The organism is Rhizobium brockwellii, assembly GCF_000769405.2.
GTDB lineage: Bacteria > Pseudomonadota > Alphaproteobacteria > Rhizobiales > Rhizobiaceae > Rhizobium > Rhizobium brockwellii.
Genome location: NZ_CP053441.1, coordinates 283,194 through 339,633, shown reverse-complemented (window position 1 = coordinate 339,633; position 56,440 = coordinate 283,194). Strand labels below are relative to the sequence as shown.

Genomic DNA, 56,440 nt, shown 5'->3' with positions numbered 1-56,440 from the left:
GGCTTCCAGTAGGGATCCTTGGCGACGAACTCGTCGACCTTTGCGGAGGGACGCAGCGGGGTGAGACCGGCGCCGCCCTGCAGTTCGTATTCCGACTGCACATCGGGCGAGGTGATGAACTTGGCAAATTCCGTCGCCTTGTCCTCGACCCCCGAACCCTTGAAGATCGCCAGGCTGTCGGTGATCAGCAGCGTGCCGGGGCCTTTGGCGTCGGGCCCGAGCGGCAGCGTCGTGATGCCCCAGCTGATCTTCGTCGCCTTCAGGCGGTCGGCTGCACCCGAGCCTGCCTGGATCATCGCGACCTTGCCGTCGAGGAAGATGGCCCGGACTTCGTTCTGCTCATAGGCCGTCGGGCCTTCTTCGGAGTAGGGGACGATATCCTTGTAGGCCTTCAGCGCGGCGAGAATCTGCGGGCTGTCGAGCGTAACTTTGCCGTCGGCATCGATCACCGTGCCGTTGTTGGTGTAAACCCAATGCATGAACTGGTGCATCGTGTTGTCGAAGGTCTTGGCGGAGAGACCGAAGCCCGGAATACCGGTCTTTTCCTTGATGGTCTTTGCCATCTCGATTTCTTCAGCCCAGGTCTTCGGCGGCGTCTCGGGGTCGAGGCCGGCCTGCTTGAAGAGGTCCTTGTTCCAGTAGAGCGCCTTGGTGGAGAAGGCGATCGGAACGCCCCACTGCGTGCCCTCGAAGGTCACGGTGTTGACGATGTTCGGATAGTAGGTCTTCTTCTCGTCATCCGTCATCGGCACTGGAACGATAAGGTCGTTCTGCGCGAATTCCTTCAACGTGCGCGAGCCGACATAGGCCATAGCCACCGGCGTGCCGGCGGCAGCGAGCGTCGTTGCCTTGTCCTGGCACTGCGCCCATCCGACGACCTCAGGGGCGATCTTCCAGCCCGTGTTCTTTTCTTCCCACTGCTTGATGTATTTGGTGTGGACCGGGTCGATCGTGTCGCCGCAATAGATCCAGCTGATTTCCTTGTCGGCCGCCTGGGCAGTGACGGCGGTCAGTGCCGTCGAACCGAGCAGGGCGAGCGCCATAAGGCCTGTCTTGATGGTAATGCTCACGTCGTGACTCCCATTCTTGTGTTAGCTGTTCACTCGTTTTTTGGTCTTATTGTTTCACCGCACCGGCGGTCAGCCCGCCGACAAGGTAGCGCTGAAGGAAGAAGATGACGACCATCGCCGGCGCAATACCGACGAAGGAAGCCGCCATCAGTTCGTTCCAGATGACCTCCTGCTTGCCGAAGTAAGCAAAGAGCCCCACCGGCAAGGGCATGTATTCGGTCTTCGAGTTGAACGTCAGCGCGAAGATGAATTGCTGGGCGTAGGCGCCGATGAAGGTGGTGATGGCGACGACGATAATCCCCGGCATCGCAATAGGCAGGATGACCCGGCGCAGCGTGTAGAAGTGGCTGGCGCCATCCATGTAGGCCGCTTCGTTGAGTTCCTGTGGAATACGGATCATGTAGGTGCGCAGCAGCCAAATCGCCGACGGGATCAGGAAGGCGACGCCCGGCACGATCATGGCGAGATAGGTGTTGAGCACGCCGATGCTGCGCATCAGCCGGAACAGCGGGATCAACAGCACGGCGCCGGAAAACATGTTCACCGTCAGGAAGGCGCCGAGCAGGATGCCCATGCCCCTGAATTCGAACTTCGCAAAGGCATAGGCCGCTGGAATGACGAGGCAGAGCACGATCAGCGTGACGATGATCGAGATGAAGAACGAGTTGAAGATATAGCGCCCGAAGCCCGGCACGCTGATCCACATCGTCCGATAGGCTTCGAACGAGCCGTTCTCCGGCCAGAAGCGATAGGGCGAGGAGAAGAGCTGGCTGAGCGGCTTCAGCGACACCAGGAAACCTTCGACGAAGGGCGACAGCACGAAGAAAAGAAACAGGGCGATGCCGCAATAGATCAGGATGATTTCCCACCAGCGGTAACGGTCGATCATGGCTGCATTGCTCATGCGCGCTTCTCCGGATTGAGGCGACGGGTGACGCGGAAATAAGCGAAGCAGAAGAGCGACAGGAAGATGCAGATCAAAACGGCGCGCGCTGCACCTTCACCGTATTTCTTCGAGCCGATCGCGGTCTGATAGGTATCGATGATCATCGTCGTCGTCTCGCCGCTCGGTCCGCCCTGCGTCAGGATCCAGATGATGTCGAACGAGTTGAAGGTGGCGATCAGCGAGAGCATCGACATGGTGATGATCGCCGGCACCATCAGCGGCAGCGTGATGCGGCGGAAGCGGTACCAGCGGCCAGCGCCGTCGGTCCAGGCGGCCTCGTAGAGATCCTTCGGAATGGATTGGATCGCCGCCAGGAAGTAGATCGTCACCAGCGGCACGCCGATCCACACGTCGGTGATGATTGTTGCCCAGAAGGCGGTGTTTCCATAGGCGAGGAAGGCGACGGGGCCATCGACGAGACCGAAGCGCTGCAGCATGCCCGATATCATCCCGAACTGGCCATTATACATCCAGCCCCACATGAAGATGCCGATCGCCATCGGCACGATCCATGGCGGCATGGTCAGCAGCCGGAACAATGAGCGGCCGGGGACCGCGGCATTCAGCATCGTCGCCCCGAAAGTGCCGATCACCATTTTCAGGGCGACCGAGAAGAATGTCCAGATGAAGGTGCGGATGATGACTTCGGCAAACCGCTCGTTGAAGATCTTCTCGTAGTTGACCCAGCCGACCCAATTGGTCGTCTTCCTGAGGGATGCATCGGTGAAGGAGAGAATGAAGGTATCGACCAGCGGATAGGCGACGATCGCCAGAACATAGAGCACCGCCGGAAGAAGAAGGATGCAAGCGAAGATGAAGGTGCTTCTTTGAACACTCATCTTGCCGTCCTCCTCAAGCCGCTCTCGCGTGAAGGGCTTCGTCGAAGCGGTCCCAGACGGGTCTGAGATCGACGACCGCTTTCTTCATCCTCGCTTCGTCCATCGCCAAGGCAAGGATGCCGGCTTCGAGCGCATTCAGGGTGGAAACAGGAAGTTCGAGCCCGGTGCGCACACTTTCAAGCAGGTCGCTCGCCATCTGTTCATCGGCACCGTAATGCTGGGAGAGCTCGGTGGCGGCATATTTGTTTTCGACTACTTTGTTGCCGGTTAGCTGTTCGTGCACGTCGAGATAGCCGCGAACGAAATCGCCTTCGGCCATGCCGCGCGAACCCATGATGGCAAAACGGCGGAACTGGTCGGGCACGTTCAGATTGGTGTGGAAGTTCATGCCGACGCCATTGGCATATTCGACGATCGCCACCTGATAGTCGATGATATCGGCATCGCTGTCGAAGACCTTGTCCGATCCCATCCACCCGCTCGGCTTGCGGTGGAAGAGCTCGAGGTCGTTGATGCCCTCGCGCGCCGGGTCGTTTGCCGGAATGAAGCTCTTGCGGCCACCGAAACTTGCGACGCGTTCCGGCCGTGCGCCGGCGACACCATTATAGAGATCGAGGTCGTGGCAGCATTTCTCCAGCATGAAGCTGCCGGAATAGCGCTCATAGCGGCGCCAGTCGCGCATGAAGAAGGCGCCGTGATAAGGCTCGATATGTTCGGAGGCCTCGATCGACACGATCTGACCGAGCTTGCCCTCGGCCTGGATGGCGCGGAGATCCTTATAAAGAGGAGAATAGCGCAAGACGAGACCGACCATCAGCCGCTCGTGACCGAATTTTGCCATCAGATGGGCAAGTTCGATGCTTTCGGCGATCGTCGTGACGATCGGCTTTTCGCAGAAGACCTTGAGACCGGCTTGAAGTCCGAGCCTGATATGGTCGAGATGCAGGTGATTGGGGGAGCCGATCATCAGCAGATCGAGCTTTTCCGAAGCGAGGAGCTCCTCCGGCGAACCATAGGCTTTGCCGACCGAAATTCCCTTTTCCGTCAATCCGGGAAGTCCGGCGGGTTCCGGATCCACATAGCCGACGATGTCGAAGCTGCTATCGATTGCCTTGAAAACGTAGCCGAGATAGCCGAGCCGGAATCCTAGCCCGATGATTCCCACTTTCATGCCGATCAAGTTCCCATTTAGTAATTTATTTTCTTTAAGTTGGGACAAAAATCGGAAGGCGTCAATAGAAAACGGGCCTCAAAGCGCGAGTATGAAATTAATTTTCATAGATCGGTAGCCGGCGGTCGATTGCTGGCTGCGACCGGCCGGACGCCGATTGCCAAAGGGAATAGCGCACAGGATCCTGAAGCCGGACCGCCGAATTCAGCGACTGTTGGCGCAGCCAGGGATCGCCCCGGCAAGCTCACGCGGAACTCGCGAAATGTTGAAAAGAGCCGCGAGTTTACGTGTGTAGGATGGGGCGATAACCCGGAGGCAAGGAGGAGCCATCATGACCCGTATGACAGCCAAGGATTTCCCTCAGGAACTTCTCGAACTCTACGATTATTACGCGCATGGGAGAATTACCAAGCGCGAGTTTCTCGACCGGGCCGGTAAATTCGCTGTCGGCGGCGTGACGGCAGCCGCCATTCTTTCCTCGCTGAGCCCTGACTATGCGCTGGCGACCCAGGTCGAGTTCACCGATCCCGATATATCGGCCGAATACATCACCTATCCTTCGCCGAAAGGAAATGGAGATGTCCGCGGTTATCTCGTCCGGCCCAAAAACGCCGCCGGCAAAGTCGCGGCCGTGGTAGTCGTTCACGAGAATAGGGGCCTGAACCCCTATATCGAGGATGTGGCGCGGCGCGTGGCAAAGGCTGGTTTCATCGCACTTGCGCCGGATGGCCTGACCTCGGTCGGAGGCTATCCCGGCAATGACGAAAAGGGACGGGAGCTGCAGCAGAAGGTCGACCCGGAAAAGCTGATGAACGACTTCTTCGCGGCGGTCGAGTTTCTGATGCACAGCGACCTCACCACCGGAAAGGTCGGCATCACAGGCTTCTGCTATGGCGGCGGCGTCGCCAATGCTGCGGCGGTCGCCTATCCGGAACTGGCCGCAGCCGTGCCCTTTTACGGCAGGCAGCCGCGCGCCGAGGACGTGCCAAAGATCAAGGCCCCGTTGCTTCTCCACTATGCCGGGCTGGATAAGGGGATCAACGAAGGCTGGCCGGCCTATGAAGCTGCGCTGAAGTCATCGGAAAAAACATTCGAGGCCTACGTCTATCCTGACGTCAATCACGGCTTTCACAATGATTCCACCCCCCGCTACGACGAAGCGGCTGCCAAGCTCGCCTGGCAGCGGACGGTCGACTGGTTTACGAAATACCTCGCCTGAGAAGAACGAGCCGCGGCGGGGAGCATTCCCCGCCGCCAATCCGTCCCCCGGGCCTGTCAAGACGACTGATGGCCTGTGATCTTGCTCCAAAAGGGATCGTCGCCGGACAGGTTTTCCAAATCGGCAAGCCTGCGAAGCTGCAGGAAAGAGGCGCTGGACACATTCCGATTTCCCCAGCGCAAGCAATCGATGAATTTGACTTCGCGTTCATGAGCGCTTATCGGCGCTTCGAGCGATCCCTTCGCATGCAAGCGAGACTTGTTCAAAATGCGCCCGTCCCGCATCGTGACCGTGACGACATGCGGGAGCCGCTCCACGCCTTTTTCCTCATCGGCCGAATGGGACTGCATTTCGATGCGCGGCATGAATTCCCGGATTTCCGGCCGCCCAATCTCCTGCCGCGTAAAATCCGAAAGGCTAAGGGAGCCTTTGAGGAAGGCTATCGCCAGGCAATATTGCATTGAGAAGCGGGCCTGCATCTCGTCGGTGGGGTCGGGATAAGCGAGGTTACGGGCAGCGGATATGCCGACTTTCGTCTCGATCCTGGCGATGTCACCCGCCGAAAGTCCATGCTCCTGCTTCAGATCCAGAAGCGCATCGATGGCACGATGCGTCGAGGCACAGCAGGGATGGCGCTTGGTCACGACGCCCCGGCTTTCGATGATATGCTCCTCCTCGAATGTCAGGTCTTCCCAGCCTTTGGCATTATCGCCGCCGAAAAGATCGAGGAAACCTTGCGGCCGTTCGAGGATATCCGCCCGGCCGCTCATGCCCGCAAGCGCCATGCGCGCCGCATCCACGGCATTGCGCGCGGCAATGCCGGCATGAAGCGGTTTGGCTGTCGTGCCGAATTGCCCTTTCGGACCGCAGGCGAAGCTCGTCGCGAGGCTCATCGCCGCGGTTAGGCTCTCTTCATCGGCGCCGAGAAGCCGTGCCACGCCAGCCGCAGCCCCGATGCTGCCGACCGTCGCCGTTGCGTGCCAGCCCCTGTTGTAGTGAGAGGGATTGACGCCGAAGCCGACCGCCGCCTGCGCTTCCAGCCCGGCGAGGTAGGCCTCGAGAAACCGTCTTCCGCTCGTCACCGTGCCGCTCGTTAGAACCGCCAGCAGCGCCGGCACCAGCACCGCGGAAGCATGCGCCCTTGCTGGATGGAAATTGTCATCGAAATCGAGCGCATGCGCCGCCGTTGCGTTGATGAGTGCTGCGAAGGAGGGCGAGGCGGAGCAGCCGGTGACGAGCCGCGCTTCGCCGCCTCTGGCGATTTCCCCGTCGAAGGCGCGGGTGAGCGCGCCGACGCTTTCATCGCCGCTGCCTGCAATCATACAGCCGATGGTGTCCACCACAGCATCCCTTGCCCGGTCCATGGCGACGTTTGAGAACGTCGTTCGCGACAGGACCTGTTCCGCGATCTTCCGGAGAATGGTGGCCATTGACGAAAGTCTTTCCGTGAGTTTGGTTCTCAGCGGAAAATGTTCAACTTTTCGCAGGTCCGCAATCTTATGCGGTTTGCGGGTAGGGCTATCGACATTGGAGATAGAATGGCGCGAGACACGAGTGCGGCAATCAGCCTGAAGCATATCGAGGCCTATGACGCCATCGCGGCGACGGGCTCGACGATCGCCGCTTCCGTCGAGCTTGGGATCTCGCAATCGAATGCCAGTCGCTTGTTGCAGCAACTGGAAGACTATCTCGGCGTCCGGCTTTTCGACCGGGAAAAGAACCGGCTTCAACCGACCCGCGAGGGGTTGCAGCTCGGCCCGGAAATCCGAGCCATTTCCGACCGGCTGCGCGCCTTGAAAACCGCGGCGATGGAGCTCGAGAGCGGTCGATCGCGCGAGATCATGCTCCGGCTCGCCTTTCCCTCCAGTCTTTCCTCGACGCGCATTCCGAAGCTTCTGAAGAACTTTCTCGCAGCGAATGGTCCGATGCGCGTCGAAGTCGCATCCGGCAGCTATCTGGCAATTGAACGGATGGTGGCCGACGGCGAGGCCGATCTCGGCTTCGCGCGTCTGCCGCTGATGAGCCCGGGATTGAAACAGGAGAAGATCCTGTCGTCGCGGATCATTTGCGCCCTGCACAATGATCATCCCAAGGCCGGCAGCCGCCAATTGTCGGTCGCCGACCTGAAGGGGCAGGATCTCATCATGCTGAACAGGGAGCGACCGGTTCGCCACGAGCTTGAGGCGTTGTTCTACAAGGCCGGCATCCGCCAACGCCCCCTGCTCGAGGCACATTCGGTGGCGAGCGCCTGCGCGCTGGCCGCGCAGGGCCTTGGCATTGCGCTGGTCGGCGAGATCATCGCCCGCGAATATGCGACGCTGCCGCTGCAGTTCATTCCGCTCGAACCGGAACTGCCGATTGCCTACGCGCTGATCAGCGGAGAGAAATTTCCGATGCCCAAGGCCGCCAGCCTTTTCCTTCAAAGCATTTCGGACTGGACATGATGACGGTGCTTGAACTGTCCCGGGGGATCGCAAACGCATGAATATCAAGCAACTGGAAGTCCTGCGCACGCTCCTGGCGACGGGGTCGACGATTGCCACGGCAAAGACGATGGGGCTCAGTCAGTCCGGCGTCAGCCGCCTGCTCCAGCAGCTCGAGGCGGACCTTTCGATGGCGCTTTTCGTGCGCGACAAAGGCCGTCTCATCCCCACCCCCGAGGCCCTGCTTCTTGCCCGCGATGCCGAGAACATCTTGCTCGCGGTCGATCGGATGTCGGGCCATGCGGAGGACTTACGAAGCGGCGCCGCCGGCCCGGAGATCGTCCGCGTCGGCCTGCCGAGCAGCATGTGGGAGCATTTCGCACCGGCAATGCTGGCCGATTACATCAGCGATTTCCCCGGTGTGCGGATCGAAACCTTCTTTGAGACGACGACCGCGATCAACAAGCTCGTCGAGCAGAGGGTGATCGATTTCGGCTTTCTGCGTATGGAGGGCGAGAGGGGACCGGGCATCGAGGTCGAGCGCGTCGCCACCGGCGAAAGCGTCTGCGTCGTTCCGAAGGATCATCCTCTTGCGAAACTGGAGGAAATCACGGTCAGGAATTTGCGCGACGTGCCCCTCATTCTGATTGGCCGCCAACGGCCGAACCGCATGGCGCTCGACCAGACCTTCCGGCGGGCCGGCGTCAAGCAGATCGTCAAGATCGAGACGCATACCAACAGTTCCGCCTGTTCCTACGTCGCGCATGGCCTCGGGGTCACGATCATCAGCAGCTTTTATGCGAATCTCTATCGCCACCTGCCGGTAGTTCACCGTCCTTTCGTGCCACGCGCGACCCAGGAATTCGGATTGGCGAGGGCGGTCGGGACGCCACTCTCGATTGCCGCCCACGCTCTGAGCGACGCCTTGAAGCGACAGATCCAGCTTTCTCAAAAAGATGTTTAAAATCAGATTTTTAGCCTGAACCCTTACGCCAAGGCAGCCGTTTTGGTTGCGGTCGTATTCCGCATAGACTTATGACAGAATCGCATAATATTGCGGATATTTACTCGTTCGATCATAGTCTGCGGCAACGAAACCGATGGCGCCGGGCACTGTCCGTCGCCAATCGCGGGGAACAAAAATGCTGAAATTCGTTCTGAACCGCCTGTTGATGGCATTGCCGACGATCGTCCTCGTTTCGGTGACCGTCTTCACGCTGATCCGCTTCATACCCGGCGATCCGGCGGCACTGATGCTGGGTGATATGGCTGAGCCGGCCCAGATCGCGGCGATGCGCTCGGAACTCGGCCTCGACAAATCGTTGCCGCGACAGTTCCTGATCTGGAGCGCCAATGTCGTGCAGGGTGACTTCGGCCGCTCGATCGTCAATGACGAGCCGGTTCTGCCGCTCGTCGCTTCACGTTTTCTGGTCAGCGCCGAAATCGTCGTCGTCGCCGTGCTTCTGGCGAGCCTCATCGCCGTGCCGGCCGGCGTCATCGCCGCCTGGCGGCAGAACAGTCTGACGGACCTGGCGCTGGTCGGCACGGCCACGATCCTGCTGTCGATCCCGACATTCTGGCTCGGCCTCCTGCTTCTGCTTTTCTTCGGCTTGAAACTCAGCTGGCTACCGGTCCTCGGCTATGTCTCGATCGGCAGCAACCTCACCGGCGGCCTGCTCTACCTCGTGCTGCCGATCATGACCCTGGTCATTCACGAAATGGGTGTGTTGATCCGTATGGCACGCGCCTCGACGCTGGAAGTGCTGCGTCTCGACTACATCACCCACGCCCGAGCCAAGGGGCTTTCCGAGAGCGCCGTCCTCTGGCGGCACGCCTTCAAGAATTCCTTCGGCCCGACCTGGACAGTCATCGGTCTGATCCTCGGCAATCTGCTCGGCGGCATTGCCGTCATCGAGACGGTCTTCACCATTCCGGGGCTCGGGCGACTGATGGTCGACAGTATTTTTGCCCGCGATTACCCCGTTATCCAGGGTTGCCTGCTGTTCGTCTCGCTTTCCTACGTGCTGGTCAATTTGGTCGTCGACCTGCTCTATCCCTTGTTCGATCCGCGGGTAGTCGCCGAATGAAAAACGTCACCTTCAACGGCTTCATCGGCAGCATTCTGATTGCCGCATTGCTCATCTCCGCTGCGATCGGCCTTTTCTGGACCCCCTATGATCCGATGAAGCTTGGCTTCACGGCACGGCTGGCGGCGCCAAGCAGCGCCCACTGGCTCGGAACCGACGAATTCGGCCGCGACGTGCTCAGCCGCCTGATCGTCGGCGCCCGGGCGAGCGTCTGGATCGGCACATTGACGGTCACATTCGCGACGGTCTGCGGTACGCTGATCGGTCTCGTCAGCGGTTACGCCCGCCGTTGGATCGATGCCGTCATCATGGCCGTCAACAATGCGCTTCTCGCCTTTCCAGGCATCCTTCTGGCGCTTGGATTGCTCGCCGTCTTCGGCGCCAACCAATATGGCATCATCTTCGCGCTGGGCATTGCCTATTCTCCCTCCATGGCCCGCGTTGTCCGGGGTGCCGTCCTGTCGCTGCGCGAGCGAGAATTCATCGAGGCCTCCAAGGTGATGGGCAATGGCGAGCTCTATACCATGTTCCGCCATATCCTCCCCAATTGCATCGCGCCGATCACCGTGCTGGCGACATCGATGTTCGGCTGGGCGATCCTTTCGGAAAGCGCGCTCAGCTTTCTCGGCCTCGGCGTTCCGCCACCGGCGCCAACCTGGGGCAACATGCTGGCTGCCGGCCGACCATTCATCGAGCAGGCTGTCTGGCTGGGTCTGTTCCCGGGCCTGGCGATCGCCCTGACGCTCCTCGGCATAAATCTTCTGGGCGACGCCCTTCGGGACAAACTTGATCCGCGGATGAGGGGGCTGAAATGACCAATAGAACGCTTTTGAATGTCCGCAACCTGTCGCTTCAGGTCACTGGAACCGGTGTGCAGGTCGTCAAGGACGTCAGTTTCGACATCGCGCCCGGCGAAATCTTCGGCATCGTCGGAGAAAGCGGATCGGGCAAGACGCTGGCAACACGCGCCCTGATCTCGCTGCTGCCGGCACCCATCAAGGTGATCGGCGGCTCCATTGCCTACAAGGGACGCGACGTGCTTTCCATGAACGGCGCGCAATTGCGCCAATTGCGTGGTGCGGAAATCGGTGTCGTCTTCCAGGAGCCGATGACTTCGCTCAATCCCTCGATGACCGTCGGCCGCCAACTCGAAGAAGGGTTGCAGCTGCATACGAAACTTTCGCGTGAAGAGCGGCGCAGCCGGATCCTCGACATGCTGAACCGGGTCGGCATCCGCGATCCGGCCGGGGCGCTCACGTCCTATCCGCATGAATTCTCGGGCGGCATGCGCCAGCGCATCATGCTGGCATCGGTCATGCTGCTGAAACCGGCGCTCTTGATCGCCGACGAGCCGACGACCGCGCTCGATGCCGTGATCCAGCGCGATGTCATGGAATTGATGGTGGAGTTGACTCAGGCGGAAGGCACCGCCGTGCTGCTGATCAGTCACGACCTGCCGATGGTTGCCCGTTACACGAACCGCATCGTCGTCATGGAAAAGGGCCTGATCGTCGAAGAAGGACGCACCGCCGATCTGCTCGACGCACCGCAGCGTGCCTATACGAAGAAACTGCTTTCCTCCCTGCCGTTCCGCGGAGAGACGCGGACGATCGACAAGACCAGGGCGCCGATGGTTTCGGCGCGGGATATCGTCGTCGATTATGCAGGCCGGCGGTCGCTGATGAAGAAGGCAACGCCGAAACGGGCGCTGCATGGCGTCAGCATCGATATCCACGAGGGCGAAGTCGTGGCACTGGTCGGCGGTTCGGGTTCCGGCAAGACCACGCTCGGCCGCACCATTGCCGGACTGGTCCGGGAGAGCGAAGGCGATATCCGGTTCAAGGGACGCAGCCGCGACGACGACTGGATGGACTATCGGCTGAATTGCCAAATGGTGTTTCAGGATCCTTATTCTTCGCTCGATCCGCGCATGACCATCCTCACACTCGTGGAAGAAGCGCTGCGGCTCGTTCCCGATCTGGACGCTGCGGCAAAGCGCAAGCGCGCCCTGGAGACGCTGGAGGAAGTCGGTCTTGGGTCCGACTATGCCGGGCGCTACCCGCATGAGCTTTCGGGCGGCCAGCGGCAGCGCGTGGCGATTGCCCGCGCCATTGCGCGCCGGCCGAAATTCCTGATCGCCGACGAACCGGTATCGGCGCTCGACGTGACGGTCAGGGCGCAGGTGCTCGAACTCCTGTCCGATCTGCAAAAACGCTACGGCTTTTCCTGCCTGTTCATCAGCCATGATCTCGGCGTGGTCGAACAGGTGGCCGATCGCGTCGTCGTCATGCAGGACGGCCGGATCATCGAGGAGGGCGACCGCGATACGGTTTTCGACAGACCGAAGGAGGCCTATACGCAACGGCTTCTCTCGGCCATCCCCGCTCTGGACCACAATGCTCAGGGCGGCGTGATCCTCAAATGGCGCCTGGAGAACTGACATGACGATGATTGAATCCGGAAAGCTCGCGGAGCGATTGAACGCAATCTGCGATGCCCAGCCTTTCGTGACGCGCTTCATGGTGCGTGCGCTTGGCAGCGGTGAAACGATCGGCAGAGGCGCGGACGAGGAAACCCCCTCCGCCAGCACCCGAAAGACTTCGATCATGTTGGCAGCCCTGAAGGCCGCACATGAAGGCCGGCTGGATCTGGACGAACAGATCACCTACGAAAAACGTTTCGCCGAGGAAGTGGCGAGCGGGATGTTCCGCTATCTGACGCCCGGTATCGTCATATCGCTGCGCGATGCGATCACCGGCATGATGGTGCTGAGCGACAATGTCTGCACCAAAATGGTCTTCGAAAGGCTGACGCTCGAAGAGGTCGACAGCTATTGCAAGTCAATCGGCATGACAGGCACCAACCATCGCTTCCTGATCCCTCCCTTGGCGTTGTCTCCCGATCATTCATTGAAGGCCGTCACCACGACGACGGCGCGGGATCAGGTCTATCTGCTGCAGACCATCCTGGATGCGCAGGATTCGCGGGAAGCTGCGGACCGGCTCGGCTGCTCGCAGGCGCTATGCGCTTACGCGCTTCAAACCCTGAAGAACCAGATCCTGCGCTATGCCATTCCTTCCCGGCTGCCATTCGGTGTGCTCGTCGCCCACAAGGGCGGCACGGGAAAGCGCGGCCGCATGAATGCCGGTGTCGTCTATCGCGACGGGTCCCCCTTCTACATCATCGCCGCCTTTACCGACGACGTGCCGCAGGAAATGCCGGACGGCACCCCCGGCTACACGGTCGCGCTTGAAACCATCGGCAGGCTTTCACGCGCCTGCTGGGATGAATTCCAATCCTAACGATCCATAAAAGAGGGTAGAACAATGCATAAGCTTCTTCTTGCAGGGACCATGTTAATGGCGATGACCGGCGTGGTCGACGCCCGCGACATCGTCGTGGCTCAAAGTTCCGATCTGCGCAGTGCCAATCCGGGCGTCAATCGCGACGGCAATACCGATGGCGTCATCCTGCACATCGTCGAAGGGCTCGTCGGCTATGCCAACAACGGCGAGGTCAAGCCGCTGCTGGCAAAGAGCTTCGAAGTCTCGGCGGATGGGCTGACCTATAGCTTCAAACTGCGTGACGACGTCAAATTCCATAACGGCAAGAAATTGATCGCCGATGACGTCGTGTGGAACTGGAACCGCTATCTCAAGCCTGAAACGAAATGGACCTGCCTTCCTGACTTCGACGGCAGTGGCAGCGTGCATGTTACGGGGGTAAAGGCAGTCGATGCTTCGACCGTCACCATCACGCTGGAAAAGCCATCCGCGGTTTTCCTTGGCCTGATGTCGCGCCCCGAATGCGGTTACACTGGGATAATCTCCCCGGAATCGGTCGGCGCGGACGGAAGCTTCGTCAAGCCGATCGGCACCGGCCCCTTCAAATGGGATGAATGGAAGAAGGGCGAGTATATCCATCTCGCCAAGTTCGATGATTATGTCTCGCCTCAGAACGACGGCAAGCCCGACGGCATGGTCGGCTCCAAACGCCCTCTCGTCGATGGCATCAAGTTCATGGTCATTCCCGATGCTTCGACCGTGAAGGCCGGCCTTCAGTCCGGCGTGCTCGATACCGCGGAGATTTCGCCGGATCTCATTCCCGAATTCAAGACGAGCGATACGATGCAGTTAATCGTGGCCCGCAATAACGGCAAAAACCTCTTCTACATCCAGACGCGCGACAAGGTTCTGAGCAATCCCGGCGTGCGTCGCGCCATGGCGATGGCACTCGATCTCGACCAACTCGTCGAGGCCGCCTCCAATGGCACCGGCGCAGCCAACGGTTCGATGGTTTCGCAAGACTCGCTCTATTTCGACGATGTTCAGAAGGAGCGTCTGCCCTACGACATCGAGGCCGCGAAGAAGGAGCTCGCGGAGGCCGGCTACAAGGGCGAGCCGATTACCATCATCGCCAACAAGCGCAGCAACGTGCCAAGCTTCCCGGCCGCGGTGATGGCGCAGGCCATGATGCAGCAGGCAGGTCTCAATGTGCAGATCGAGGTGCTCGACTATGCGACACAGGTCGATCGCCGCCGGTCCGGCAACTACCAAATCATCTCGCAATCGGTCGCGCCGCGGCTCGATCCGGCGCTGATGTACGGCTTCTATGTCGGCAACAAGGACAAGAATGCGTCATTGATGTGGGATGACCCGAAGGCCGTCGAGTTGATGAAGGCCGCCTATGCGGAGTCCGACCAGACGAAGCGTCAGGCGATCTTCGACGAGTTTCATACGCTGATGCTCAAGGAAATGCCGGGCATCTTCCTCTATGACATGGTCGATGTCTGGGGTGCCACCAAGAAGCTGAAGGGCCAGCCCGTCTGGCAATCGAATGCCCGTCTTTGGGAAGTTTCGCTCGACAATTGAGCCTGAACTGCCGCGCCCGGTGGGTCCATCCTACTTCGACACTCAACAGGAGATCCGGCAGGCAGTCCTGCCGGGTCCGGTGCAGCACGTCCCTGTGGCGGCAGGACAGACAGTGAGGAAATGCCATGAATCTTGACGCGATCAGCTCCATTGCCGCGACGATCGAAAAGATGAAGCCGGATTATATCGCTCTCAGCGACAGTATCTGGGATTTCGCGGAGTTGAAATTCGAGGAGCGGCGCTCGTCGCAATTGCTGGCAAGGACGCTCGAGAAAAACGGCTTTGCTGTGCGCCGCGGCGTCGCAGACATGGAAACGGCCTTCATCGGCGAATCCGGCAGCGGCAAGCCGGTGATTGCTTTCCTCGGCGAATTCGATGCCCTGGCCGGAATGAGCCAGACCGCCGACGTGGCCGAGCCTCTTCCCGAGGCGGCAGGAGCAACCGGCCACGGCTGCGGGCACAATCTGCTTGGTGTCGGGTCGCTGATGGCGGCGGTTGCGCTTGCCCGCCACCTCAACGAGAACAACCTGCCCGGAACGGTGCGCTATTACGGCTGCCCGGGAGAGGAGGGCGGTTCCGGCAAGACCTTCATGGTTCGCGCTGGTGCATTCGATGACGTCGATGCCGCCCTGACCTGGCATCCGGCTCCGTTCAACGGTGTTCGTTCGACGAACAATCTTGCCGTTCTCGAATATTACTATCGCTTCAGGGGTGTCGCGGCACATGCTGCCAACAGCGCCCATCTCGGCCGTTCGGCGCTCGATGCGGTCGAACTCATGAATGTCGGCGTCAATTTCCTGCGTGAACACATGCCGCAGGATTGTCGCGTTCACTACGCGATCACCGACACCGGCGGCAGGGCCGCCAATGTCGTGCAGGCCAGCGCCGAGGTTCTCTATCTGATCAGGGCGCCCGACATGCCGCAGGCACTTGAGCTTGCCGGGCGCGTCGAGAAAGTTGCACGAGGTGCGGCGATGATGACCGAAACCGCGGTCGAGATCGTGTTCGACACCGCCTCGACGAACCTTCTTCCCAACATCACGCTGGAAACGGCGATGCACGAGAACATGGTCGCGCTCGGGCCGATCGCCTTCGACGAGGCCGACATCGCCTTCGCCCGGGAGATCCAAGCTACCTTCACTGAGGAAGCGATCAGGAGCAGCATCCGCCTCTATCAGATCAAGGGCGATGTGTTCTCCAATGCCAAGGTCGATGGCTCGACGCCCTTGCACACCGGTCTGCGCGATTTCGAAGGACAATCGCATTTCCGGGCCGGATCGACCGATGTCGGCGACGTCAGCTGGGTGACGCCGACCGCGCAATGCTGGGCGCCAGCCTGGGCGATCGGCACCAATCCCCATACCTGGCAAGTGGTCGCGCAGGGAAGAAGCTCCGCCGCGCACAAAGCCATGGCGCATGCGGCCAAGACGCTTGCGACCACCGGGCTCGCATTGATGTCGTCATCCGACCTCCTGGCAGCCGCGACCGCCGAGTGGCGAGAAAAGACCAGCGGCAAAGCCTATGTGTGCCCGATCCCCGACGATGTGATGCCTGCATCGGTTCATAGCCGGTAACCTGTCTCCATCAGTTGGGTGATACGCGGGTGACCTGCATCCTACCCGCTTGCAGCACCCCATGAAAAAGCACTAAGGGTATGGAAGTCGAAAGCGCGGAACTGAGGCATTCACCGCTTTCGAACCTCCAACACGTCGGAAAAGGCAAAGATGACAAGCTCCGAATGGCGGGTGGGAGTGCTGTTTTCCAGAAGCGGAATTAGTGAAATTACGGAAACCGAGCACTTTCTTGGCACCGCACTTGCGATCGAGGAAGTCAATGCGGCGGGCGGCGTGCTCGGCAAGCCCATCGTTCCGATCGCCTATGATCCGGGCGGGGACCAAACCGCCTATCGCAATCTGGCACGGCGACTTCTGGCCGATGACGACGTCAACATCATCTTCGGTGCGTCGATGTCGGCCAGCCGAAAGGCGGTGCTGCCGATCGTCGAGCGGCACAACGGACTGCTGTTTTATCCGTCGATGTATGAAGGTTTCGAATATTCGGAGAATGTGGTCTATACCGGCGCGACCCTCAATCAGAATACTTTCGCGCTCGCAGAATACCTTCTCCGCCACCACGGACGCCGCATCCTCTTCGTCGGTGCGGATTATATTTATCCGCGCGAATCCAACCGGGTCATGCGGGATGTGGTAGAGGCAAAGGGCGGTGAAGTCGTCAGCGAACGATATCTTCCTCTTCATGCCGACGAACAAACCTTGCGTTCGGTTATTTCCGATATCGTCCGTCTCAAGCCCGATGCCATCTTCTCGACGATCATCGGCCGGCCGGCGCAGCGTTTTTACCGCATGTATGCCGAGGCCGGGATCGATCGAACGCGGGTTCCGATTGCCAGTCTGACCATGGCCGAGAGCGAGATTCGCGAAATCGGAGCCGACGCCTGCACCGGCCATATTCTCTCGGCGACCTATTTCCAGACGGTCGAGAACGAGGCGAATGAGCGTTTCGTGGGAGCGTTCAAAGCCCGTTTCGGCCAGGACTTCACCACGAGCGTCTGGTCGCAGCCGGCCTATGCGCAGGTTCACCTTTTCGCCCGCGCGCTTGCCCGGGCCGGCTCGCTCGAGACCCATCGCATTTCCGAAGAAATTCTCCTGGAAGATTTTCTGGCTCCTAAGGGCCGGATCAACTTCGACGCCGATACCCGTCATCTCTGGTTGCATCCCCGCATCGGCGTGGCGTGGGCCGATGGGCTTTTCGACATTGCCTGGCAGGCGCCTGGCCCGATCCGGCCGGACCCGTACCTGACGGCGTCGCGGTTCGAAGACGTTTGGCTGGAGGCCTGAGATGGCGGGACCGAGCAGGATCGTTCAGGATCTGCGGCGTGCACGCGTTCTGGTCGTCCATCCGCGCGACGAGGACGGCGACGTGCTGATCGCCCACCTCAAGCGCCTTGGATGTGAGGTCCGGGCCACCTGGCCGCTTCCGCCAGCTTTGCCTCCTGACGTAGACACCGTCTTTCTGCACGTCGAGGATGTGCATGTCGAGCACGCGCTGCAGATTATCGACCTCCAGCAGACGGCGATCATCGCCATCGTAACCTATGAGAGCCCGACAGCGCTCCAGGCGATCATCGATCTCAACGCTCACGGCGTGATTAGCAAACCGTTGCGGCCACTCGGCATCCTGACGCAATTTGCGCTTGCACGCTATCGGCAGAGCTACGAAAAACGGCTCGCCGGCAAGGTGCAGAAACTCGAGGAAACTTTGAAAAGTCGCCGGCTGGTCGAAAAAGCCGTTTCGGCGCTGCGGGTGATGAATGGTCTTGACGAGGAGGCGGCCTATAAGCTGTTGCGCGATCAGGCGACGTCAAAGCGCGTTCCGATGGCGACGATTGCCGAATCCATCATTGCCGCGCAAGACACCATGAAAAGCCTCGGACTTTCCATCGGTGCAAAAACTCAACCTTAAGTCGCCGAACCTGTGCACCCTGAAAATGCCTGCTAAAGCGGCTTGACGGTCACATTCTTTCGTGCAAGCCTAAAGACAACGAGCAGGTTTGCTCGGCGGCAGGGCTGCCGCATTCACATCATGGCTATGTAGCCTCTGGTTCACGGATTGAATTCCGTGCCAGAGGTTTTTTGCGTTTGGAGACAAGATTGACCGTCAAGACCTCAACCGCACGGACGGTAACCGTCGCAACCGTCCAATTCGAACCGATCGTCGGTGATCGCGCCGGTAATCTTGCGGCTATCGATCGGCTGGCGACGGCGGCAAAGGCCCAAGGCGCGGAGATCGTCGTTCTGCCGGAACTGGCCGATAGTGGCTACACCTTCCGTGACGGCGACGAGGTTGCCGCATTGGCCGGCCCGGTACCCGGCGGCCCGAGTGCCGAGACGCTCTGCCGTCTTGCCGGGGAGCTTGGCCTTTACATCGTCTGCGGCGTTGCCGAGCAGGATGGCGACCGGTTTTACAACAGCGCTCTTCTCTGTGGTCCCGAGGGATATATCGGCAAATACCGCAAGCTTCATCTATGGAACAACGAAACCCGTCTTTTCAGAAAAGGCGATCTCGGACTGCCGGTATTCGATCTGCCCTTCGGTCGTATCGGCATCGCAATCTGCTACGACGGCTGGTTTCCGGAAACATTTCGTCAGTTGGCGCTGGCCGGCGCCGAACTGGTCTGCGTGCCTACCAACTGGGTTCCGATGGCCGGTGCGGAAAGCGTTCCCGAGCCGATGGCCAATATTCTGCACAAGGCGGCCGCCCACACCAACGGTCTTTACATTGCCTGCGCCGACCGGATCGGCATCGAGCGCGGCCAATCCTTCATCGGCAGCAGCCTTATCGTCGGCCCACAAGGCTGGCCCGTATCTGGTCCGGCCAGTGCCGATCGCGAGGAAATCCTCCTTGCGCAAATCGATCTGTTGAGCGTGACGGAAACCCGCACGCTCAACAGCTTCAATCATCTGCTCGGCGACCGCCGAGCCGATGTCTACGGGTAACATCGACCCACTCAAGAAAAGGGAACAAAATGAAAATGAAAGCCATAATCCTGACGCTGGCATCGGCGGCATTCGCCACCGCAGCTTTCGCCGAGGATCCGATCAAGATCGGCGTGCCGGTCGGGCTGTCTGGCGCGAATAGTGTGGTCGCGCCGTCCGTCGTCCAAGCTGCCGAGCTTGCCGTCGAAGAGATCAATGCCAAAGGCGGCGTGCTGGGCCGACCTCTGCAGCTTGAGATCGCCGACGACGCATCAGGGGCGGCCGGCGCGCAAAAGGCCTTCGATTCCCTGGTTTTCCAGAAGGAGGTGAACGTCGTCATCTCCATGGAGACGAGTGCTGCACGCAATGCCGGACTGCCGATTATTTCCAAGGGTGACGTGCCATACATCTACACGTCGTTCTACGAAGGCAAATCCTGCAACGCCAATCTTTTCGTCGATGCCTGGGTTCCGGAACAGCAGGTGCCGCCTGTCGTCGACAATTTCATCAGCAAACAGGGCACAAAGAAGTTCTTCCTGATCGGTTCGGATTATGCCTTCGGACGCGGCATGCTGACCTTCGCCAAGGGCTATATCGAAAAAGCCGGAGCTCAGGTCGTCGGCGAGGAATATCTGCCAATGGACGGCAGCGACTGGACGGCGATCATCTCCAAGGTCCGCTCCTCCGGCGCCGACGCCATCATCACCTCGACGGCCGGCGGCGCACCGAACGTGACCTTGACCAAGCAGCTGCGCTCGTCTGGCATCACACTGCCTTACGGCAATCTAGCGGTCGATGAAGGCACCGCCAAGAGCATGGGCGCGGATGCCAAGGACATCTTCCTCTCGGCATCCTACGTCACCGGCATCGACAGCCCGGAAAACAAGGCTTTTCTCTCGGCCATGGACAAGAAGTTCGGCAAGGACCTGCGCACGCCGAACGATCTTTCCGTGCCACAATATGAAGCGATCTACCTTTACAAGGCGGCCGTCGAAAAGGCCGGCAGCACGGATACGGCGGACGTGCTCAAAGCCCTCCCGGACGTATCCTTCACCGGTCCGCGCGGCAAGATCTCCATGAACAAACAGCACCACGCGCCGCTGACGATGTATCTTGGCCAGGTAAAGGACGATGGCAGCGTTGCAGTCGTCGATAGCTTCAAGGACGTCGATCCTGGCGATCAGTGCCCGAATCTCTGAAACCAGCGTGGCGGGGCAGGGCGCCCCGCCTCCAGCATCGGAGTTCTAGAAATGACGCTCTTTCTCGATATTGTCAGCACTGCGGCCATTCTCTTCATCGTTGCCGCCGGGCTGCTTGCGATCTTCGGCGTGCTGAAGATCATCAATTTCGCGCATGGCGCATGGCTGACCATCGGGGCTTACTGCGCTGTCGTCGTAAGCCGGTTCGGCCTCAATCCATGGCTTGCCATTCCCTTCGCGTTTCTGGTCGGCGCGATCCTCGGCGGCGTTGCCGAACGGTTCATCGTGCGACCTCTCTATCGCCGCCCGCTCGACGCCATTCTTGCAACCTGGGGCCTTGGCATCGTCATCGGGCAGCTGATCACGCTCTGGTTTGGCCGCGACGTGCAGTTCACGCCGGCGCTGCTGCCCGGCACCTTCGATCTCTTTGGCGCCGGCTACTCGGCCTACCGTCTTTTCGCCATTGTCGCGGCTGTCGGTCTCGGTCTCGGCTTCACCTTGCTGCTCGATGGGACAAGACTTGGTCTTTCCGCCCGGGCAGTCATCATGAACGAAACGCTGGCGCGCGCGCTCGGTATCGATACTGAAAAGGTACGGCTCGCGACCTTCATGATTGGCACCGGCCTTGCTGCCCTTGCCGGCGTGCTGCTCGCGCCGCTGACCAGCGTCGATCCCAATATGGGCGTCGCCTGGCTGACGGGCGCCTTCATGCTGGTGATGGTCGCAGGCTCTTCTTTCGGCGCGCTTGCCGCCGCCTGCCTCATCTTCGGAGCCGCTCAGGTGCTCGTCAGCACCTATTTCAGTCCAATCCTCGGCGGCATCACCGTGGCCGTCCTCTGCGCAATCACATTGCGCATCCGTCCGAAGGGATTTGCCCGTGCGTGACAGACAAAAACTCCGGCTTGTCCTTCTTCTGGCGCTGGCTCTCGCAGCCTTGCTGCTGATCGTCTTCGGACCGATGTTTCTCGGCCGCTTCAGCCTTAACGTACTGACGCGTTCGATGATCTACGCCATGCTGGCGATCACCGTCGATTTGCTGTGGGGATACACGGGTGTTCTCACCTTCGGGCAGGCGGCATTCTTTGGCGTGGGCGCCTATGCCACCGCCATGGTCCTCACCCATATCGGCGCAAGCCCAGCGCTTTTCGTCGTCGCCCTTGTCGCCGCCGTGCTCGTTCCCCTCGTGCTTGGGCTCGCCGTTGGCTGGCTGTCGTTCTATCACGGATCGACATCGCTCTATGCCACCGTGATCTCGCTCGTGGTGCCGATCGTCGTCACACAGCTCGTCTTTTCCGGCGGTACGTGGACCGGTTCCTCGAGCGGCCTTGTCGGTTACGAAACCCTCCCGCTCGGGCTTCCCGGCTATTTCCGCCTGTCGGGCGCGTGCCTGCTGGTCTTGGCCGTTCTTGCCGTCGTCTTCGTCCGGTCGGACGCCGGCCGTCTCCTCGCTGCAATCCGTGACAACGAAGCCCGCATCGCCTATCTCGGCATGAATCCGGCTCGGCTGAAGATCGTCCTGACGGGCGTTCTGGCCGCGGTATGCGGTCTGGCGGGTTTCCTCTACGCCAATGCGTCCGGTGTCGTCGCGCCTGAGAACACGGGCTTCGTATTCGGAACCGAACTCGTCGTCTGGACGGCGCTCGGTGGCCGGGGAACGATCATAGGACCGTTGTTCGGCGCAATCGGCATCGATTACCTGAGTGCCAGCCTTTCGGGCGATCTGCCCTTCCTGTGGCAACTGATCATCGGTGCGCTCTTCGTCGCCATGATCATCCTTTTGCCGGGCGGCCTCGCTTCCCTGGTGACGCGTTTCCTGCAGTCGGCGAACTCCAGCAGCACTCTGAAGTCCTTGCCGACGCGCATTGTCGCCAAGGATGGCGCGTTGGCAAGCAAAAGCCTTCTGTCGATCCACGGGCTCGGCAAGTCCTATGGCAGTTTCTCCGTCCTCAAGGGCATCGACCTTGAAATCGGCGCCGGAGAACTCGTCAGCCTGGTCGGCCCCAACGGCGCCGGCAAGACCACGCTGATGCGTTGTCTGTCGGACGGCACCCAGCAAATCGAAGGTCAAGTGGATATCATCGGCACGAATATCGCCGGCCGTGCACCCGAACGGATCGTCGCCCTCGGCGTCGGCCGCAAATTCCAGGTCGCCAGCATCTTCGACAGCATGACCATCGGCGAATGCCTGAAGATGGCGCGTTTCAGCCGCGAGAGACCCGACCCGATGCGATCGCTCACCGAGATCATGCTGCCGGCCGCTGCGGCCGAGATCCTGACGCTCACCGGCATGGCTGACATGCTGGACAAGCCGGTGTCGCTGCTGTCGCACGGTCAAAGGCAGGCCCTCGAACTGGCAATGGTCGTCGCTCTGGAACCACGCATCATTCTTCTCGACGAGCCGACTGCGGGTCTTACCAAGATCGAACGCATGACCATCGGCACCATCCTCAAGAAACTGACGGACGAGATGGGTTTCGCCGCCATCCTGGTCGAACATGATCTGGATTTCGTGCGCGACATATCGAGCCGCATCGTGGTTCTCCACCAGGGCAAGCTCGTTCTCGACGGCACGGTGAATGAGGTGGTCAATTCCGAAACGGTCCGCACCATCTACGCAGGAGGCGCCCATGGCTGACGCGCTCAAACTCAAGCTCAGCGACGTATCGAGCGGATATGGCGCGATCGATGTCGTCAATGGCGTGTCGCTCGCCATCCGGCCGGGCGAGATCTTCGCCCTCATGGGCAAGAACGGCATGGGCAAGACGACGCTGCTGAAGACGATCCTTGGCTTCCTGCGTGTCGGCAAAGGCACGATCGAGGTGGACGGTGCTGTCATCACCGACAGCAAGCCCGCCGAACTGATCGCTTCCGGCGTCGGCTACGCCCCGCAGGAATTGCCGTTGTTTCAGGACCTCTCCATCCGCGACAATCTACGCCTTGCGCTCAAAGGCGACCGGGATCTGGCATCCGCCCTGGAGCGAGTCTACGGCTATTTCCCTTTCCTGAAGGACCGGCTGGCGCAGAAGGCCGGCACCCTGTCAGGTGGGGAGCAGAAAATGCTGATCCTCGCGCGGGCACTGATGCTGCGTCCAAAACTGCTGCTGATCGACGAAATCTCCGAAGGCCTGCAGCCCTCCGTCGTTCAGAACATCGCCAAAGCCTTAAGGGACGATCGCGAAAAGCGCGGCACGACCATCCTGCTCGTCGAACAGAACCTGGATTTTGCCCTTTCGGTGGCCGACCGCTGGGCCATTCTCAAACTCGGGGCGATCGAAGACGAAAGCCCCAATGGTCCAGATAGCCGCGGCCGTGTGCTGCAACATCTGAAGATCTAGGGAGCCGGGGCAAGTGCGAGACCCATGGAACGCTTTCGTGCCCTATCCGGATGCGGATGTCAGGCACGCGGCCATCGGTCCGCTTTCCGGCCTCCGACTGGCGGTCAAAGACCTTTTCGACGTTGCCGGCTATCCGACCGCGGCCGGCAATGCCACGGTACTCGCTGCCTCCGGCATCAAGACATCAACGGCGCCTCTGGTCCAGACGCTGCTCGATGCCGGCGCCTGCTTCGTCGGCAAAACCAATACGGATGAGCTCGCCTATTCCCTGATCGGCGGCAACATCCATTTCGGCATGCCTATCAATCCGCGCGATCCTCAGCTCATTCCCGGCGGATCGTCGTCGGGCTCAGCCGTTGCGGTTGCCGCTGTCCTCGTGGATATCGGCCTTGGAACAGACACGTCCGGCTCCATTCGGCTGCCCGCCGCCGTCAACGGCCTCATCGGCTGGCGGCCGACACATGGAAGCCTCGACAACAGGGCACTGCGTCCGCTGGCGCCAAGCTTCGATGTGCCGGGCTTCATGACGAGAAGCCTGGAACCAATGGCCACGGTAATGAGCGCCGTCAGCATGCCGACGGCAAATGACCGGCCATCATCTATTCTCATTCCCGAGGATATTTTCGCAACCATCGACGACGCGGTCGCCGACGAGATGATCGCCAGCCTTCGATCAGCGGACATGCCTATTCGCAGGACCGATACTATCGCCTCGTTCAGCCTCGCGGATCTTGCCTTGGCGTTCATCACCATCCTCCAAAGGGAAGCCTGGGAAAGCAACAAAACACTCTTCGAGCGGAGCCCTGAAGCCATTGCGCCCGATATTGCTGCGCGCCTTCTGTCAGGATCTCGCCTGGACGACGAGGAGGTGCGCGAGGCACGCAGGATCGCCGCCCTCTTTTCCCGGCAGATCGACCGATTGCTCTGCGAAAATGTAATCGTCGCTCTTCCGACCTTGGCCATGAGCCCGCCTTCGCGCGATGCCGAACCGGAAAGCTTCGCAGCATTTCGTTCCGCCTGCATCAAGCTTCTGTGTCTCTCGGGCCTTAGCGGCTGCCCGCAACTGGCTTTTCCAATTATCAATTGCGCGAGAAACGCTTCGCTTTCCTTGTTCGGCACAAGGGGCACCGACAGGATGCTTGTGAAGGTGGCCCAGCAATTGACGGCTGAGTGAAAGAGCAGATGCGGCGGGGAGCCGTTTCCGCCGTCCGTCCCCATGGCTTGCGACCGGCCGATGAAATTGTTCGGTCAGCGACAGCACCGGAATCGCAGCACTGCGCTTGGCTATTGCGCACCGCCGGCTTTGCGTCGTCCCCGGCTGACCATCATTCCGCCGACGATGAGAACAATTCCGGCCGCGTTCGCCCAAAATGACGCTGGGACGGCGCTGATATAATCAAACGCCACCCCTGTCACCATCTGTCCACCGATGATCAGCAGAGCCGAATTGACCGCGCCTATTCGAGCAATGACCCAACTGCCCACCGCCACGAAGATGACGCCGATGGGACCACCCAGATAGGCATACCAAGGCGCCTCGGCCGCACCCGCAGGAAGCAGACCTCCGACAAAAAGACCGAGGCAGGTGAGGGCAGCAAAGCCTATCGCATGGTTCCAGAAGGATGCGATCAGCGGCGTGGTGGATACGCTCAACCGTCCATTGAGCTGACGACTGAGGCCGACGAGCACACCGCCCAGGCACGCGAGGAGAATGAATACCGTCACGCCGCACCTCGCCCAAACAGTATAATGAGTGCGGCCCCGGTGACGACCAAGCCGAGTGCCACGATGTCTCGTCTATCTGGGCGCCGCTTTGGCAGACCGAACAGTCCCCAGCTGTCGGCCGCGACGCTGAAGGCGACCTGGCCTGCCAAACCCAAAGCCAAGGTGCCGGAGAGCCCGAGCGGTGAGTTGACCGCGGTCGAGGTCAGAATGACCGTTGCCGCGCCGGATATCCCTCCGAGATAAGCCCACCAAGGTGCATCGGGGGCTTTTTCTAGCCTCGGGGTGCGTCGGCGGTGGACCACCAGGAGAAGAATGACGGCGGCGATGATGCCCGTGCCATGTGCGGTCCAAGATGAGAACAGGGGATTGCCATAACGGGCCAACTCGCCGTTGAGGTGCACCATGAAAGTCAGGAGCCCTCCCGTGGCAAAAGCTCCGATGAAGTAGATGGGATGCGAACTACGCGCTGCTTCGGTGGTCATTGCGGATCCTGTCAAAGAATCGATTGCGCCCGATAATTTTCAAATTGCCACTACAGCGCCGCGCGTCTTTCAGACGCGCAAAGGACGCTGTAGCACTTTGAATGACTGCATAATTCCCGAAATCGATTCCGATTTCGGGAATTATGCAGTAAGGCCATTCATCGTCATTTTCAGCAAGATGATTAGCACCGTCCGATCGACGCATGGTTGGTGTATTTGACAGGCTAAATTCGAGCGACGTCCTACAATGCAAGATGATGCCACGTCCGCGGATCTCGATGGTCCAGACGACTCCACAATGCCGAGCACCGGATTGTCGGAAATCCTCGCGCCTGGCCTCTCCGTGGTTTTCTGCGGATTGAATCCGGCGCTGTCCGCCGTTCGCGACGGGCATAATTTCTCGAACCCGAGCAACCGTTTTTGGCGGGTCTTGCATCTGGCTGGATTTACACCGCGTCTGCTGCGGGCGAATGAAGAGCGCGAGCTGCTGCAATATGACTGTGGTCTGACATCCGCGGTTTCACGCCCCACGAAAAGCGCAAACGAGCTCAAAAGGCAGGATTACCTCAGCGCCGCACCCGTCCTGGAAAACAAGATACGAAAGTTTGCGCCAGCCAATCTGGCCTTCCTTGGAAAGGCGGCTTACGCAGCCATCAGTCTTCGAGCCGATGTTGAATGGGGTCGGCAGCCCGAGGAATTTGCCGGCGCCGTCATATGGCTGTTGCCAAATCCGAGTGGTCTCAACAGAGCCTTCACCTTGACGACATTGACCGAACACTATCTCGAGCTGAGATTGACGCTGTAGCCATCCTCCGTCGATCTCGAAATTGCGGTGATCGTCATTCGGGAGAAATGTCATGGTACACTTGCTTTCGGTCAATGTAGGCCTGCCGCGCGACGTCACCTGGCAAGGCAAGATCGTCAACACGGCCATTTGGAAGACGCCGGTCGACGGCCCGCGTATGGTGCGGCGCCTGAACGTGGACGGCGATGGACAAGGCGACCTTGCTGGCCACGGCGGCGAACGCCGCGCAGTCTTTGTCTATCAAATCGAGTCCTATCGGTACTGGCAGGAGCAATTGCGCCGGGACGACTTCGTCTACGGGCAGTTCGGCGAGAATTTCACCGTCGATGGCTTGCCCGACGCAGAGGTATGCATTGGAGACCGTTACCGGATCGGCGGCGCTTTGTTCGAAGTGACGCAACCACGCGTCACCTGTTACCGGCTCGGCATACGCATGGACGAGCCGGAGATGGCCGCGCTGGTGGTCAGACATGGCCGGCCTGGTTTTTATTTCCGTGTGCTGGAGGAAGGCGAAGTGCAGGCCGGCGACGAGATCACGAAAGTGGCGTCCGGGCCTGAAGGCATGAGCGTTTTCGAGATCAACGCGCTGCTTTATATGCCGGGCCACCCTCGCGATCAGTTGGAGCGCGCGTTGCGCATCCCGGCGCTGAGCCCAGGCTGGCGCCATTCTTTCGAGGCGCTGGTCAAACAGGAGCGGAAGCAGGGCGCGCCGACAGGAAACGTCGGGCTGACAGCCGCGTCCGGCCCACCTCCGGCATGGCGCGGGTTCCGCCCGCTGCGTGTATCGCGCAAGGTGCGCGAAAGCGGCAGCGTGGTTTCCCTCGTGCTCGAACCGGCGGATGGCCAACCTGTTGCCGCAGCACTCCCCGGGCAGTTCGTGGTGCTGCGGCTCGGGCCGGCTTCGGCGCCTGCGCTGACGCGCAGCTATTCGCTCTCGGGCGAGCCCAGCGCCACGCGCTACCGCGTCAGCGTCAAGCGGGAGGCCCATGGTGCTGCCAGCGGCTACATCGACGACGAGTTGCAGGTCGGCGACATCGTGCAGGCAAGTGCAGCACGCGGCAGTTTCACATTGCGGCCGGGCGATAGGCCGGTTGTTCTAATGAGTGCCGGGATCGGAGTGACGCCGGTGCTGGCGATGCTTCATGTTTTGGCGGCCGAAGCGTCGACGCGGGAGGTCTGGTGGTTATATGGAACCCGCAATGGCCAGGAACATCCGTTTGCCGAGGAGGCGCGCGGACTGCTCAAGGCGCTCGCTCACCATCACAGCCACATTTGCTACAGCTCCCCCGACCCCAAGGATCGGCCTGAGATAAATTTCGACGCTCGCGGCCATCTGGATGCGCAGGCGCTCAAGTCGCTCAACCTGCCTCGCGATTGTGACGTCTATGTCTGCGGACCGTCGAGCTTCATGAGCGATCTGACCGTCGGCCTTGCAGCCTTGGGTATCGCGCCGGATCGCATCCACACCGAGATGTTCGGCGCCGGTCCTGCGATGACACCCGGCATAGCTGCTTCCTCTCGCCGGCCACCACATTTGCCGGCAGGGCTTCCAGGCTCGGGGCCGCTGGTGTCGTTTGCCCGCACTGGTCTCAATGTGCGCTGGGAGCCGACATTCCAGAGCTTGCTCGAACTGGCCGAGGCCTGCGACGTACCGGTGCGATGGTCGTGCCGAACCGGCGTCTGTCACACTTGCGAGACCGGACTTGTGGAGGGCAGTGTGGGCTACCGGCCGGACCCTGTCGATGCTCCGGCGGATGGCAATGTGCTGATTTGCTGCGCAAAACCTGAGGGCGACATCGTGATTGATTTGTAATGCCTGGAGGAACGCCGACCGTGATTGTTGATCACGACCGCGGCGCGGTAATGGCCTGGTGTCGTCATTGCCTTGCAAGCATGGAGGATGCGATGCTGCTCAAGGGCGAACGAACATTCGTGGTACGGGATATGGGAGGCTTCGTCGCGCACCTCAACATGCCGGGGTGGTTGAGACCGAAGCCGACCGATCACGGCCAAGGCCCTCTCGCCATGGTCGTTGAATCCATCCTCGATCCTGGCCGCCTGATCGCCATGCACGAGCACAGGAACGACGAGATTATTTCCTGGGTGCCCGAAGGCGTCATGCGTCACGACGACAAGGCCGCTGGCCGGTTGGTGATCGACCGTGACCATCTGATGGTGATGAATGCCGGAAAAAGCTTTTGGCATTCCGAAGAGACGCTGGCGTCCGACCCGCCTCTGCGAATGCTGCAGATCCTCGTTCGCCCTTATGCGATCGATCTCGAGCCGAAGATCCAGCACGGGCCGATGCCAGCTGCCGCGGCAAACGTCTGGCGACACCTGGTCGGGCCGGAAGGGGAGGGCGCGCCCTTCTATGTCCGCAGCGCAATCGACGTCTTCGATATCCGGCTAGACGCAGGCATACGGGTGGAATTCCCGCAGAAACAGGGCCGAGACCTCTATTTCTATGTCTTCAGCGGTTTCGTTGTCATCGATACGCAGCCGTTCGCCGAAGGCGAACAGGGGCTGCATTTATCTGGTGACAAGCTCGAAGTAGAGGCGCAGAGTGCAAGCACGTTGGTCGCGTTTCTGCTCGACCCGAACGCATCTATCACCAGGCAGGGGACTGTCGGCGACCACAAGAAGATCCCGCCGGCAATCATTATTCGCGCGTTCCTGCGATGGAGGAAATTTCGCCATATGTGGCGTCGTCATATTTCGCTTCGCCGCTCGAAGACCGAAAAGGCGATATGAATGGAACAAGGATGCCCCTAACGGGTTTCGAACCTTAGCGTTCAATAGGAGGAGCATTTCATGCCTACGGTTGCCGCCACACCCATCACCCCACCGGACCAGCACGTTGTAACGGCGCGCGAAGCCATCGAGCCGCTTTATGAGAAGCTCGAGCTTCAAACGGAATCGCTGGTCCTGTCTGCGGCGCTGGAAGCGGGATGGTCTTCGGACGAGGCAACCAAGGCACTGGCGACGCTCAGACTTCAGGACGCACTTTCCACCCTTGGACGAACAGCCTGACCAATAAAACTCCGAGAATGATCAACGATTACTGTCGGAATGGGCGACTATTGGTTACTCAACGGTCTCGCGCGGCGTGCTGACTAGCACGGGCGGCGCGTGATTAGCGGCGTGACCTCGCATTTTCAGTTTGACCAGGCATCCCAGGGAACCTCAATCAATCTCTGCGCCATGCGCGAACCAAATATCCATCGGCGCCCTCGATAGGGTCGCTGCTCGGGATCGAGAGTTCGGCAATGGTCAAAAGCTGCTCCCGAGACGGAGCTGATGTCAGTATGTCTGCATGCTGTCCGGGCGGATAGCCTCCCACCACGGAAAAATCCGCACTCGCCCCAAGGTTCCGATGGCCGGTCCCGGCTGGCAAGATCAGACAATCGCCCGCTGCGACATCGATTTCTTTGCCCTCTGGCCCGCCGAGCAAAAGCTTGGCCGAGCCCCTGGCAATACCAAGCACCTCATGGGCACCAGAATGATAGTGGTCGTAGGTGAAGATGCCATTCCGCCATATCCCAGTCCATCCGTTGCTCGCGAACAGGTGTTCGAAACTCTTGCTGCCTGCTGCGGCTGAAAGCGCACGTCGATAGATCAGAACTGACAGTTTCGGGTTGTTTGGCACCCAGCTGCTTCGCTGTAGCTGCAGCTCGTGTACGACAACCGGGTCAGTGGCATCCTCGGTCATAAAAATGTCTCCCAAGCATATATCCGATCTTCGTTGAACTAATCTGCCTGGCACGGTGGGGAGGCGCTGGGTCTCGCAAGAAATCCCAACGCTACTATGGCTCATCAAATGAGGACGCTCTGACCGTCAACGTCTTACCGGTGGGGTCTTGCTGGAATATCAGCCCACCTTTCGCTTTCGAGTGTCCCGGGACATAATCCAAGACGGTCTCGACGTTTTCAAGCACCGAACCTTGTTCTCGTATCTCGCCGTGGACGGCTACCTGCGACGCTGTCGCGCTTGAATCGTTTCGGATTTCGAAGAGGACTTGAAAGCCACCGTCGCGCTTTTCGGTTTGCAGCACGACCCCGACCAGATTCGGAGAAGAATCACGGTCCACCAATGCATCCTTGCCAATCCAAGCAATCACGCCAAGGACAATTACGGCCGAGACGACGCCCGTGACCCATTCAATCCAATGCGGTTCGCCTGCTTCCAGATTTTTGCCGTTGGAGATTTTTGTCATGGTGCCTCACAGGATCAGGCGAGCTGCTGCCGCGCCAATGGCACCGGGAAAGCTCAGAACGACAACGGCCATAAGGATTTGGGTAGACCCGATGTCATCGGTTCTATGGAACGTCCAGAGGCAATAGGCACTAATCAGACCGGCAATTACATAGCCCGGCAGGGTGAAGCGAACGAAAGCGTGCCAGCTTGGCGTACCCTCGGCGAGATCGTGGCTCCCCTTGAAAGAAAGGGCGTAAACGAACCCATGCATGACTGCCAGCGAGGCGGCGATCATGAGCAGGCCATGCCACGGCGTCATCTTGTACGAGAGCAAGATCATTTCCTCGGTGGGCGCGACGTTGAGGTTGAGGAACAAAGCGCCGACCGCCATCAGGAATAGTTCACCGGCGTAGCTCGTTTCCCGTTCGTGGATTGGGTCATCACTATCGCCTTCCTTGGCATCGTCACCATCGTCCGATTGTCCGCCGAGCTGGCTCCGACCTAGCATCGCGCCAATGCTGGCAGGTATGGCCTGGATCGCGATCATTCCGATAATCTCGTGCGGAGATTGGTCGTATTTCAGAACCCCCATGGCGAAGAGGATCAGTGCGCTGCCCAGAACCCCAAGGCCGTAGGCAATGCTTGCGTCACGGATCGCTTGTCGCCAGGTCGACGTCCGCTCAAATCCGATCCGGTCCGAGAGAATAACGAGAAGGGGAATATTGACGATCAGCAAGAGAAACAGGCGGCTGCGGTCCATGTAGAAGCCGAGCTCCCACATTTCCATGGTCATGAACATGGGCAGCGCGAAAAGCAACGCTCCCGCAATACCGCGTGCGATCCCTGCAAAAAATTTGCTTCTATCGAAATCCTCACGAGTAATCGCGACACTCAAGTTTGATCTCCCCTAAATGAAAAATTCCCACCACCCGTAAACCGAGGCAGCGGCATTCAAAGCGCACGCGCTCGCTGCAGAAGCGCGGGTTGGACGCATGAGCACCAGCGCCGCCGAAGTCAAAGCCGTCATGGACATCAAGGTTGACATGACTTTTCTCGAATGCTTCTCAGTTGTGAGATAGTGGCAGCTCCGACCGTACCTGCGAGAGATTTGGTGTCGACACGGTTCGATATCGTGCCTCGACCAGATTATAGATCCCGAACGCAGCCAAGCCGATAGCCACGACGAGGTAGAGAACAGCTCCGAAAGGAAGCTGTCTCACGAAGGTCAAGGCATCACTTATGCTTCCCGCCTGGCCCGGATCGACGGTGAAGGCCGTATAGCAAAAGAAGATGCCGACGATCACGAAAACGACCCCACGGGAAACCAGCCCATAAACGCAAATCAATAACAGAGGTCGGCTTTGACCGAGCGTGAGATATCGCTCAAACCGCCGCGTGATGCCTTTCAGCGCGGTAACGGCACCACCAACGACAAACCCGAGACCAATCGCACCAGCTAGGAATCGGCCAAGCGGCTGCGACATGGCCCAGGCTGCTAAGCCCTTTTCTCCGCCGTCGCCACCAGATCCAAAACCAAGGGCGTCCTGAAAGGCGTATATCGCCAACCCCGTGTAGGTCACGGCGCTCCCGAGAAGGGCGGCACGGATCAGGTAGCTTTTCACACTGTGGTCATGGTTGTCTGCGTTCGCGATGGACTGGGCAAGCCGCCATGCTACGAAGCCGAGTAGCCCGAGCCCTATCAAGCCCAGCCACACCCGGCCCAATGGCTGTTCCAAGACAGCGTCGAGCGCCGATTTGGTATCGGCCTTTCCGCCGCCGAAGCTCGAAAATACTGCCAGCGCAGCAACGAGCAAAAACACAATGCCTCGGGCGCTGTATCCAGCCCGCGCAAGCCATTCAAATTTCGACCTGGTCATCTCTGTTTCCCCTCGCCGCGCATTTAACGAGCACCCAGCAAAACAGTTCCGACTTCTCCGCGATGAATGTCTTCAACGAGGCAAGCGCCTCGAACTTTTATCGCAATCTTGATTGTCGGACGCCCACAGGAGGTTCCCAATGAAACGAGATTGCGAGCAGCGCGAAACTGGCTAAATATACTTCAGTTCCATAAGATAGATTACGCCACTTTCACAATCGTAGATTGCTCATCTTATGTTAACATACTTTTAGTTGCTTGAAGAATTCGGCTGGGACCTCCCCTGAGATCCGCCTTTCAAATACCGTTTGATGATCGCAGTTCGTAGAGCACGTGATGGCGCAACGGATGCCCTTCGGCCAAATTGGGATGATCGAACTCACCGATCCGGTTCATCCCTAGCCGTCTCATCAAACCCCAGGAATTGCTGTTTGCGGGCACCGTGAAGCTGACGATGCGGTCAAGCTTCAGATCGTTGAACGCAAAATCGAGAGACCGTTCCGCGGCCTCGCGCGCATATCCGGCGCCGTGGCGCGAGGCTGAAAGCCGCCAACCGATTTCGACTGCCGGGGCAAACGGCAAAGCCGGCGAAACATTGTTGAGACCGCAGAGGCCGATCAACTCGCCGCTTGCCTTCTCCTCCAGCGCCCAGAACCCCCAGCCATGATCCTCGAAGTGAAGGTCGATGCGGTCGAGCATAGCATTCGACTGTTCGTCGGTCAGAGGATTGAGAAATCTGACGACGTCGGGCTCGGCATTGATCGCAGCGAAGGGCTTGCGATCCTGCGGTCGCCAGGGTCTCAAAATCAGACGTTCGCTTTCGAGCCTCATCGTCCCTCTGCGATAGATCCTACCAGAGCGTCATGTGACGGTTGACGTCCTTGTAGAGCAGGTAGCGGAAACGGCCGGGGCCACCGGCGTAACATGCCTGCGGGCAGAAGGAGCGCAACCACATGAAGTCGCCGGCCTCGACCTCGACCCAATCCTGGTTCAGCCGATAGACCGCCTTGCCCTCCAGCACATAGAGACCATGTTCCATGACATGGGTTTCCATGAAGGGGATCACCGCGCCCGGCTCCAGAGTCACGATATTCACGTGCATGTCGTAGCGGACATCGGCCGGATCGATGAACCGGGTCGTCCCCCAGCGTCCATCGGTATCAGGCATCGCCGAGATGGCGTGTTCGTCCTCATGCGTGACAATCGCCGGTGGCGGCTCCAGCCCCTCGACCTGCTGAAAGGCCTTTCGAATCCAGTGGAATTTTGCCGCAGCCGAACTGCCGTTTTTCAGGCGCCAGACCGAGCCCGCCGGAATATAGGCGAACGAACCGGCGCGCAGCGCATGGCTGTTGCCGTCGAGCTCCACGGTCATCTCGCCTTCGACGACGAACAGGACCGCTTCGGCCCGCTTGTTGGGCTCCGGCCGATCGCTTCCGCCGCCCGGTTGAACCTCCATCACATATTGCGAAAAGGTCTCGGAGAAACCGGAAAGCGGCCGGGAGAGAACCCATGCCCGTGTCCCCGTCCAGTGAGGAAGGACGCTGGTGACGATATCGGTCATCACGCTGCGCGGGATGACCGCGTAGGCTGTGGTGAAAACGGCCTTGCTGGAAAGCAGCTCGGTTTGCGGCGGCAGTCCGCCGAGTTTGGAATAATAGTCGTTGTTGTTCATCGGTCCAGATTTCGCGGCATGTGGCACTGCATCTGATTTATGCGCCGCTCACCTTCCAGGCAACTCTTAATTCGACCGTGAAAATCGATGCGGAGCCGCCCGGCCGCGTTTCCGTCAGAACTCGACTTCCAGCTCGACGATCTCGTCCGGCTCGACCAACGCCCCTTCGGTCCATTCGCCCATCAGCGGCCAGGACAGCACCGTCTCGACATAGGCTGCAAGCCGCGGCTCCAGCTCCACCGCATAGGTGCGAAAGCGGGTGCAGACCGGCGCGTACATCGCATCGGCCACGGTCGGCACGGTCCCGAACAGCCAGGGTCCGCCGCTTGCCTCGAGGCATTCGGTCCAGATCGCCTTGACGCGCTCGACATCGGGCCGCGCGCCTGAAAATATCTTGAACCGCTCATGCCGCGCCTTGAGGTTCATCGGCAATGCCGAGCGCAGATTGTGGAAACCCGAATGCATCTCGCCCGAGACCGACCGGCAACGGGCGCGCGCCGCGCGCTCGGCCGGCCAGAGCCCGGCAGTGGGCGCCACCTCATGGAGATATTCGGCAATCGCCAGCGTGTCCCAGACCGTCACATCGTCATGGGTCAGCCTCGGCACCAGGACCGATGGTGAAAGCAGAAGCAGTTCCTGACGCGCCTCGTCATCCATTTCCACAAGGACTTCGGCGAAGTCCAGCCCGGCCATCCGGCACAGCAGCCAGCCGCGCAGAGACCATGAGGAGTAGTTCTTCGAGGAAATCGTCAGTGCCGCCTGCGACATTGGGCTCTATCCTTGTCGGACAATGTTGCTTCTTCCTCGATAATCTTCTCGCATGGCAGGACATATTCCACTAGCATTTTTTGCACCGCCGCATTGATGCGGCAGTGCGGGAGATTTCGGCCATGCTCTACCAGGCCTATCAGTTCCAGGATGATCTCATCGCGCCGCTCCGCGATCTGGCGCGGCGCTTGCAAATCTTCTCGGCGACAGCGCTCTGGGGATCCGGCAGCGAAATGGGACGGCACTTCGCCGCCGCGCTGGAGATGATCTCACGCTTCGAGATCACCCACCAACGTCCGGATTTCGCCATAGACTCGGTCATGATCGGCAATCGCGTGGTGCCCGTCACCGTCGAGACCGTACTCGACATGCCCTTCGGCACGCTGCTGCGCTTTGCAACGGACACCGATGCAAAGCGGCCGCGGGTGCTGGTCGTCGCCCCGCTGTCCGGCCATTTCGCAACACTCCTGCGCGGCACGGTGCAGACCCTGCTGCGCGATCACGACGTCTATATCACCGACTGGGCGAACGCCCGCGACGTGCCGCTGTCGGCCGGACGCTTCGGCATGGACGACTATGTCGATTATATCATGCATTTCCTGGAGGAAATCGGCCCCGGCGCTCATATCCTCGCCGTCTGCCAGCCCTGCGTACAGGCGCTGGCCGCCGTTGCCGTGATGTCGGAAGAGCGGCATCCCGCCACCCCGCGCACCATGACGCTGATGGCCGGGCCGATCGATCCGCGCGAGAGCCCGACGAAGGTCAACGAACTTGCCGTATCGAAGTCGCTCGCCTGGTTCGAGAACTCGCTGATCACGGGCGTTCCCTGGCGTTATCGGGGCGCCGGGCGGCGGGTCTATCCCGGCTTCCTCCAGCTCGTCGCCTTCATGTCGATGAACATGCAGCGCCACCAGGACGCCCATCGCAGGCTCTACGACCATCTGGCGAAGGGCGAGACGGCAGAAGCCGGCAAGATCAAGAAGTTCTACGACGAATATTTCGCCGTACTCGACCTCACCGAAGAATTCTACATCGAAACCATCGAACGCGTCTTCCAGAAGGCGGAACTCGCGACCGGCGACTTGACCCACCATGGCCGCAAGGTCGACCCGGGCCAGATCCGCAACACGGCGCTTTTGACCGTCGAGGGCGGCCGCGACGACATCTGCGCGCTCGGCCAGACGTCGGCCGCGCACGATCTCTGTCGTGCACTGCGCCCGCATCTGAAGCGCCATCATCTTCAGGCCAATGTCGGACATTACGGCGTCTTCAGCGGCCGCCGCTGGGAGGGGGAAATCTACCCCGTCGTGCGCAACATGATCCTGGCGATGGAATAGCGCCCGTCAGATCCGAAACGCGATGGCAAGTCTACCGATCGGCCATGACCAGATGGCCCGGCCCGACTTCGCGATAAGACGTGCTTGCGGGCTGATAATCGACCGGGCGCATCGGGCTCTTGATCTCGTCATTCGCCACCATCCGCTTTTCGTGGCGACGGTCCGGATCGGGCACGGGCACTGCTGCGATAAGTTTCTTCGTATAGGGGTGCTGCGGATTTTCGAAGACCGCGGACCGCGGACCGATCTCGACGATCTCGCCGAGATACATCACCGCCACCCGATGGCTGACGCGCTCGACGACCGCCATGTCGTGCGAGATGAACAGGAAGGCGAGGTTGAGGCTCTGCTGCAGATCCAGCATCAGGTTGATGACCTGCGCCTTGATCGAGACGTCGAGTGCCGAGACGCTTTCGTCGGCGACGATGACCTTCGGCTGCAAGGCGAGCGCGCGGGCGATGCAGATGCGCTGGCGCTGGCCGCCGGAAAACTCATGCGGATAACGCGCAGCCATATCCGCCGACAGACCGACCTTCACCAGCAGGTCCGCAACGACGTCCTTTGCCTGCTTCGAATTGCCCATCTTGTGTTCGAGATAGGGTTCGGCGATTGCAGCACCGACCGTCATGCGCGGGTTGAGGCTGGCAAAGGGATCCTGGAAGATCATCTGCACGGATTTGCGCATCTCGCGCAGATCCCTTCTGTCGAGGCCGAGCACTTCCCTGCCCTCGACCAGAACGGAACCGGCCTGCGGCTCGATCAGCCGCATGATGGCGCGGCCGGTCGTCGATTTACCGCAGCCGGATTCGCCGACCAGCGACAGCGTCTCGCCGGCATGAAGATCGAAGGAGACGTTTTCGACCGCATGCACCCGGCTGGTCAGCCGGCCGAACAGGCCGGAATGAATGTCGAAGCGCTTGGTAAGGTTCTTCACCTGCAGGACCGGCGTCGCTGCCACCGTATCGGCGACCTCGGCGGGAATGTCCGATTCACCCGTTGCGGTATTGACCACGGGAAAGCGCAGCGGCCTCTGCCGACCCTGCATCGAGCCGAGCACCGGCACGGCCGATAGTAGCGCTCTCGTATAGGGATGTTTGCCGCGGTGGAAGATGTCGGCGGTGGCGCCGCTTTCCACCTGTTCGCCGCGATACATCACCACCGTCCTGTCGGCGATCTCGGCAACGACACCCATGTCATGGGTGATGAACAGAACCGAGGTCCCCTCCTCATCCTGCAGCATCTTGATGAGATCAAGGATCTGGCCCTGGATGGTCACGTCGAGCGCCGTCGTCGGCTCGTCGGCGATCAACAGTTTCGGCCGGCTGGCGAGCGCCATGGCGATCATCACCCGCTGGCGCATGCCGCCGGAAAAACGATGCGGATATTCACCGAAGCGCGAGGCGGCCGAGGGGATGCGAACCTTTTCCAGCAGCCTTATCGTCTCGGCTTTGGCATCGGCCCTGCTCATAGCGGAATGGCAGAGCAGTGCCTCGGAAATCTGGTCGCCGATGGTGAAGAGCGGATTGAGCGATGTCATCGGCTCCTGGAAGATCATCGCCACCTCGTTACCGCGCACCTGCCGCATGGCATTTTCCGGCAACGCCAGGAGATCGCGTCCGCCAAGCATGACACGGCCCTCGACACGGCTCGTATCCGCCTGCAGCAGCCGCATGATGGAGAGCGAGGTGACGCTCTTGCCCGAGCCGGATTCGCCGACGATCGCCACCGTCTCCGCTGGCGCCACCGTGAAGGAAACATCACGCACGACCGGTTTCCAGACACCTTCCACCAGGAAAGATGTCGTCAGACCTTCGACGGAAAGAACGTCGGTCGTCTGGATCGGTTGGGTTTGGGCGCTGGCCATGGCGGTTCCTCTTGCGGCGGGTAAGCGGCGGATCAATCCGGCCAGCGCAACGCACCGTCGAAGCGGTGCCTGCTGCGGTTCTCGATCGGCGTTGCGATGATCTCGTTGGAGGCGCGCGCCTTGTCGAGTTCCTGCGCCAGGCGCTCCGCGACGACCGTCTCCTCGCCCGGGTGCAGATTGCACGGGTCGAGGTAGAAATAGCGGTGCTCCACCTCATGGTCGCGCACGATGATCGGCGGGCTGCCCTTGGCGAGCGCATCGGCCAGATCCCAGGCGGTGATATGGGCTTGCTCGGGATCGACGATCAGGCGCAGCCGATCGAGCGGATTGTTGGTCGGGTCGGGCTCGATCAGCACTGTGAGGCCAGGGCGGCCGTCGAGCGTGCGCTTCCACAGGTTGAGATAGCCGGTCTCGCGTTCCCGGATGCCGGCATGGTCGCGGTTTTCCCAAGCTTCGAGCGCTGCCATGACGCCGAAGATGCTCTCCTTGCCGACCTTCATGCCACGGCCGATGCCCATATTCTGCAGGAAGGCATGACGCACCAGCTCCTTCCTGCCGGCAACGATGCCCGAGGTCGGGCCGCCGAGAAATTTATGGCCGGAGTAAAGGGCGATATCGGCCCCCTGCTCCAGGAAAATCCTGAGATCATATTCCGAGGCGGCATCGACGATGACGGGCACGCCCTTGGCATGGGCAATCTCGACGAATTCCTTGAGATTCAAAAGGCCGTAATCGACGACATGATGGGAGACGACATAGACGGCGGCTGCGGTCTTCTCGGTGATGGCGTTTTCCATGTGGAAGCGATGCGTCGAGGTCGCCTGCCCGACAAGCACGACCTTGCCGCCGGCAAGCCGGATCGCCTGGTCGACCGGAGCGCCGTAACTGACGACATGGCCCATCTGCACCAGCACTTCGTTTTTCTCCGCCGCGACATCCGGCAGCCTCTCGATCGCCAGCAGGTTATTGCCGGTGATCGCGCCAGCGACGGCCAGCGAAATGCCGGCCGAGCAGGAGGCCGTGACGAAGCCCGCCTCGCCGCCGGTCAGCCGGGCGATGACGGCGCTGGCCTTGCGTTGCAGGTCGCTGATCTCGACGAAGTGCGGCAGGATCGATGCCATCGCGCTGATCGCTTCGGGAACGACGATCGAGGCGCCGAGGCTGGTCATCGTGCCCGATACATTGATGACAGGGCGAAGGCCGAGCGACGGGCGGATATCAGTGGACATGGAGATCTCCAGGAGTCTGGGTCGAAAAACGAAACATGGGGCGGTCGATCAACTGTGTCGAGTTCCCGTTAGCCGTGCAAGGCGACGATCGCCTCGATCTCGACGGTGATATTGCCGGGCAGCGAGCCGAAGCCGACGGCCGAGCGGGCATGTTCGCCGGCTTGCCCGAAGACTTCAATCAGCAGATCCGAGCAGCCGTTGATGACGCTCGGATGATCTTCGAAATCAGGCACGGCATTGACCATGCCGAGCAATTTCACTACCCGCTTGACCCGGGAGAGATCGCCGAGCGCGTCCTGCATGACGGCAAGCAGGTTAATGCCGGTCAGCCGCGCATGGCCGTAGGCCGCCTCGACACTGACCCCACCACCGACCTTGCCGGCATGCATGAAGCCGTCGGCCTCACGCGGCCCCTGGCCGGAGAGGTAGAGCATATTGCCTTCGATCACGTGCGTGACGAAATTGGCGATCGGCGGCGGCGGCGGCGGAAGCGCAATGCCGAGGGCGGCAAGCCGTTCGTAAGGCGAGTTCTCGACCTTGCCGGCGGCGGTGGGAAACTGATTCACGCAAACTCCTGTCATGCAATTTTCGATTGGGCGAATTTCGATTGGGCCGACGTTTGGTCGGCGATTAAAGATCCTTGCGCAGTCTTGGATCGAGCATGTCTCTGAGGCCATCGCCGACCATCTGCAGCGACAGCACGGAGAGGATGATGGCGACACCCGGAAACAGCGTCATCCAGTCGGCCTGGCCGATATACTGCCGGCCGGCGGCGATCATCGTTCCCCAGGTCGGGATTTCGGGGCTGACGCCAAGGCCGAGGAAAGACAGGCCGGCTTCGGCAAGCATCGCGCTCGCAAAGAGGAAGGTGGCCTGCACCAGGATCGGCGACAGCAGATTGCGCAGCACATGCCGTGTCATGATGTGGAAGGTCGAAATGCCGAGCGCCCTCGCCGCCTCGACATAGGGGAGTTCACGAATGACCAGCGTCGAAGCGCGTACGATGCGGGCAAGGCGCGGCGCATAGACGATCGACAGCGCGATGATAACAGTCGTCAGCGACGGGCCAAGGGCGGCGACGAGCGCGATCGCCAGTAGAATATCCGGAAACGCCATCATCGCGTCGATCAATCGGGCGATCGGCGTATCGAGCTTCTGGAAGAAGCCGGCAAGCAGGCCGAGCGTCACGCCGATCACGGCCGAGAGCGTCACGACCGCAACACCGACGAGCAGCGACAGGCGGCCGGCGAAGATCGTACGCGAAAAGACGTCACGGCCGAACTCATCGGTGCCGAAGAAAAAGGTGCCGCTCGGCGGCTTCAGCCGATTGACGATGGAAAGCTTCGACGGCGAATAGGGCGCGACAACAGGCGCAAAGACTGCCAGAAGCACGAAGATCGTCAGGATCAGCAGACCCAAGGCGACCGTCTTGCGCTTCAGCAGGCGCTTGGTGAATTTGCTGCCCTCACCTTCGACTGATTTGATTGCGATATCAGCCATCAGTAGCGCACCCTCGGATCGATCAGCAGATAGAGCATGTCGATCGCAAAATTGATCAGCACGTAGAGCGCGGCGATGACGAGCAGCGCCCCCTGGATGACCGGATAGTCGCGGCGCAGCACCGCCGAGACGACGAGATTGCCGACACCCGGCAGGCCGAAGACGGTCTCGGTGACGACGGCGCCAGATATCAGTACCGCTGCCGTCAGGCCGATCACCGTCAGGATCGGGATAAGCGCATTCTTCAGCGCGTGCTTGAGAATGACCCGGCGCTCGATCAACCCCTTGGCGCGTGCCGTGCGGATATAATCGTCGCCAAGCACATCGAGCATCGACGCGCGGGTGAAACGCAGGATCAGCGCCGAGGAGACGATGCCGAGCGCAAAGGCAGGCAGCGTCAGATGATACATCCGATCGAGAAAGGTCGAGCCCGGACCGCCATAACCCGAGACCGGGAAGAGGTTGAGCCTGACGGCGAAGAACTGCATCAGGATCAGGCCGAGCCAGAAGCTCGGAATGCTGGCGGCAAACATGGCGAGCGTCGTTGCCGCCTGGTCAATGAAGGAGCCGCGCCGATAGGCGGCATAGATGCCGATAGGCAGGGCGATGATGCTGGCAATGGCGAGCGAAAACAAAGTCAGGAAGAAGGTCGGCTCGGCCCGGTCGAGCAAGGCCGAGGTGACAGGCATGTTGAGGAAGATCGACTGACCGAGATCACCTCTCAGCATCTGGCCGATATAGTAGACATATTGCAGGCCGAGCGACTGATCGAGGCCGAGCCGGGCCCTGAGGTCGGCAATATCCTGCGGCGTCGCATCCGGCCCGAGCATGACGGCGGCCGGATCTCCCGGCGTCACGCGCACGATGACGAAGACGATCGTGACGACGAGAAACATCACGACGATCATGCCGAACAGGCGCTGGAGGATGTAGCGTATCATGAATGCCTGGCAAACCCTTGCAGATGCTGCAAAAAACAAGACCGATACCGACCAGGAATGGCCGGTATCGGTGGCGATGTTTACTTCTTGATCGAAGCATTCCAGAAATACGGCCACGGAGCCGGATCGACGCCTTCAAGCTTGGTCGATTCTGCCGAAACGGCGTTGAAGTCGCCGATCTTCATGAAGGGTGCGTCGGCATAGATCGCCTTCTGGACATCGGCCCAGAGCGCCACGCGCTTCTTCGGATCAACTTCCGAGGTGAAGGCATCGACGGCGGCCTTGCGGGCCGGCGTATCCCACCAGCCCGGCGAGCTTGTCGAGAGCGAGCCGATCAAAGCAGGCTCCGGCAGGAAGGGGCTATGGGTGATATAGATATCCCAGAGCTTCGGATCGGTACGGCGCTGCGTCAGCGTTGCCCAGTCCACAACCTGCATATCGACGGTGAAGCCGGCAAGCTTCAGATATTCGGCGGCGACCTGCGCCATCTTGTAGTGGAACTCATACTGGCGGCTGGTCAGGATGCGGATCGGTTCACCGTTGTAGCCAGCCTTCTTGGCGGCAGCGGCCGCCCCTTCCGGATCGGCGACGTTGTAAGCGCCTTCGACGCCGGCATCCGTATGCCAAGAATAAGATTCCGGATAGATGGCGCCGTCGAGCGCGTAGAAATCCTTGCTGCCGAACGCTGCGGCCAGCATGTCCTCCATGCTGAGCGCCTGGCGAACCGCTTTGCGGACTTCGACATTCTTGTTGACGCCATCGGCGGTGTTGAAGACGAAGACGGGATAGCCGAAGGGCTTCAGGATGATCGGCTGCGAGGCGGTGGAGGCCTTCAGCTTATCGTAGGATTCGACCGGAATGGAGTCGACATAATCATACTGGCCGGAAATGGCGGCCTCGACGCGGGTGTTCGGGTCGGGCACCGGCACGAAGCGGATTTCATCGAGATACTGGTGGCGGGCGCCGCCATAACCATTGCTGTCGCCTTCGCGCGACTTGTAGCCATCGAAGCGGACGAGCTGGATATACTGGTCGGCCTTGCGCTCCTTCAGCATGTAGGGACCGGTGCCGATGAAGTCTTTCATCGGCTCGTCCTGCTTTTCGGACGGGATGATGATCGCGGCCGAATTGTTGAAGGCGAGCAGCGAGGTCAGCGGCGCATAGGGTTGCTTCAGCGTGATCGTCACGGTCGCTGGATCGGCGGCAGTGACCTTATCGATGAAGCCGGCGACCTGCTTGCCGCGCGAAGCGATCTTCATCCAGCGGCCAAGAGAAGCGACGACATCTTCCGAGGTCATGTCGGTATTGTCGTGGAACTTGATGCCGGTCCTGAGCTTGATCGTGTAGGTTTTGCCGTCGGCACTGATCTCAGGCAGGCTTTCGGCCAGAAGCGGCGTGACGTTCCAGCTCTTGTCGAAGGTGTAGAGCGTTTCGAAAATGTGCTGCGTAACGATGCCGACCAGATCGGCCGTCGATGACATCGGATCGAGCGTCGGTGGCTCGCCGATCGTCGCGACGTTGATGACGCCGCCCTTTTCCTGGGCAAGGAGCGTCGAAGGCAGGGCGACGAGCGCAGTGCCGAGAAGGAATGCGACCAATGTTTTCATGTGAGGGCTCCCATTTAGTTCCACAATTATGTAATTCATATTTTTGTAACAGAATAGGAGATGGATCGACCTGTCAAGCACGAGCGACGGATTATGCTTGGGGGCGGCTACGGGACGCCGCGAAAACACACAATCTTCGGCTGCGCCCGCCTGCACCACGGCCGCGCATTATGCCAAGGTGAGTCAGTTGCCCTGCGGTCAGCTTCAACGGAACAGGAGAACAGGATGAGCATCGATTTCAACGACGGCAAATGGCTGAACGAGCCGGCACACTGGCAGGCGACCGAAACCGGCCTGACCCTGACCACCGATGAGAAAACCGATTTCTGGCGGGAGACCCATTACGGCTTCACCCGTGACAGCGGCCATTACCTCGCCTTTCCCACCACCGACAGCTTCACCGCACAGATCCGCGTCCGGGGCGAATTCCGCACGCTCTACGACCAGGCCGGCCTGATGGTGCGCATCGACGAGAGGCGCTGGGTGAAGACGGGCGTCGAGTTCACCGACGGCGAAGCCTTCCTCAGCACCGTCGTCACCGACGGCAAGTCCGACTGGTCGGTGGCACAGCCCTTTAGGGAATTGGAGGATTTTTATATCCGCGTCACCGTCGCAAACGGCGCGATGCGCATCCAGGCTTCGCGCGATGGCAGTTTCTGGCCGCTGCTGCGGCTAGCGCCCTTCCCGGCTGCAGCGCACTACGAGGTCGGACCCACGGCCTGCACGCCGGAGCGTAGCGGACTAACGGTCCGCTTTTCGGAGTTTTCGGTTGGGGCGGCGATTACGACGGATCTGCATGATTTAAGTTAGGGAGTCCGGAACGCGGTCAAGTCGCACTCAGAGGCACCGACAACAATAATCCGGCGACCGCAAACTATAGATCATGAGTCTCCGCTCGATAACCCTTCTCAACTCGCTCAACCAGCAAGGGTGCACTGATGATACCGCGGACCGGATAGTAAACGGTGTGCCGCTGGCACCTTGACTAGCTTGCTCAAAATTGGACGTGATCATTTGCCAGTCGCTGACGCTGGTGATAAAGATGCACCATGGAATTTGTTCGCGCTTTCACTGTGATTATTATCACCATTCATCGAGTGGTGGGTTAAGCACGTCATATTTCCAGACAAAGCAACCCGCCGCGAGGCGGGTTTTGTTTTTCCGCTCGCGGCCATTTTGGAGTCCAGAATGTCCGACCATCCCTTGAAAGCCCTTATCGAATCTGCAGACCGTTCCATATCGGCCAAAGACTTCGACGGCTTGATGCGATTTTACACCGATGATGCCACCTTAGTGGTCAAGGCAGGCATGTACGCCAAAGGCAAAGACCAGATCAGGAAAGCGTTCGAAGCAATCTCTGCTCATTTCCAAGGTAAATTGAAAGTCCGCCAAGGGCGGATGGAGGTGATCGAGGGCGGAGACACAGCGTTGGTCATCATGGAAACGTGGTTGGATGCCGTCGACGAAAGCGGCATTGCGACGTCGACGGTACGACGTGCCACCTATGTGTTTCGTAGAGACTCGTCTGGCACCTGGTTATGCGCTGTAGACAATTCCTACGGCACGGCTCTCCTCGATAGTTGAGAATGCCCCCGGCCCGGTGCCCACGTTGGGTCGGGGACAGCGTTCCGGTTGGCGCAGATTACGTTGCCGCATACTGCCACGGCAGAAGCTCATCAATCCGGTTCTGCCTGTGGCCGTTGACAATGGCGGTGAGCGTGGCGGTCAGGTAGGCCTGCGGATCAACCGAATTGAGCTTACACGTCTCGATGAGCGAGGCGATGGTCGCCCAGTTCTCAGCACCAGTGTCGTGCCCGGCAAAGAGCGCATTCTTACGATTGAGGGCTATCGGCCGGATGGTCCGCTCGACACTGTTGTTGTCGATCTCGATGCGGCCATCGGTCAGGAAGAGCTTCAGACCATCCCAGTATTTGGCAATGTAGGCCAAGGCCTCGCCGAGTGGGGACTTGGTTGAGACACGGGCACGGTGATGGACAAGCCAGGTTTGCATGTCGGCGACGAGTGGCGCTGACCGCTCCTGCCGTCCAGCGAGACGAACCTGCGGATCACGGCCGCGCAGTTCGGCCTCGATGCGATACAGTTCACCGATCCGTTTGACGCCGTCTTCGGCAATCGGTGCTATTCCGTTGTGGGTGATCTCCACCAACTTGCGACGGGCGTGTGCCCAACAATAGGCAAGCCGAATGTCCGGGCCAACGCGCTCTGGTGCGATCAGCCTGTTGTATCCGGTATAGCCATCGACCTGCAGGATACCGGAGAAGCCCCGCAATATTCGTTCTGCATGAATGCCTCCTCGACCAGGCGCATAGGTGAAGGCCACGCCCGGTGGAGCGCCGCCGCCCCATGGGCGATCATCCCGCGCGAGCGCCCAGAAGTATCCGGTCTTGGTTTTGCGGGAGCCAGGATCAAGCACCGGAGCACGGGTTTCGTCCATGAACAGCTTGGTCGAGCGCTTCAGGTCGGCAATCAGTGCATCGAAGACGGGCCGCAATTCATAGGCTGCCCGACCGACCCAGTCTGCGAGCGTGGAGCGGTCGAGATCGACACCCTGGCGGCTCATGATCTGGGCCTGGCGGTAAAGCGGAAGGTGATCGGCATATTTGGAGACCAGAACATGCGCGACGGTCGCTTCGGTCGGTAGGCCTGCCTGGATCAGCCGTGCTGGAGCTGGGGCCTGAAGGACGCCGTCGGTGCAGGCACGGCACGCATATTTGGGACGACGCGTGACGATGACGCGCAATTGCGCCGGGACCACGTCCAAACGCTCCGAGACATCCTCGCCAATGCAATGCAGGCATCCACCGCAGGCGCAGATTAGGCTTTCCGGCTCGATCACCTCTTCGACACGGGGAAGGTGCTTTGGAAGGGAGCCGCGATTGATCGCGTGTGCCTTGGCAATCCTGTTTCCAGCAGGAACGTCCGCCTCATCCTCGGCATGGATCGCTGCAATGGCCGTTTCCAGGTCTTCCAGTGCCAGATCAAACTGGCAGGGATCGGTCTTCTCAGACTTGCGCCCGAAGGCTGCCTGCTTGAACGCTGCGACCAGCTTCTCAAGCCGTTCGATCCGCTCATCCTTGCGGGCTATCTGGGCGTCTTTGCCTGCCTCGCGTGCCTGGGCTGCGAGCAGCATCGCCTTCAGGGCGGCAACATCATCGGGAAGGTCGGCGGCGTCTAGCATGGCTAGAACCTACCAAAATCCAGCCCGTTTTGCCTTTGGAATTTATAGTCCTGAGTCATCGTGCCGCAGCTATTCGATGACCTCCGGGGTTCTCGTCTGTATGGCATGAACCCGCCGCCAATCGAGGCCCGCAAACAGAGCTTCGAACTGGGCGTGGGTGAGCGTCATCAATCCATCCTTGATGCCTGGCCAAGTGAACGTCTGCTCTTCCAGCCGTTTGTAGGCCATGACGATCCCGGAGCCATCCCAGTAGATCAGCTTCAACCGGTCCGCCTTGCGTGATCGGAACACGAAGACCGTTCCGGTAAACGGGTCCTTGTGCAGCTCATTCTTCACCAGCGCCGCCAAGCCGTCATGACCCTTGCGGAAGTCTACGGGTTTGGTGGCCACCATGATCCTGACGAGGTTTGACGGAAAGATCATGTCGCCGCCGCCAGGGCGCGAGCGATTGCAGCGATCCGGGTCGCAGATGCGCCTTCCTCCAGGCGGATCGTGACCGGACCAACGACGATCTCGGCACGGGAAACGGCTTTGACCTTCGACGGCACAGGCAACGGCGGCTCGACAACCATGGCCGCGAATTCGACGGCGTCTTCTGGCTCTGGCAACACCAGCTTGCCCTGCCGCGCCATCGTCCGCCAGGTGGAAAGGCTGTTGGCTCGCAATCCATAGCGCTGCGCAACTTCATTGACTGTCGTGTCAGGCCTCAAGCTTTCCGAAACAATCTTCGCCTTGACCTCGTCCGGCCAATGTCGGTGAACCTCACGTCCAGGCTTCCTGGTTGTGAGAAACTCCAATGTAGTCTCCATGGAGAAACTCCCGTTCTTCATCCATGGAAAGCCGATCACAGATTAGACGGCAGCGAGCAATGTGGGAGTGGAACAGCGGTTACACCGGATATCTCTTTTCTTCATCAGAAAGGCCTCGAGTCAGCATCACTTCCGTTTCGCCATTCCATAACCACCAAGGCCCCCGCCGCCCGTCCCTATCCCGGGCACTGGTCCGAAAGATGGGAAAGACGGAATTTGCATCGGTCACGCGACTGTTTCCGACATTTGCCACTAGGCCTTCGTCAACTGCTTTTTGGACAGGAAAAAAGGCAGAAAATAACACGGGAGAGGTAACCACTTCGCCGAAATTATTGGGCCTGTCGCTGTGAAAACCATCAAACACGCGAAGCAGGTATCCGTAGCGTAAATGCTTATGAGTCACTTGGGCGTAGCAAACGCCTCTCGACGTTAGAATCTGAATTACGCTACCAATCTTTACGCGCTTAGCCATATCCAGACCCAGAATACTTCCTCTCGTCGTAAGGCATTTCGTTGGAAAAATGAGGATTTCTCATCAAGCTCATCAACTCGGGTGCGGCAACCGCTTCAGCCCTTTAGCACTCTATGCACCAGGTAGGCACACGCAGTATGAGCATCAAGATTTGGGGTACTTGAGAAACGCCCAGGTATCTGCTTTTAGATTCATCTCATTTGCCAAGCGCCTGAATGTTCGCCAGTTCCTCCGGAGCCAGCACCACATCATACTCGCGCAACTGCGTGCATAGATTTTCCAACGCAACCACACACTCATTATGCTCCGCAAGGGATATGTACTCGCGAATATCTTCCCCCGCTAACCGCCCATTAAAATCACTGATCAAATTAATTAGTCGCTTCTCGATTTCCATCCATCCGCACCTCAAGAGTGTGGGTAACGAAGCGGCGCCATAGCAATATCCGGTACCTCTCACTGAACCTTCACCACCGGGCTTAGACTCTCGTCGGATTGAATAGCCGGCGATGCCCGTTGTCAAACACCTCGCTTCTCGAAGTGATCTAACATTTGTTCAAGGTAGAGCGACCCTTGGCTGCTCTACCGAAAGAACAAGATCAAATGACTGCGAGTGCAGCGCAGCACACTTGACAAAGACAAGCTGCCTGTATTTTACTCAAGCCTGCGGATTAGGCAAAAGGCTTGGCCGCATTGACATGACTCCGATAGTCTCTGGGCAGTTTCGCCCCATGACGCCTCATCGCTCGATGGGACCAGCGTCGTGGGGTTTTTGATGTGGTCACTTCATGAACGACACGCTGAAAATCGGCATCCTCTTTTCGACCACCGGGCCCTACGGCTCGATGGGCCGCGACGCGCGCGACGGCGCCGATTTCGCGATGGCCGAATATGCCGGCGTCGAAGGGCTAGCGATCGAGCCCGTCTTCTTCGACCCGCATGCCGATCTTGCCGCCTATCTCGATGGCGCGCGCCATCTCCTGCGCGCCGGCTGCCGCCATATCGTCGGAACGATCACGTCTGCGGCACGCAAGGAAGTCATCCCGCTCGTCGAGAAACATGACGGCCTGCTCTGGTACATGTGCCCTTACGAAGGTTTCGAGGCCAACGAGAATGTCATCTATGTCGGCGGCTGCCCGAACCAGCATCTGCTGCCGCTTTTCGAGCACCTGATCCCGCGTTACGGCGCAAGGCCCTATCTCGTCGGCGCCAACTATGTCTGGGGCTGGGAGATGAACCGGCTCGCCCGCGAACTCATTACCAATGCCGGCGGCGAAGTACTTGGCGAACGCTATCTTCCGCTCGAGGAAACCGCCGTCGAGCGCATCGTCGCCGAGATCGCGCAGCGCCGCCCGAGCTTCATCCTCAACAATCTGATCGGACCGTCGAGCTATGCCTTTCTGGAGGCGATCAAGGCCCTCGGTGATCGCGACCCGGCCTTTCGCGCGGAAAACTGCCCGGTGGTCAGCTGCGACCTGATGGAATGCGAACTCGACGATATCGCCGCCGGAGCTGCTGCCGGCCAGCTTTGCGCCGCTTCCTATTTCGACAGTATCGCGACTCCCGAAAATGCCGCTTTCAAGGCCCGTGTCACTGAGCGTCACGGCGCCGAGCGGCGTGTCTCCAGCGTCTTTGCCAGCGCCTATACGGCCGTCCGGCTCTGCGTCGACGCGATCGTCGCTGCCAGCGGTGACGAGCCCGACGCCGTCCGGCGCGAGCTCTACAATCGATCCTGGCCGACCCCGTTCGGCACGCTTTCGATCGACCGCGAGACCAATCATGCCGCCCTGCCCTTCCATCTCGGCCGGATCAACGCCGACAATGGCTTCGATGTCGTCGCCTCGCGGCCGCCGCTCGCCGCCGACCCCTATCTGACCGGCCGCAACCGGCAGGCCTTTCCACGGCTGAGGGTGGTGTCATGAGAGAGACACCCAATTTCACCGGCTGGCAGGCGATGGTCCTGCATCGCGAGGACGGCAACACCGAAAAGCTGATCCGCCAGCTTCGCCTGCTCGGCATTCACGCAACGCTGCAATGGGCGCCGCTTTCGGCTGCGGCACTGCCCGATCTCGTCATCGTCGATGCCGATCAGGGCTGGGACGATCTGCTGCCCTGGAACGGCGAAACGCCGGCCTGCCCCGTCGTCGCCTTGCTTGGTTCGGAAGCGCCCGGCCGCATCGCCTGGGCGCTCGGACAGGGGGCCGGCGCGATCATCGCCAAGCCGATCGCCACATCGGCCGTCTATCCGGCGCTTGTCATGGCCGTCTCCATTCATCAGGAGCGCAAGGCGACTGCGGAAAAGCTGCAATATCTCGAAGAGCGCGTCCGGCTGCGCCCGCTCGTTCACGCCGCCGTCGAAAAGCTTCAGGCCGCACACGGCATCGACGAGGAGAGCGCTTACGCAATCCTGCGCAATTGCGCCATGCGCCGCCGCCTGCCGATGGAGCAGATATCAGCCTTCATTCTGGCAGGAGCAGAACCTCTGCCGGAGGCCGGCTGATGCATGTCTTGAAGCAGATGATCCGCCAGCCGACGGCCCTCTTCGGCCTCATCGTCGTCACCCTCGTCATCGCGCTCGCCATCGCAGCGCCGTGGATCGCGCCGTTCAGCCCCGACGAGCAGATGTTTGACGGCCTGTCGCTCGAAGGCGCACCACTGCCGCCGGGCGGTCCCTATCTGTTGGGCACCGACACGCTCGGCCGCGACCTCTTCTCCCGCCTCCTCTTCGGCGCCCGCACCTCGCTGATCATCGGCCTTGTCGCCAATGGCATCGCGGTGGCGATCGGCCTCTTCGTCGGCATCGTTGCCGGTTATCTCCGCGGACTGCCGGGCAACATCCTGATGCGATTCACCGATCTGATGATGGCCTTTCCGGCGCTGCTGCTCGCCATCGTGCTGGCAGCCCTTTTGAAGCCGAGCCTCTGGATCGTCGCCATGGTGATCGCGCTGGTCAACTGGGTGCAGGTCGCCCGCATCGTCTATACCGAAACGCGCGGGCTGGTGGAGCGCGATTTCATCATGGCGGAGCGCTCGCTTGGCGCCGGCCATATGCGCGTGCTCTTCATGCATATCCTGCCGCACCTCATGCCGACGGCAATCGTCTGGGGAACGCTCGGCATTGCCACCACCGTGCTGCTCGAGGCCACGCTTTCCTTTCTCGGCGTCGGTGTCCAACCGCCGCAGCCTTCCTGGGGCAACATCATCTTCGAGAGCCAAAGCTATTTCCAGGCCGCCCCCTGGCTGGTCTTCATTCCGGGCGCGATCATCCTTCTGACGGCGCTTTCCTTCAATCTGGTTGGCGACGCGCTGCGCGACATTCTCGACCCGACCCAGCGCGGGAGGGGCTGATGGCGTCACTCATGCTGCGCAGGCTGGCGCAGGCGGCCCTCATCCTGCTCGGTGTCGCTGCCATCACCTTCGTGCTGCTCTATGCGCTTCCGGCCGACCCGGCCCGGATGATCGCCGGCCGCAGCGCCACCGCCCAGACGGTTGCCAACATCCGCCATGAGCTCGGCCTCGACCAGCCGCTGCTGGTCCAGTTCGGCACCTATCTCGGCAATCTGCTGCATGGCAATCTCGGCCGCTCCTATGCGCAGAAAACCGATGTCTGGACGCTGATCGCCGCCCGCCTGCCGGCGACGCTGACGCTGATGCTTGCCGGCATCTTCGTCGAGGTGGTGCTCGGCCTGACGCTCGGCACCATCGCCGCCGTGCGCCGCGGCGGCTTCGTCGACCGGCTGGTGATGATGGCCTCCTTTGTCGGCACCTCCGCGCCGCAGTTCCTCGTTGCCCTGCTGCTGCTCTACCTGCTGGCGGCAACGCTCGGCTGGTTTCCGATGAGCGGCTATGGCAGCTTCTCGCATCTCGTCCTGCCGGCTGTAACACTCGGCATCTGCGGCGCCGGCTGGTACGCCCGCATGGTGCGCTCGTCGATGATCGACGTGCTGAACCAGGATTATGTTCGCACGGCGCGCGCCAAGGGTCTTTCGTCGAAACGCGTCATCCTGCGGCATGCGCTGCCCAATGCTGTGCTGCCGATCATCGCGATGATCGGCATCGATATCGGCCAGTTCATGGGCGGCGTGGTCGTGGTCGAGGCGGTCTACGGCTGGCCCGGCATCGGCCAACTCGCCTGGCAGGCAATCCAGCAGGTCGACATCCCGATCATCATGGGTGTCACCCTGACCTCGGCACTCGCCATCATCATCGGCAATCTGCTTGCCGACCTCGTCGCGCCGGTCATCGATCCGCGCATCCGCACACGCTGACAGCAACCAAAGAAGGGGAACCAAGATGTTCAAACGCTGGCTGCAACAGACGACCATGGCAACGATGGTGGCGCTCGCCCCATTGTCCGTCATGGCTGAGGAAACGCCCAAGCAGGGTGGCGATATCGTCGTCACCTACAAGGACGACATCACCACGCTCGACCCGGCGATCGGCTACGACTGGGTCAACTGGTCGATGATCAAGAGCCTCTACTCCCGCCTGATGGACTATGCGCCCGGCACGCCGAACCCGGTGCCCTCGCTTGCCGAGAGCTTCACCGTTTCGCCCGACGGCTTGATCTATACCTTCAAGCTGCACAAGGGCGTGAAGTTCTCGAACGGCCGCGAAGTCGTCGCCTCCGACGTGAAATATTCGATCGAACGCGCCGTCGACCCGAAGACGCAAGGGCCCGGCGCCGGCTTCTTCGGCGCCATCAAGGGCTTCGAGGATGAAACCGGCGGCAAGACGACGACGCTCTCCGGCATCGAGACGCCTGACGACAGCACCGTCATCTTCAACCTCTCGCGTCCGGACGCCACCTTCCTGCACGTTCTCGCCATCAACTTCGCCTCCGTCGTGCCGAAGGAAGCCGTCGAGGCGGCCGCCGGCGATTTCGGCAAGAAGCCGGTCGGCTCCGGCACCTTCATCCTGAAGGACTGGACGATCGGCCAGCAGCTCGTCTTCGAGCGCAACAAGGATTATTTCGTCAAGGGCGTTCCCTATATCGACAGCTTCAAGGTCGAGGTCGGCCAGGAGCCGCTGGTGGCACTCTTACGCCTGCAGAAGGGCGAAGTCGACATTGCCGGCGACGGCATTCCGCCGGCGAAGTTCCTCGAAATCAAGAATTCGGCCGATGGCGCACAGATGATCGTCGACGGCGAACAGCTGCACACCGGCTACATCACGCTGAACACCAAGATGAAGCCTTTCGACAACGTCAAGGTTCGCCAGGCCCTGAACATGGCGATCAACAAGGAGCGCATCACCCGCATCCTCAACGGCCGCGCAACGCCTGCCAACCAGCCGCTGCCGCCATTGATGCCGGGCTACGACAAGTCCTTCGCCGGCTATGCCTATGATGTGGCGAAAGCCAAGGCGCTGCTTGCCGAAGCCGGTTATCCCGACGGCTTCGAAACCGTGCTCTACTCTACCAACACCGACCCGCAACCGCGTATCGCCCAGGCGATCCAGCAGGATCTGGCCGCTGTCGGCGTCAAGGCCGAAGTCCGGGCGCTCGCCCAGGCAAACGTCATCTCGGCCGGCGGCACGGAAGGCGAAGCGCCGATGATCTGGTCGGGCGGCATGGCCTGGATCGCCGACTTCCCGGATCCCTCCAACTTCTACGGCCCGATCCTCGGTTGCGCCGGCGCGGTTCCGGGCGGCTGGAACTGGTCATGGTATTGCAACGCCGATCTCGACAAGCGCGCCGTTGCCGCCGACTCCATGTCCGATCCGGCAAAGGCAGCCGAGCGCACTGCCGCCTGGGGCAAGATCTTTACCGATATCATGGCCGACGCGCCTTGGATTCCCGTCATCAACGAACGCCGTGTCGTCGCCAAGTCACTGCGCATGGGCGGTGCTGACAACATCTACATCGATCCGACCCGCGTCATCAATTACGACGCGATCTATGTGAAGCAGTAAGCAGCCGCTCGTTGCTGGCTGCCCCTCATCCGGCTGCCGCCACCTTCTCCCCGTCGATACGGGGAGAAGGGATATGCCGCTCCCGCTTCCTCATCCTCGAGCGCTGCGTGTGGCAAGTCCCCTCTCCCCGCTCGCGGGGAGAGGGTTAGGGTGAGGGGTAACCCACGCCGAAACCAATTCCGGAGAATGACCATGTGCATCGCCTGCACTCATACCATCCACCGCGCCCAGCACAATTTTGGCTGGAACAAGGATTTCACCCCGGCCGTCGTCGCCAAGCCCGGCGAGACGATCCACTTCGAATGCATGGATTCGTCGGGTGGCCAGCTCGGAAGCGACGCGACGCTGGAAACGCTGAACGCGCTCGATTTCGGCAAGATCAACCCGGTCTCCGGCCCGGTCTATGTCGAAGGCGCCAAGCCCGGCGATGCGCTGAAGGTGACGCTACGCAAGTTCATCCCCTCGGGCGTCGGCTGGACGGCCAATATCCCAGGCTTCGGCCTGCTTGCCGACCAGTTCAAGGACCCGGCGCTGCACGTCTGGTCCTATGACGCCAACAGCATGGTGCCAGCCCTTTACGGCCCGGGTGGGCGCGTGCCACTGAAGCCCTTCGCCGGCACGATCGGCGTCGCACCCACCGAGCCCGGCACCCACTCCGTCGTTCCCCCACGCCGCGTCGGCGGCAACATGGACATCCGCGACCTGACGGCGGGGGTGACGCTCTATCTGCCGGTCGAGGTCGACGGCGCGCTGTTTTCGATCGGTGATACCCATGCCGCGCAGGGCGATGGCGAAGTTTGCGGCACGGCGATCGAAAGCCAGATGAACGTCGAAGCGACGATCGAGCTCGTCAAGGACGCCAAGCTGCAGACGCCGCGCTTCACCACCACCGAACCGGTGACCCGCCATCTCGACGGCGCCGGCTACGAGGTCACCACAGGCATCGGCCCTGATCTGATGACCGGGGCACGCGAAAGCGTCATGCGCATGATCGATTTTCTCGGCGCCGAACACGGCATGAGCGCCGTCGATGCCTATTTGCTCTGCTCGGTCTGCGGCGATCTCCGGATCAGCGAGATCGTCGACCAGCCGAACTGGGTGGTCTCCTTCTACTTCCCGAGGATCGTGTTCGCGTGAACGAAGCCATGCCCGCCGCAGCACCGGTGCTCAGCCTTCGCAAGCTGAGCGTCGATGCCCGCACGCCCGAAGGCCGCAAGCCGGTGCTCCAGGACGTCAGCTTCGAGCTTGCAAGCGGCGAAACGCTCTGCATCGCCGGTGAATCCGGCTCCGGCAAGTCGGTCACCTCGCTGTCGATCATGGGGCTCTTGCCGAAGGCCTCGCTGAAGGTCGCCTCCGGCAGCATCATGCTCGGCGAGCGCGACCTGCTCACGCTTTCCGACCGGGCGATGCGCGGCGTCCGTGGCGGCGATATCGCGATGGTGTTCCAGGAACCGATGACCTCGCTCAACCCGGTCATGTCGGTCGGCAACCAGCTGACCGAAGCAATCCGCGCGCACCAGGGCAGCGACAATGCCGAGGCGGTGGCGCTGAAGATGCTCGATGCCGTGCAGATCACCGAGCCGGCCCGGCGGCTGAAGCAATATCCGCACGAGCTTTCCGGCGGCATGCGCCAGCGGGTGATGATCGCCATGGCGCTCTCCTGCCGGCCGAAGGTGCTGATTGCCGACGAGCCGACGACGGCGCTCGACGTCACCGTGCAGGCGCAAATCCTCAAGCTGATGCGTGAGTTGAAGCGCGAATTCGGTGCCTCGATCATCCTGATCACGCACGACATGGGCGTCGTCGCCGAAATGGCCGACCGCGTCGTCATCATGCAGAACGGCAGGATCGTCGAGCAGGGAACGGCACTCGCCATCTTCCAGCGGCCGAAGGAGGCCTATACGCAGCAATTGCTGGCCGCCGTCCCGCGGCTCGGCGCGCTTGCCGGCACCGACCGTCCGCCGCGCATCACCCAGCGGGCCGTGGAGACACTGCATCCGGACCGCACGCCGGTGCTGAACGTGCGCGACCTCACCGTCACCTATGGCAATGCCGCAAGCCGGTTTTTCAAGGGCAAGCCGCCAGTTGCAGCCGTCGAAGGCGTTTCCTTCGATATCCTGCCGGCTGAAACGCTTGGCCTCGTCGGCGAAAGCGGTTCCGGCAAATCGACGACCGGCAAGGCCGTGCTCGGTCTCATCCCCTTCAAAGGCAATGTCCTGATCGACGGCCGCAACATTGCCGGCCTCAGCCAGCGCGAGATGCGGCCCGTGCGCCGCTCGGCGCAGATGATCTTCCAGGATCCCTATGCCTCGCTCGACCCGCGCATGGCCGTCGGCAAGGCGATCGGCGAACCGATGGTCATTCACGGCATCGGCAACCGCAGTGAACGG

Annotated in this window: 55 protein-coding genes (2 of these 55 only partly in view); 31 read left to right on the top strand and 24 right to left on the bottom strand. The window is 60.6% G+C overall.

What is annotated here, in order from left to right; translation table 11 throughout:
* The 4 genes from RLCC275e_RS29690 to RLCC275e_RS29675 form a co-directional block, all read right to left on the bottom strand.
* Positions 1–1,043, bottom strand: the 5' portion of a protein-coding gene (locus tag RLCC275e_RS29690) for an ABC transporter substrate-binding protein (RefSeq protein WP_033183576.1). Its footprint begins 163 nt before the window's first position; 1,043 of the gene's 1,206 nt are visible here — the first part of the coding sequence; it begins with the start codon at positions 1,041–1,043; its stop codon lies off the left edge, out of view.
* Positions 1,044–1,116: 73 nt separating this feature from the next.
* Positions 1,117–1,974: a carbohydrate ABC transporter permease gene (locus RLCC275e_RS29685; protein ID WP_003553169.1), complete on the bottom strand. Its 858-nt coding sequence runs from the start codon at positions 1,972–1,974 to the stop codon at positions 1,117–1,119.
* On the bottom strand, positions 1,971–2,855 hold the full coding sequence (locus RLCC275e_RS29680; RefSeq protein ID WP_033183577.1) for a carbohydrate ABC transporter permease: 885 nt from the start codon (positions 2,853–2,855) through the stop codon (positions 1,971–1,973). Before RLCC275e_RS29680 ends, RLCC275e_RS29685 begins: the two co-directional genes overlap by 4 nt.
* Positions 2,856–2,868: 13 nt before the next feature.
* Positions 2,869–4,026 (bottom strand): Gfo/Idh/MocA family protein, encoded by a 1,158-nt coding sequence (locus tag RLCC275e_RS29675; protein WP_033183578.1) that lies wholly within the window; start codon positions 4,024–4,026, stop codon positions 2,869–2,871.
* Between the two features lie 331 nt (positions 4,027–4,357).
* Between RLCC275e_RS29675 and yghX the strand changes: the two genes are divergently transcribed.
* A complete protein-coding gene (gene yghX, locus RLCC275e_RS29670) occupies positions 4,358–5,245 on the top strand; it encodes a YghX family hydrolase (RefSeq protein WP_033183579.1) in 888 nt (295 codons plus the stop codon).
* Between the two features lie 56 nt (positions 5,246–5,301).
* Here the strand turns inward: yghX and RLCC275e_RS29665 are convergent, their stop codons facing one another.
* A complete protein-coding gene (locus RLCC275e_RS29665) occupies positions 5,302–6,675 on the bottom strand; it encodes an MmgE/PrpD family protein (protein WP_033183580.1) in 1,374 nt (457 codons plus the stop codon).
* A 39-nt stretch (positions 6,676–6,714) separates the two neighbouring features.
* Here RLCC275e_RS29665 and RLCC275e_RS29660 point away from each other — a divergent pair, with 39 nt between their 5' ends.
* From RLCC275e_RS29660 to RLCC275e_RS29585, 16 genes are all read left to right on the top strand, one after another.
* The gene (locus tag RLCC275e_RS29660; RefSeq protein ID WP_171816976.1) at positions 6,715–7,689 is read left to right on the top strand and encodes a LysR family transcriptional regulator; all 975 of its coding nucleotides are present in this window, start codon (positions 6,715–6,717) and stop codon (positions 7,687–7,689) included.
* A gap of 37 nt (positions 7,690–7,726) precedes the next feature.
* Positions 7,727–8,632, top strand: coding sequence for a LysR family transcriptional regulator (locus RLCC275e_RS29655; protein ID WP_033183582.1), 906 nt, complete (start codon positions 7,727–7,729; stop codon positions 8,630–8,632).
* A 178-nt stretch (positions 8,633–8,810) separates the two neighbouring features.
* Entirely contained in the window at positions 8,811–9,755 is a 945-nt protein-coding gene (locus RLCC275e_RS29650) for an ABC transporter permease (protein ID WP_033183583.1), read from the top strand.
* Complete coding sequence (locus tag RLCC275e_RS29645; RefSeq protein WP_033183584.1) at positions 9,752–10,570, top strand: ABC transporter permease; 819 nt, start codon at positions 9,752–9,754, stop codon at positions 10,568–10,570. Before RLCC275e_RS29650 ends, RLCC275e_RS29645 begins: the two co-directional genes overlap by 4 nt.
* Positions 10,567–12,195 (top strand): ABC transporter ATP-binding protein, encoded by a 1,629-nt coding sequence (locus RLCC275e_RS29640; RefSeq protein WP_033183585.1) that lies wholly within the window; start codon positions 10,567–10,569, stop codon positions 12,193–12,195. The genes RLCC275e_RS29645 and RLCC275e_RS29640 overlap by 4 nt, the downstream gene beginning before the upstream one ends.
* A gap of 1 nt (position 12,196) precedes the next feature.
* Positions 12,197–13,057, top strand: coding sequence for a serine hydrolase (locus RLCC275e_RS29635; protein WP_033183586.1), 861 nt, complete (start codon positions 12,197–12,199; stop codon positions 13,055–13,057).
* A 24-nt stretch (positions 13,058–13,081) separates the two neighbouring features.
* The gene (locus RLCC275e_RS29630; RefSeq protein ID WP_033183587.1) at positions 13,082–14,626 is read left to right on the top strand and encodes an ABC transporter substrate-binding protein; all 1,545 of its coding nucleotides are present in this window, start codon (positions 13,082–13,084) and stop codon (positions 14,624–14,626) included.
* A gap of 125 nt (positions 14,627–14,751) precedes the next feature.
* Positions 14,752–16,200 (top strand): M20 family metallopeptidase, encoded by a 1,449-nt coding sequence (locus tag RLCC275e_RS29625; protein ID WP_033183588.1) that lies wholly within the window; start codon positions 14,752–14,754, stop codon positions 16,198–16,200.
* Positions 16,201–16,350: 150 nt separating this feature from the next.
* The gene (locus tag RLCC275e_RS29620; protein ID WP_033183589.1) at positions 16,351–17,484 is read left to right on the top strand and encodes a transporter substrate-binding domain-containing protein; all 1,134 of its coding nucleotides are present in this window, start codon (positions 16,351–16,353) and stop codon (positions 17,482–17,484) included.
* A gap of 1 nt (position 17,485) precedes the next feature.
* Positions 17,486–18,109, top strand: a complete 624-nt coding sequence (locus RLCC275e_RS29615; RefSeq protein WP_033183590.1) for an ANTAR domain-containing response regulator — start codon at positions 17,486–17,488, stop codon at positions 18,107–18,109.
* Positions 18,110–18,297: 188 nt separating this feature from the next.
* Positions 18,298–19,143 (top strand): nitrilase family protein, encoded by an 846-nt coding sequence (locus RLCC275e_RS29610; RefSeq protein WP_033183591.1) that lies wholly within the window; start codon positions 18,298–18,300, stop codon positions 19,141–19,143.
* A 29-nt stretch (positions 19,144–19,172) separates the two neighbouring features.
* Positions 19,173–20,321, top strand: a complete 1,149-nt coding sequence (locus RLCC275e_RS29605; RefSeq protein WP_033183592.1) for a substrate-binding protein — start codon at positions 19,173–19,175, stop codon at positions 20,319–20,321.
* A gap of 51 nt (positions 20,322–20,372) precedes the next feature.
* Positions 20,373–21,206 (top strand): branched-chain amino acid ABC transporter permease, encoded by an 834-nt coding sequence (locus tag RLCC275e_RS29600; RefSeq protein WP_033183593.1) that lies wholly within the window; start codon positions 20,373–20,375, stop codon positions 21,204–21,206.
* Complete coding sequence (locus tag RLCC275e_RS29595; protein WP_050516858.1) at positions 21,199–22,956, top strand: branched-chain amino acid ABC transporter ATP-binding protein/permease; 1,758 nt, start codon at positions 21,199–21,201, stop codon at positions 22,954–22,956. The genes RLCC275e_RS29600 and RLCC275e_RS29595 overlap by 8 nt, the downstream gene beginning before the upstream one ends.
* Positions 22,949–23,656 carry an ABC transporter ATP-binding protein gene (locus tag RLCC275e_RS29590; protein WP_033183595.1) on the top strand — a complete coding sequence of 236 codons (708 nt, stop codon included), beginning with the start codon at positions 22,949–22,951 and terminating at the stop codon, positions 23,654–23,656. Before RLCC275e_RS29595 ends, RLCC275e_RS29590 begins: the two co-directional genes overlap by 8 nt.
* A gap of 13 nt (positions 23,657–23,669) precedes the next feature.
* The gene (locus RLCC275e_RS29585; RefSeq protein ID WP_033183596.1) at positions 23,670–24,830 is read left to right on the top strand and encodes an amidase family protein; all 1,161 of its coding nucleotides are present in this window, start codon (positions 23,670–23,672) and stop codon (positions 24,828–24,830) included.
* A 110-nt stretch (positions 24,831–24,940) separates the two neighbouring features.
* On the opposite strand, the gene RLCC275e_RS29580 is transcribed toward RLCC275e_RS29585, so the two are convergent.
* Positions 24,941–25,381 (bottom strand): DMT family transporter, encoded by a 441-nt coding sequence (locus tag RLCC275e_RS29580; protein ID WP_033183597.1) that lies wholly within the window; start codon positions 25,379–25,381, stop codon positions 24,941–24,943.
* Entirely contained in the window at positions 25,378–25,863 is a 486-nt protein-coding gene (locus RLCC275e_RS29575; RefSeq protein WP_033183598.1) for a DMT family transporter, read from the bottom strand. The genes RLCC275e_RS29580 and RLCC275e_RS29575 overlap by 4 nt, the downstream gene beginning before the upstream one ends.
* 247 nt (positions 25,864–26,110) lie before the next feature.
* Between RLCC275e_RS29575 and mug the strand changes: the two genes are divergently transcribed.
* The 4 genes from mug (at position 26,111) to RLCC275e_RS29555 (ending at position 29,698) form a co-directional block, all read left to right on the top strand.
* Positions 26,111–26,668, top strand: a complete 558-nt coding sequence (gene mug / locus RLCC275e_RS29570) for a G/U mismatch-specific DNA glycosylase (RefSeq protein ID WP_033183599.1) — start codon at positions 26,111–26,113, stop codon at positions 26,666–26,668.
* A gap of 52 nt (positions 26,669–26,720) precedes the next feature.
* A complete protein-coding gene (locus RLCC275e_RS29565) occupies positions 26,721–28,481 on the top strand; it encodes an MOSC and FAD-binding oxidoreductase domain-containing protein (RefSeq protein WP_033183600.1) in 1,761 nt (586 codons plus the stop codon).
* A 92-nt stretch (positions 28,482–28,573) separates the two neighbouring features.
* Complete coding sequence (locus RLCC275e_RS29560; protein WP_033183601.1) at positions 28,574–29,419, top strand: pirin family protein; 846 nt, start codon at positions 28,574–28,576, stop codon at positions 29,417–29,419.
* A gap of 60 nt (positions 29,420–29,479) precedes the next feature.
* Complete coding sequence (locus RLCC275e_RS29555; RefSeq protein WP_003553121.1) at positions 29,480–29,698, top strand: hypothetical protein; 219 nt, start codon at positions 29,480–29,482, stop codon at positions 29,696–29,698.
* Between the two features lie 157 nt (positions 29,699–29,855).
* Here RLCC275e_RS29555 and RLCC275e_RS29550 read toward each other — a convergent pair whose 3' ends face one another.
* The 7 genes from RLCC275e_RS29550 to RLCC275e_RS29520 form a co-directional block, all read right to left on the bottom strand.
* Positions 29,856–30,377, bottom strand: a complete 522-nt coding sequence (locus RLCC275e_RS29550) for a cupin (RefSeq protein ID WP_050516853.1) — start codon at positions 30,375–30,377, stop codon at positions 29,856–29,858.
* A 94-nt stretch (positions 30,378–30,471) separates the two neighbouring features.
* A complete protein-coding gene (locus RLCC275e_RS29545; RefSeq protein WP_033183602.1) occupies positions 30,472–30,882 on the bottom strand; it encodes a TIGR02588 family protein in 411 nt (136 codons plus the stop codon).
* Positions 30,883–30,888: 6 nt separating this feature from the next.
* Positions 30,889–31,758, bottom strand: coding sequence for a TIGR02587 family membrane protein (locus RLCC275e_RS29540; RefSeq protein WP_033183603.1), 870 nt, complete (start codon positions 31,756–31,758; stop codon positions 30,889–30,891).
* 169 nt (positions 31,759–31,927) lie between these two features.
* Positions 31,928–32,740, bottom strand: a complete 813-nt coding sequence (locus tag RLCC275e_RS29535; RefSeq protein ID WP_033183604.1) for a DUF1206 domain-containing protein — start codon at positions 32,738–32,740, stop codon at positions 31,928–31,930.
* Between the two features lie 296 nt (positions 32,741–33,036).
* Positions 33,037–33,570 carry a GNAT family N-acetyltransferase gene (locus RLCC275e_RS29530; RefSeq protein ID WP_033183605.1) on the bottom strand — a complete coding sequence of 178 codons (534 nt, stop codon included), beginning with the start codon at positions 33,568–33,570 and terminating at the stop codon, positions 33,037–33,039.
* 19 nt (positions 33,571–33,589) lie between these two features.
* A complete protein-coding gene (locus RLCC275e_RS29525; protein WP_033183606.1) occupies positions 33,590–34,411 on the bottom strand; it encodes a bifunctional allantoicase/(S)-ureidoglycine aminohydrolase in 822 nt (273 codons plus the stop codon).
* A 114-nt stretch (positions 34,412–34,525) separates the two neighbouring features.
* Positions 34,526–35,179: a glutathione S-transferase gene (locus RLCC275e_RS29520; protein WP_033183607.1), complete on the bottom strand. Its 654-nt coding sequence runs from the start codon at positions 35,177–35,179 to the stop codon at positions 34,526–34,528.
* Positions 35,180–35,301: 122 nt separating this feature from the next.
* On the opposite strand from RLCC275e_RS29520, the gene RLCC275e_RS29515 reads away from it, so the two are divergent.
* Positions 35,302–36,516, top strand: coding sequence for a polyhydroxyalkanoate depolymerase (locus RLCC275e_RS29515; protein ID WP_033183608.1), 1,215 nt, complete (start codon positions 35,302–35,304; stop codon positions 36,514–36,516).
* Positions 36,517–36,547: 31 nt separating this feature from the next.
* On the opposite strand, the gene RLCC275e_RS29510 is transcribed toward RLCC275e_RS29515, so the two are convergent.
* From RLCC275e_RS29510 to RLCC275e_RS29485, 6 genes are all read right to left on the bottom strand, one after another.
* A complete protein-coding gene (locus RLCC275e_RS29510; protein ID WP_130708119.1) occupies positions 36,548–38,380 on the bottom strand; it encodes an ABC transporter ATP-binding protein in 1,833 nt (610 codons plus the stop codon).
* 32 nt (positions 38,381–38,412) lie between these two features.
* Positions 38,413–39,609 (bottom strand): aminotransferase class V-fold PLP-dependent enzyme, encoded by a 1,197-nt coding sequence (locus tag RLCC275e_RS29505; protein ID WP_033183610.1) that lies wholly within the window; start codon positions 39,607–39,609, stop codon positions 38,413–38,415.
* Positions 39,610–39,677: 68 nt separating this feature from the next.
* Positions 39,678–40,190 carry a RidA family protein gene (locus RLCC275e_RS29500; RefSeq protein ID WP_033183611.1) on the bottom strand — a complete coding sequence of 171 codons (513 nt, stop codon included), beginning with the start codon at positions 40,188–40,190 and terminating at the stop codon, positions 39,678–39,680.
* Positions 40,191–40,239: 49 nt separating this feature from the next.
* Entirely contained in the window at positions 40,240–41,109 is an 870-nt protein-coding gene (locus tag RLCC275e_RS29495) for an ABC transporter permease (RefSeq protein ID WP_033183612.1), read from the bottom strand.
* On the bottom strand, positions 41,109–42,050 hold the full coding sequence (locus tag RLCC275e_RS29490) for an ABC transporter permease (protein ID WP_003553764.1): 942 nt from the start codon (positions 42,048–42,050) through the stop codon (positions 41,109–41,111). The genes RLCC275e_RS29495 and RLCC275e_RS29490 overlap by 1 nt, the downstream gene beginning before the upstream one ends.
* Before the next feature lie 80 nt (positions 42,051–42,130).
* Positions 42,131–43,657, bottom strand: a complete 1,527-nt coding sequence (locus RLCC275e_RS29485; RefSeq protein ID WP_033183613.1) for an ABC transporter substrate-binding protein — start codon at positions 43,655–43,657, stop codon at positions 42,131–42,133.
* A gap of 225 nt (positions 43,658–43,882) precedes the next feature.
* On the opposite strand from RLCC275e_RS29485, the gene RLCC275e_RS29480 reads away from it, so the two are divergent.
* Entirely contained in the window at positions 43,883–44,467 is a 585-nt protein-coding gene (locus tag RLCC275e_RS29480) for a DUF1349 domain-containing protein (RefSeq protein WP_033183614.1), read from the top strand.
* Between the two features lie 378 nt (positions 44,468–44,845).
* Entirely contained in the window at positions 44,846–45,241 is a 396-nt protein-coding gene (locus RLCC275e_RS29475) for a YybH family protein (RefSeq protein ID WP_033184615.1), read from the top strand.
* 58 nt (positions 45,242–45,299) lie between these two features.
* Here RLCC275e_RS29475 and tnpC read toward each other — a convergent pair whose 3' ends face one another.
* The 4 genes from tnpC to RLCC275e_RS29455 all read right to left on the bottom strand — a co-directional run bounded on the left by tnpC (position 45,300) and on the right by RLCC275e_RS29455 (position 48,534).
* Positions 45,300–46,856: an IS66 family transposase gene (gene tnpC / locus RLCC275e_RS29470; protein ID WP_033184616.1), complete on the bottom strand. Its 1,557-nt coding sequence runs from the start codon at positions 46,854–46,856 to the stop codon at positions 45,300–45,302.
* A gap of 69 nt (positions 46,857–46,925) precedes the next feature.
* Entirely contained in the window at positions 46,926–47,279 is a 354-nt protein-coding gene (gene tnpB, locus RLCC275e_RS29465; RefSeq protein WP_033184617.1) for an IS66 family insertion sequence element accessory protein TnpB, read from the bottom strand.
* Positions 47,276–47,665: an IS66-like element accessory protein TnpA gene (tnpA, locus tag RLCC275e_RS29460; protein ID WP_033184618.1), complete on the bottom strand. Its 390-nt coding sequence runs from the start codon at positions 47,663–47,665 to the stop codon at positions 47,276–47,278. The genes tnpB and tnpA overlap by 4 nt, the downstream gene beginning before the upstream one ends.
* A 668-nt stretch (positions 47,666–48,333) precedes the next feature.
* Positions 48,334–48,534, bottom strand: coding sequence for a MafI family immunity protein (locus RLCC275e_RS29455; protein ID WP_245485093.1), 201 nt, complete (start codon positions 48,532–48,534; stop codon positions 48,334–48,336).
* 391 nt (positions 48,535–48,925) lie between these two features.
* Between RLCC275e_RS29455 and RLCC275e_RS29450 the strand changes: the two genes are divergently transcribed.
* The 7 genes from RLCC275e_RS29450 to RLCC275e_RS29420 all read left to right on the top strand — a co-directional run.
* Positions 48,926–50,059 carry a transporter substrate-binding protein gene (locus RLCC275e_RS29450; protein ID WP_033183615.1) on the top strand — a complete coding sequence of 378 codons (1,134 nt, stop codon included), beginning with the start codon at positions 48,926–48,928 and terminating at the stop codon, positions 50,057–50,059.
* Positions 50,056–50,637, top strand: a complete 582-nt coding sequence (locus RLCC275e_RS29445; protein WP_017996435.1) for an ANTAR domain-containing response regulator — start codon at positions 50,056–50,058, stop codon at positions 50,635–50,637. The genes RLCC275e_RS29450 and RLCC275e_RS29445 overlap by 4 nt, the downstream gene beginning before the upstream one ends.
* A complete protein-coding gene (locus RLCC275e_RS29440; RefSeq protein ID WP_018483461.1) occupies positions 50,637–51,485 on the top strand; it encodes an ABC transporter permease in 849 nt (282 codons plus the stop codon). Before RLCC275e_RS29445 ends, RLCC275e_RS29440 begins: the two co-directional genes overlap by 1 nt.
* A complete protein-coding gene (locus RLCC275e_RS29435; protein ID WP_024320038.1) occupies positions 51,485–52,405 on the top strand; it encodes an ABC transporter permease in 921 nt (306 codons plus the stop codon). Before RLCC275e_RS29440 ends, RLCC275e_RS29435 begins: the two co-directional genes overlap by 1 nt.
* A 25-nt stretch (positions 52,406–52,430) precedes the next feature.
* A complete protein-coding gene (locus tag RLCC275e_RS29430; RefSeq protein WP_033183616.1) occupies positions 52,431–54,050 on the top strand; it encodes an ABC transporter substrate-binding protein in 1,620 nt (539 codons plus the stop codon).
* Positions 54,051–54,242: 192 nt separating this feature from the next.
* Positions 54,243–55,187 carry an acetamidase/formamidase family protein gene (locus RLCC275e_RS29425; RefSeq protein ID WP_033183617.1) on the top strand — a complete coding sequence of 315 codons (945 nt, stop codon included), beginning with the start codon at positions 54,243–54,245 and terminating at the stop codon, positions 55,185–55,187.
* Positions 55,184–56,440, top strand: the 5' portion of a protein-coding gene (locus RLCC275e_RS29420; RefSeq protein ID WP_033183618.1) for an ABC transporter ATP-binding protein. It continues 432 nt past the right edge of the window; the window shows 1,257 of its 1,689 coding nt (coding positions 1–1,257); it begins with the start codon at positions 55,184–55,186; its stop codon lies off the right edge, out of view. Before RLCC275e_RS29425 ends, RLCC275e_RS29420 begins: the two co-directional genes overlap by 4 nt.

What these genes read in the sequence shown, in the direction of transcription:
- RLCC275e_RS29640 (WP_033183585.1), top strand. Translation starts at nt 10,567, where the DNA reads ATGACCAATAGAACGCTTTTGAATGTCCGCAACCTGTCGCTTCAGGTC.
- RLCC275e_RS29505 (WP_033183610.1), bottom strand. Translation starts at nt 39,609, where the DNA reads ATGTCCACTGATATCCGCCCGTCGCTCGGCCTTCGCCCTGTCATCAAT.
- RLCC275e_RS29455 (WP_245485093.1), bottom strand. Translation starts at nt 48,534, where the DNA reads ATGGAAATCGAGAAGCGACTAATTAATTTGATCAGTGATTTTAATGGG.
- RLCC275e_RS29600 (WP_033183593.1), top strand. Translation starts at nt 20,373, where the DNA reads ATGACGCTCTTTCTCGATATTGTCAGCACTGCGGCCATTCTCTTCATC.
- RLCC275e_RS29485 (WP_033183613.1), bottom strand. Translation starts at nt 43,657, where the DNA reads ATGAAAACATTGGTCGCATTCCTTCTCGGCACTGCGCTCGTCGCCCTG.
- RLCC275e_RS29630 (WP_033183587.1), top strand. Translation starts at nt 13,082, where the DNA reads ATGCATAAGCTTCTTCTTGCAGGGACCATGTTAATGGCGATGACCGGC.
- RLCC275e_RS29550 (WP_050516853.1), bottom strand. Translation starts at nt 30,377, where the DNA reads ATGACCGAGGATGCCACTGACCCGGTTGTCGTACACGAGCTGCAGCTA.
- tnpB (WP_033184617.1), bottom strand. Translation starts at nt 47,279, where the DNA reads ATGATCTTTCCGTCAAACCTCGTCAGGATCATGGTGGCCACCAAACCC.
- RLCC275e_RS29650 (WP_033183583.1), top strand. Translation starts at nt 8,811, where the DNA reads ATGCTGAAATTCGTTCTGAACCGCCTGTTGATGGCATTGCCGACGATC.
- RLCC275e_RS29510 (WP_130708119.1), bottom strand. Translation starts at nt 38,380, where the DNA reads ATGGCCAGCGCCCAAACCCAACCGATCCAGACGACCGACGTTCTTTCC.
- RLCC275e_RS29685 (WP_003553169.1), bottom strand. Translation starts at nt 1,974, where the DNA reads ATGAGCAATGCAGCCATGATCGACCGTTACCGCTGGTGGGAAATCATC.
- RLCC275e_RS29520 (WP_033183607.1), bottom strand. Translation starts at nt 35,179, where the DNA reads ATGTCGCAGGCGGCACTGACGATTTCCTCGAAGAACTACTCCTCATGG.
- RLCC275e_RS29525 (WP_033183606.1), bottom strand. Translation starts at nt 34,411, where the DNA reads ATGAACAACAACGACTATTATTCCAAACTCGGCGGACTGCCGCCGCAA.
- tnpC (WP_033184616.1), bottom strand. Translation starts at nt 46,856, where the DNA reads ATGCTAGACGCCGCCGACCTTCCCGATGATGTTGCCGCCCTGAAGGCG.
- RLCC275e_RS29500 (WP_033183611.1), bottom strand. Translation starts at nt 40,190, where the DNA reads ATGACAGGAGTTTGCGTGAATCAGTTTCCCACCGCCGCCGGCAAGGTC.
- RLCC275e_RS29450 (WP_033183615.1), top strand. Translation starts at nt 48,926, where the DNA reads ATGAACGACACGCTGAAAATCGGCATCCTCTTTTCGACCACCGGGCCC.
- yghX (WP_033183579.1), top strand. Translation starts at nt 4,358, where the DNA reads ATGACCCGTATGACAGCCAAGGATTTCCCTCAGGAACTTCTCGAACTC.
- RLCC275e_RS29590 (WP_033183595.1), top strand. Translation starts at nt 22,949, where the DNA reads ATGGCTGACGCGCTCAAACTCAAGCTCAGCGACGTATCGAGCGGATAT.
- RLCC275e_RS29625 (WP_033183588.1), top strand. Translation starts at nt 14,752, where the DNA reads ATGAATCTTGACGCGATCAGCTCCATTGCCGCGACGATCGAAAAGATG.
- RLCC275e_RS29555 (WP_003553121.1), top strand. Translation starts at nt 29,480, where the DNA reads ATGCCTACGGTTGCCGCCACACCCATCACCCCACCGGACCAGCACGTT.
- RLCC275e_RS29575 (WP_033183598.1), bottom strand. Translation starts at nt 25,863, where the DNA reads ATGACCACCGAAGCAGCGCGTAGTTCGCATCCCATCTACTTCATCGGA.
- RLCC275e_RS29660 (WP_171816976.1), top strand. Translation starts at nt 6,715, where the DNA reads ATGTTCAACTTTTCGCAGGTCCGCAATCTTATGCGGTTTGCGGGTAGG.
- RLCC275e_RS29535 (WP_033183604.1), bottom strand. Translation starts at nt 32,740, where the DNA reads ATGACCAGGTCGAAATTTGAATGGCTTGCGCGGGCTGGATACAGCGCC.
- RLCC275e_RS29675 (WP_033183578.1), bottom strand. Translation starts at nt 4,026, where the DNA reads ATGAAAGTGGGAATCATCGGGCTAGGATTCCGGCTCGGCTATCTCGGC.
- RLCC275e_RS29515 (WP_033183608.1), top strand. Translation starts at nt 35,302, where the DNA reads ATGCTCTACCAGGCCTATCAGTTCCAGGATGATCTCATCGCGCCGCTC.
- RLCC275e_RS29490 (WP_003553764.1), bottom strand. Translation starts at nt 42,050, where the DNA reads ATGATACGCTACATCCTCCAGCGCCTGTTCGGCATGATCGTCGTGATG.
- RLCC275e_RS29425 (WP_033183617.1), top strand. Translation starts at nt 54,243, where the DNA reads ATGTGCATCGCCTGCACTCATACCATCCACCGCGCCCAGCACAATTTT.
- mug (WP_033183599.1), top strand. Translation starts at nt 26,111, where the DNA reads ATGCAAGATGATGCCACGTCCGCGGATCTCGATGGTCCAGACGACTCC.
- RLCC275e_RS29495 (WP_033183612.1), bottom strand. Translation starts at nt 41,109, where the DNA reads ATGGCTGATATCGCAATCAAATCAGTCGAAGGTGAGGGCAGCAAATTC.
- RLCC275e_RS29605 (WP_033183592.1), top strand. Translation starts at nt 19,173, where the DNA reads ATGAAAATGAAAGCCATAATCCTGACGCTGGCATCGGCGGCATTCGCC.
- RLCC275e_RS29445 (WP_017996435.1), top strand. Translation starts at nt 50,056, where the DNA reads ATGAGAGAGACACCCAATTTCACCGGCTGGCAGGCGATGGTCCTGCAT.
- RLCC275e_RS29620 (WP_033183589.1), top strand. Translation starts at nt 16,351, where the DNA reads ATGACAAGCTCCGAATGGCGGGTGGGAGTGCTGTTTTCCAGAAGCGGA.
- RLCC275e_RS29530 (WP_033183605.1), bottom strand. Translation starts at nt 33,570, where the DNA reads ATGAGGCTCGAAAGCGAACGTCTGATTTTGAGACCCTGGCGACCGCAG.
- RLCC275e_RS29665 (WP_033183580.1), bottom strand. Translation starts at nt 6,675, where the DNA reads ATGGCCACCATTCTCCGGAAGATCGCGGAACAGGTCCTGTCGCGAACG.
- RLCC275e_RS29645 (WP_033183584.1), top strand. Translation starts at nt 9,752, where the DNA reads ATGAAAAACGTCACCTTCAACGGCTTCATCGGCAGCATTCTGATTGCC.
- RLCC275e_RS29560 (WP_033183601.1), top strand. Translation starts at nt 28,574, where the DNA reads ATGCTGCTCAAGGGCGAACGAACATTCGTGGTACGGGATATGGGAGGC.
- RLCC275e_RS29440 (WP_018483461.1), top strand. Translation starts at nt 50,637, where the DNA reads ATGCATGTCTTGAAGCAGATGATCCGCCAGCCGACGGCCCTCTTCGGC.
- RLCC275e_RS29435 (WP_024320038.1), top strand. Translation starts at nt 51,485, where the DNA reads ATGGCGTCACTCATGCTGCGCAGGCTGGCGCAGGCGGCCCTCATCCTG.
- tnpA (WP_033184618.1), bottom strand. Translation starts at nt 47,665, where the DNA reads ATGGAGACTACATTGGAGTTTCTCACAACCAGGAAGCCTGGACGTGAG.
- RLCC275e_RS29565 (WP_033183600.1), top strand. Translation starts at nt 26,721, where the DNA reads ATGGTACACTTGCTTTCGGTCAATGTAGGCCTGCCGCGCGACGTCACC.
- RLCC275e_RS29635 (WP_033183586.1), top strand. Translation starts at nt 12,197, where the DNA reads ATGACGATGATTGAATCCGGAAAGCTCGCGGAGCGATTGAACGCAATC.
- RLCC275e_RS29655 (WP_033183582.1), top strand. Translation starts at nt 7,727, where the DNA reads ATGAATATCAAGCAACTGGAAGTCCTGCGCACGCTCCTGGCGACGGGG.
- RLCC275e_RS29545 (WP_033183602.1), bottom strand. Translation starts at nt 30,882, where the DNA reads ATGACAAAAATCTCCAACGGCAAAAATCTGGAAGCAGGCGAACCGCAT.
- RLCC275e_RS29430 (WP_033183616.1), top strand. Translation starts at nt 52,431, where the DNA reads ATGTTCAAACGCTGGCTGCAACAGACGACCATGGCAACGATGGTGGCG.
- RLCC275e_RS29480 (WP_033183614.1), top strand. Translation starts at nt 43,883, where the DNA reads ATGAGCATCGATTTCAACGACGGCAAATGGCTGAACGAGCCGGCACAC.
- RLCC275e_RS29475 (WP_033184615.1), top strand. Translation starts at nt 44,846, where the DNA reads ATGTCCGACCATCCCTTGAAAGCCCTTATCGAATCTGCAGACCGTTCC.
- RLCC275e_RS29615 (WP_033183590.1), top strand. Translation starts at nt 17,486, where the DNA reads ATGGCGGGACCGAGCAGGATCGTTCAGGATCTGCGGCGTGCACGCGTT.
- RLCC275e_RS29680 (WP_033183577.1), bottom strand. Translation starts at nt 2,855, where the DNA reads ATGAGTGTTCAAAGAAGCACCTTCATCTTCGCTTGCATCCTTCTTCTT.